Source organism: Paraburkholderia phytofirmans OLGA172, from assembly GCF_001634365.1.
In the GTDB taxonomy this organism is placed as follows: Bacteria; Pseudomonadota; Gammaproteobacteria; order Burkholderiales; family Burkholderiaceae; genus Paraburkholderia.
The window spans coordinates 976030-1033048 of record NZ_CP014579.1 but is presented as its reverse complement, the minus strand read 5'-3'; the positions used below and the strand labels follow the sequence as shown (position 1 = coordinate 1033048).

Sequence of the window (57019 nt, the reverse complement as noted above, 5' to 3'; positions counted from 1 at the left end):
CAGATCGTTCCCGTGAACTGCGATGAACCAACACAAGTAGCCGTCGCTGACTGGCACTACTGGCATGATCGAGGTTACGTGTTCTGACATCCGGAAAGCCGTCGCACTGTCGCAGTGGGATCTCGCTCACCTCATCCTGATCTCTCGCAGCGTTGTCGATCCCGTACAATGAGCCGATTCGAATCCCGCGACAGATCGCACTTTGCTCCAGCCCCCAGCGCCATGAATCACGATATTGAACACGCTCTCGCCGCCGCGCAGGAGAACCTCATGGCCGGTCGGCTCGATGATGCCGCAGGTTTGCTGCGCGGCATTCTGGCGAGCGTCCCCGACCACGGCGAAGCTCTTGCAGGCCTCGGTTATATCGCCGCCAACCAGGGCGATCATGCATGCGCAGCGGAGTACCTGGTGCAGGCATCGGTGCACATGTCAATGTCTATGGATCAACTGTACTTCGCCGCACAGGTGTGTCAGTTGGCGCAGCGTCGCGATGCTGCGATAGCGCTGTTCGAGCGCTGCCTGACCCAGTTTCCTAACCATGCCGCCTCATTGCATGGTGTCGCAATGTCGCTGATACAGCTTGGCGAATCGCAGCGGGCACTCGATGTGTTGGTGCATCTGTGCAAGACCCAGCCACAATCAGCCGAAGCGCATTACAACCGAGGAACGCTGCTCGGTACGATGGCGCGCTATGAGGACGAACTAGATGCCTACCGGCAGGCGATCGCGCTCAAGCCGCGTTTCGTACGCGCATACGTTAATCTCGGGGTCGCGTTGCGAGATATCGGGCAATTTGATGAGGCATTGCTTCAATTCAAGAAGGCGCTTTCGATCGATCCGAACGACGCCGGCGCACGCACCAATCGAGCTCAGACGAATTTGCTGCTCGGAGAATTCGAACACGGCTGGCGCGAATACGAATGGCGTTGGCGCGATGGCACCTGCAGCCACGGTTTTCCGCAGAACACCCTATGGACCGGCACCCAACCGATAGGTGGCAGGACAATGCTCGTTCATCATGAGCAGGGGTTCGGCGACACGCTGCAATTCGTGCGCTTCGTGGATCGGCTCAGTGCAGCTGGCGCTCACGTCGTGCTGCGTGTTCAGGATGCCCTGCTGCCGCTCCTCCAAAATTATCGGGGTGCGGCCGAAGTCATCGGTGAGACAGGGCAAGTGCCACATTTCGACTATCACATTCCAATCCTGAGTCTGCCGTTTGCGCTCAAGGTTCATGCACCCGATCTCGCACTATCCGGTCCATATGTGCAGGCAGACGACGCGCTTGCCCTTCAATGGGACGATGTTTTTACAGGATCCATCCGACGGCCGAGCATTGGGATCGTGTGGTCGGGAAGCCGTACGCATCTGAATGATCACAATCGGTCCATTTCGCTCGAGCAACTGAAGCCGGTGTTCGATGCCGACGCGGATTTCTTCGCGTTGCAACCGGATGTACGCGACAGTGATCGCGCGTGCCTCGCGCAACTTGAGCAGCGCGGGGTGCTGCGCGATGTTTCCGGGCGGCTCACCACGTTCGCTGAGACTGCTGCGCTGATCGCTCGCCTCGACCTCGTCGTCAGCGTCGACACAGCTGTGGCGCATTTGGGGGGGGCGCTTGGGAAGCCCGTATGGATTGCTTTGCCGTTCATGCCGGACTGGAGATGGCAACTCGATCGAAGCGATAGTCCGTGGTACGCAAAGACGCGGTTGTTTCGACAAACGACGCGAGGCGATTGGACTGGCGTAGTTGCTGCGCTTCGCGCAGCGATCGACGCATTGCGGGGCGGCTGAAGCCGCGACAGTGCATGCGAATCGTACGCCCGATATACCGGCGATTGGCCGCCCACGGGGCGGCGCCACACCGCATCGATTCGCAAGAGTCGCGACTTCCTCTCCGCGCACGCTGTCACTATCCCCTGAAAGGTAGCGTGCTGGAGAACGCGTCCAATTCCATCGCGCGCTCGGCCAGTCGGGCAAGCTTGGGGAAGGCAGCCGGATGAATGACATCGGGCATGAATGCCAATGACGCGGACTGCCAGGTGATCACGACCATCACGTCGGCTTGAGACAGCGCGTCGTCCACCAGCCAGCCGTTACCGGCCCTCGACTCGAGCATCTGAAATCCCGCCAGCGCCTGCTCGCGCAGCGATTCGACAATCGTGGCGATCTGATGCTCGGGCGGACGGATCGACTCGTCATACATATCGCTGAGCTTTCCGTAGATCGCGGACGCGATGCCGATGAACTGCAATGCGTCGCGTCGATTCGCGCCGGAGGGCGCGAGCAATGCGCGTTCTGCTCCGACTTCTTCGTGCAGATATTCGATGATGCTTGTGCTGTCGTAGAGAACCGTGCCGTCGTCGAGCGCGAGCGCCGGCACCTTCACCATCGGGCTGAACGGACGGATAAGATCCTTCTGCTCATAGGCGTGATAGGGCAGGTGCTCGAACGGCATGCCGAGCAGCTTTAGCGTGATGCCGACCCGACGGGTATAGCCGGAAAACCATGGACCGATAAGCTTCATTGTTGACTCTTCGAGATTGACTCTGTTGAGGTTCACTATCGTTTAGAACGCTTCCTTGAAAGGGCGCAGATCGAGCTCGTGCGTCCACGCCGAACGGTGCTGGCGGTGAAGTGACCAGAATGCGTCGGCAATGGCGTCGATATCGAGCAGTCCGTCGACGCCCTTCTGCTTGACATGCTCAGTGAAGCGCGTATGCACCCGTTCTCCGTCGATGCCACCGTCGATCACGACATGGGCGACGTGCAGGCCGAGCGGGCCGAATTCGCGCGCCATGCTTTGAGCGAGCATGCGCAAGCCGGCCTTGCTCGATGCGAAGTGGGCGAAGTTTGGCATGCCTCGAAGCGCGCCCGTCGCCCCGCTGAAAAGAATCGACCCGCGGCCGAGGGGCGCAAAGCGGCGTGCGGCCTCGCGACCCACGAGAAACCCGCCAAAACAGTTGAGCCGCCAGAACGATTCGAAGACGTCCGCTTCCATCGTCCGCAGATCCAGAGGCTGGTTGTTGCCTGCGTTATAGGCAATGAGGTCGGCACTGCCGCCATGTTCGTCTACCTGCATCGCGATGTCGAACAACCGGATCACATCCGCTTCGCTGGTCACGTCCATAACGACCGTGCTCGCCGAGCCGCCCGCCTCGACAATGCTCTCGCGTACCCGTTCGATCTTCGCTTCGGTGCGCCCCGCGATGACGACGTGACGCCCCTCTGCCGCGAATCGGCGAGACAGGCCCGCGCCCAGCCCTTGCTCCGGCCCCACTCCGATGACCACCGCCTTCAGGCGGTCCGAGACCGACGTTTCTTCATTGATAGACATGGATACTTTCTTTTCCGAAATGAACTTCGGCGGCGCTTCGAACTGTTCGCGAACAACGAATCGACTGCGAAGTGCAAGCGCGACCCCAAGACGTAGCGGATGCCACGCTCTGTAACGTTGCGGACATGGTTGACCAGCCGGAACGGCACCCTCGCGACACAAAGTGCAAAGCTAAGTGGAGCAAACTCAATATGACGCGCAGCGGATTGCCCTGTGCGTCGGCTGCGACATGCAGTTTCGTGCTCAATCCTCCCCGTGACCGCCCAAGTGCCTGCGGCCCCGCTTTTTTGGGCGCCGGCTGAATGTTGGTGCGCCAGTACGAGAGATCCATAGCACGCCTCGACAAACAGACGATTGTCTGCCGCCGTGCGTCCCGGATCGCTTGCCTTGCCTGACAACAGATGGTCGATCATGGTCCATTGCGCGTCGCTCATCAGCCAGCGAACCATCCTGATCTCCCATAAAAATCAGGATGTAAACACAATTCGTTGATTGTTAGCATCCCCTAGCAATAAGATGTTCGCCCGTGATCCATCGCGCGTCCTTCGATGCGAGGAAGACTGCGATTGACGCGATGTTCAACGTACGGGCCTATTCCGTGCTCCACGCAATGTCGTGAAAGTCGATGGAGACCAGCAGCGGTTCATCGATCTTTCGTCCGGCGTCGTCGTAGGCAAACACGCGTCGCGACATCGGCACCAGGATGCCGCCTACGTCGCGATAGTTCGACGCATAGTTCGCACCCCGCGCACCGCCCATCACATCCACCGTATAGTCGTGGCGGCGCAGCAAGCCATCCTCGCCGAAATAGGAGATCTGCTCCCGGCTATGGCTGGTGACCGCGTCCGGAAACGTGACTTTCAGCCGCCGCCACGTCTCGCCGTTTTCCTGCCACGTGGACAGCTCTTCCGTCTGGAAGCCCGGATAGGTGTAGAGAAACGGGATCGTCAGATAGCTCCACAGGGCGTAGCTGCAAAAGTACAACGCATGCAGGCGGTCCCACGGTGTCATTTGCGTATGGCCGTCGAACGCGGTTCGCGGTGCGTGGCGCTCTTCGACAGCATCTTCATGAAGGTTTGTGATCGCAATCCGGTCCGGAGCGAAATCGCCTTTCCAGCCACCGTCAGGTGACGACATCGCGACGTGCTGTGTTACCGGATCCAGATCCACAGCCAGTTCGATGTTCCTGAACATGTCCGGCTGGCCTTTGAATCCCCAAATCGCTCCAGCTATGTCGAGTTTGAGAGAGGCGGAACGAATCTTCTTCCAGTTTTCCAAACCACCATGTGCTTTGACTGCGTCTTCGAGCAGGGTACTCATTGCGTTTACTCCCGTTACCCAGTGTTGGCCTTGTCCTGGGTGCCGCGCGGCCAAATGGCGGCCTTCGGCGTATGTTGACCTGACATCAAAGCTCCGCGATTGGCCGAGCCAGCAATGCCGTTCCGTTTAGTGTGAATTCCGGTTCGCGTTTTCCGCTGAACAGAGGAAAAGGGGACATCCCGTCCTGCGCGGCACGAGCTTCTGCCCTTGCCAGTTACATCGGATCAGACCCGACGGTGTCGGCATCCGCTATAATCTGCAGGTCGATCACACTGCAGAAATCAGTATTACTGTCGTACTGCAGATTGTCAAGGTCTTTATTTGGGGCGGAAGCAATGGGACATTCACAGGCAGAGAAGGCGGCCAGCCGGGAGCGCATCCTGGACGCGGCGGCCCGGCAAATCAACGAAGGCGGGCTGGATAGCGTTGCCGTGGCCGAGTTGATGCAGAACGCCGGCCTGACCAAGGGCGCCTTCTATGGTCATTTCGAGTCGCGCGACGCGATGATCGCGGAGGCCGCGAGGCGAGCCATGGAGCGCGGCCGGAGCAAGCTCGTCCGGCTTTTCTCGGACAACGACAGCCCGTCGCTGGAGCAAGTCGTGGACGTCTGGCTTGATCCGTCTCATGTCCAGGACTTCATCACGGGTTGCGGCATCTGCGCCCTCGCCGGCGAGGCACGGTTCGCGAGCGCGGAAGTCAAGCAGGTCGTCGCCGAGCAATTCAACTGGTCCGTTCGGCAAATTGCACGCACGATAGGTGCCGACGAGTCCGCAACCGCCCGTGCCACGGCCATTCTCACGGCTATCATCGGCGCCGTCAGCATGTCACGCGCCGTTGGCGACGCGGCTCTTGCGCGAGATATTCTGGCGAACACGAAAGCGATGATTCTGCACACGCACGATGCCTCGGCGTGACGCGACCGGCCGAACGGTTGCTGACACGCAACCACAGCCCAGGTAGGTTTCGTATTGAAGGTGAGTTGACGAAGCCGGTGTCTGCATCGGGCAGACGTTCCTTCGGCGTGTTGTTTCGAGCCTCGCACCCGCCGCTGCATATGTGCGCTGGCCGAGCACCTGTGAAACAGCACAACGGTACGAACGGCGCTGTCAACTTGCCGAGAGCGAGACGGCACTACGGCCCGATAGGAGTCGCGGTGCAGGAAAGGTTTTCTCCCGCACGAGCGAGACGGTTCTTTCCCCACGCAGCGATCACTGCGGCAAAACTCGTCGCGGGCCATTCACCGAGCTTCACCTGTCGCATGCGCAATTCAGTGACTTACGGCCTCTATAGGAACACATCGGACCATGTCGCACACGTCCGGGTTTTGCGCTATTCGTTCTCGTCGAAGTAGTGCCCGAACTTCAACTGCTTGGTGCGGATATAGCGCTCGTTTTCCTCGCGCATTGGAATCGCCAGCGCGACCCGCTCGCATACCGGAATGCCGTGCTTCGACAGCGTGTCGAATTTCTCCGGATTGTTGCTCATCAGGCGCACCGAGGTGACCTTCAGCGTGCGCAGAATGCCCGCCGCCGAATCGTATTCGCGCGAGTCGTCGGGCAAGCCGAGATCGAGATTGGCCTCGACGGTGTCACGACCCTGCTCCTGCAGCGCATACGCGCGAATCTTGTTCGACAGGCCGATGCCGCGCCCTTCGTGACCACGCAGATAGAGCAGCACGCCGCAGCCTTCGGCCGCGATATAACGCAGCGCCAGATCGAGCTGCTCACCGCAATCGCAACGATACGAGCCGAGTACGTCACCTGTCAGGCACTCGGAGTGCAGGCGCGTCAATACGGACGACTGGTTTGCGACGTCGCCCATCACGAGCGCGAGATGTTCGGCGCCGCTTTCGGCCACGCGAAACACGTAGGAGGTGAACGTGCCGTAGCGCGTAGGGAGCGTGGCGGTGGCGTCGAGGACGACGCACTCGCCGCTAATTGCGCCGTCTGCTGCTTGCGACGGATCGTGAGACGTGAGCATGGCGTTGGACAATGGGGCTGACATGAACCCGATCAAACCGGGGATAAGGTAAGGCTAGGAGTTTACCGCTAATCGGCGCGACGCACCCGGATGTCCACGCGCCGTACAAGGAACCGCTGCGGCGCCGCGCTGCTCAAGGGACTAAACCAGGCCAGAGAGGCCACGCGCCACAGGTATTCCCGAAGTCCCTTGGGCGCGCGTCGCGCCTATACTTGAATGGCCTGTCCCTCACGACAGCGCGCCGCATCGGCGTGCTGCACTGCGAAACGGAGCCGCTCCATGACAAGCGTTGCCCAGCTTCTTAAAACGAAACCGAACAACACCATCGTCTACACCGTCGGGGCCGATGATTCCGTCTACGAGGCGATCAAGCTGATGGCTGAAAAAGGCATCGGCGCACTGGTCGTGACGGACGGCGACAGCATCGCCGGAATCATTACGGAGCGGGACTATGCGCGCAAAGTCGTGCTGATGGACCGTTCATCGAAGGCCACGCCGGTGCGCGACATCATGAGCAAAGCCGTACGCTTCGTCCGTCCCGACCAGACCACCGAAGACTGCATGGCCCTGATGACCGAACGGCGCATGCGCCACTTGCCGGTGATCGACAACGACCGGCTGGTGGGCATGGTATCGATCGGCGACCTCGTGAAGAACATCATCGCCGAGCAGCAATTCACGATTCAGCAACTGGAGTTCTATATCCACGGCGAACGGCCTTAGGTTCGCCGCTTCTTGCGCGCCTAGCGCACGTCTATCGCGTGTCGCGCATCGCACGCTGCCGAAACAGGGCGCAAAAAAAGCCCAATCCTTGGAAAAGGTTGGGCGAAGCTACCTTGCGGCAGCGGAGGTTCTTGAATTGTGGACTAGCTGCTAATCGCAAGCGTGCGGTCAATTCACTCGCGCACGCCCTTGCTCGATCTGGTCAGCTACCGGCCAGACCGGCCGGCAGCCGCCGAATTTAATTACCGAAATAAACTGACTTCGGACCGGACATCGGCTGCACCACGCCGCCCGATTGCGACGAACCGCTCACCGCGCCACCGTAACCGCTGGTATTCGCGACCGGTTCCTGCGTCTGCGCAACGGCCGGGTTTTGCGCCTGCACTTGCCTTTCGGCGGCCTGAATGTCAGCCGGATAGTTCGTGTCGTTGGTCGCGGCCGGGTTGTAGCCGGCTTTTTCCAGCTGGATCAATTGATTGCGGACTTCCGCGCGGGTGATGGGTTGGTCGCTCGATTGAGCGAACGAAGCGACCGGGGCGGCGAGAACGGCTGCAATGGCGAGTGCCTTGATGAGCGATTTCATGATGACTTACCTCCAGACCTGGTTTTTTGCTTCGCTTGCCACACCGTGCGGGAAGCGAGTTACTCCAGTCTAGTCACACAATCGCCAAGGGAAAACCCTTAATTTTAAGATATTTAATTGTTAAAAACGCAAGAATGCGGCGAAACTTACCGCCGAGAACCCTTGAAGCGCTGGCTTTGCCGTAATAATTGTCGGGATCGTAACCCTTCGTGTCTGACGTTTCGAAAACATGCCCACACTGAGCGTGTTTTGCTGTATTGGCCGGCGCTGATGGTCAAATTTGCGCGCCCGTCAAAGCGATGGCATGCGGCGGCAGCAACAGTTTTCGCGGCCCGCTGACGAACGCGCTGCCGGGTTCGAAAAACCGTAGCGGCCGATGCATTTCGCGCGACAAGCCGATGCGCGTCGTCACGCCAATCGGCCCATCCCCCTTCTCGATCATGCCGATCCACAGGCCGCGCCCGGTGCAAAGATCGCGACCGTCGAACGACTGACCGATGCCTATGGCCATGGTGAGCCGGCCGGGACCGCGCGCGAGGTCGCGCAGCGGCACGCCGGGCCGCCGCGCTTCCATCAGGGGCAAGCCTTCCAGCGGTTCGATGGCGCGAAGCAGAATGCCGGCGCCGACTTCTTCCGCTTCCGCGGACATATTCAGCATGTACGAAAGCCCGTACGTGAGCCGGACATAAGCGTGGCCGGGGGCGAGAAACAGCGAGCCGTTATACGCGCGGCGGCCTGGAAAAGCGTGGCCGGTCGAATCGCCGACCGGATATGCCTCGGTTTCGACAATTCGTCCGCTGATACGGCCTTCGGGGAGGTCATGCACCAGGTATTTGCCGACCATGAAGCGCGCCAGCGCGACTGCATCGAGCGGCAAATCGTCACGAAGTAATGGGAGAATGGGCAGCGGCTGATTTGGCATGCGGTCCGAACGGGGGGCGTTAAGCGCAAAGCGCAGGGTTCCATAGATGCGCGGCCTGCCAGCGCAGCAGACCCGCCAACGGGCGTGCCACCCGCGCGGCATCAAGCGGTAAAGCGCCATCGGCCTGCATTCATCGGCCCATTCGTTGTAGCAAAACCTCATTTCAGGGCAGCGGCGCATTGATCATGGCACTAATTGGAGTATCGTGTGTTTCCGGCCAGCAGTACGGCCTTTGCCGGCATGCGCGTGTTTACGCGCACTTGATCAGCTTACAGATTGCAAGAAGTTGCACGACCCGCAGCAACGTTCCATTCAGATTTGATCCCGATGTACCGCTGGTGCAGTACCCCGGTCCCATCCAGGGGCCGTTGTATTCATGACAATAGGAGAGAGTTGAATGAAAGCATTCCAGGCAATCAAGATGGTCGGCGGCGCGCTGATCGTTCTGGCGTCCGTCAATGCGTACGCGCAAAGCAGCGATGCGGCAGCGTCGGCGGCTCCCATGGCTGCTTCGTCGGCGCCCAGCGCCAAGTCTGTCAAGGCGGCCGACCGTGCGTTGGGACGCAAGGTGCGCACCGCGCTGTCGAAGACCAAGGGCCTGAGCGTGGCCAACATCACGGTGCGCGCGCGTAGCGGCGCAGTGACGCTGGCCGGCACGGTGCCTGAGCAACCGCAGGTCGATCTGGCAACCCAGACCGCGCAAGGCGTGGCGGGCGTGACTTCGGTCAAGAACGCACTGTCGATCCGTCCGGTCGGACAGTAAGCCGCGTCAGCCAGTCCTGGCGCTACACCCGGACGCAACGCTTCGTCACGAGGCAGCGCGTCCGGACCGAAACATCCGGGTTCTTTCCCTGAAGTTGCTAACCCGGCAGTGGTGAACCGATAGTGCTTCATCCATCGAACTCGCGTCGCATTTTCCGCGCGGTCCTGCGTGGCTCAATCCTTCAGATGCAGAACAACCGTCGGTTGCCTTGCCGCCTTCGCCACTGCGTCGGCACAATCCATAGCGCGGACTGACAAAGTCATCGCGCGCCGCATCGGTTCAATCACCAGTCAATCACCCGTCCGCTACGAGCAGCAAGAACACGCAACGAAAGGAAGCCCTGAATGACCACGCCCGCGACCGTTTTGCCCCGCTGGACCATTGCCGCGCCGTTCGTCGCCTGGATCGTGCTGGGCGTCGCGTATGCCTTGCCGGGCAACGGGCTGCTGCTCGCGCTCATCGGGGCAGCACTGTGCGCAGCCGTGTTCACAGCGGTTCACCACGCGGAAGTGGTCGCGCATCGCGTCGGCGAGCCGTTCGGCACCCTGGTGCTGGCGGTGGCCGTGACGGTGATCGAGGTTGCGCTGATCGTTTCGGTGATGTTGACGTCCGGGCCGGAAAAAGCCGGCCTCGCGCGCGACACGGTGTTCGCCGCGGTGATGATCGTCTGCAATGGGATCGTGGGCATTTGCCTGCTGGTGGGCGGCATCCGGCATCGCGAGCAGGACTTTCAGAGTCGTGGCGCCGCGGCCGCGCTGGCGGTGCTCGCGTCGTTGTCCGTGTTGACCCTGGTGATGCCGAACTACACGACGACCCGCGCCGGCCCGGTTTTGTCGTCGTCGCAACTGGCGTTCGCGGGGGTGTCGTCGCTGGTGCTGTATGGGGTGTTCGTGTTCGTCCAGACCGTGCGGCATCGTGACTACTTTCTTGCCGATGTCCCCGATGAGGACGTCCATGCCGCCCCGCCGAGTATGGGTGTCGCGCTGGCAGCCGGCGGCTTGCTGGTGGTGTGCCTGGTCGCCGTCGTGTTGCTCGCGAAAGTGCTCTCGCCAGTGGTCGAAACCGCGGTGAAGAACGCAGGCGCGCCGCCCGCGGTGGTCGGCATTATCATTGCCGCGCTGGTGCTGCTGCCGGAAGGGCTCGCCGCCGTACGCGCAGCGCGGGCCGATCGCTTGCAGAACAGCATGAATCTCGCGCTCGGTTCGGCGCTAGCCAGTATCGGGCTGACGATTCCAACGGTCGCCGTGGTGTTCTTGTGGACCGCTCAGCCGCTCATCCTCGGGATCGACGGCAAGGAAACTGTGCTGCTGGTGCTGACGTTGATCGTCGGCACCCTGACGCTGAGCTCCGGACGCACGACGATCCTGCAAGGCGCCGTGCATCTGTCGTTGTTCGCGGCGTATCTGTTTCTGTCGTTCGCGCCCTGACGATAGGCTTTGGGCCCGCATGCGCGCCAACCATCGGGCGCCTCCTACTCTTCCCAATGCTGCGCAATCCAGTCGCGAAACAGATTCAGCTTCTGCTGATGCGCGCCTGACTCCGGATACACGAAGTAATAGCGCCAGCCGGTCTTGAGCACCGTATCGAACGGCCGCACGAGGCGCTTGGCCGCGACGTCTTCGTCGATCAAGGCAAGGTCGCTGATGGCGACACCGAAGCCCTGTAAAGCTGCGTTGGTCGCCATGTCGAGCGTATCGAAGCTCGGTCCGTGCTCAGCGTCGATCGCCGGCGCATTTGCGGCATTCACCTCGGTCACCTTGGCGAGCCACATCTTCCAGTCGCGATGGTCGCGCGTCGGATGCAGCAGCGTGTGATGCGCCAGATCCGCCACCTTGTCGAGCGGCTTGTCTTTCAGCAGATCGGGCGCGCACACCGGCGTCAGACGCTCCTCGAACAGGGATACCGCCTGCACGTCCACGCCCGGCGACGAGCCATAGATGATCGCCGCATCGAACGGTTCGAGCTGGAAGTCGACGTCGTGCTGCCAGGTCGTGGTGATCTGCACGTGCAGCTCGGGATACTCGGCCTGGAAGCGCATGATCTTCGGCAACATCCAGCGCATCACGCAGGTCGGCACTTTCAGTGCGAGATCGGTGCGTTGACGCGTGAGGCGCAGCGATATCTCCTCGATACGCGCGAAGCTCTCCTTCACGGCCGGCAGCAGCAACTCGCCTTCGGCGGTCAGCGTCAGACCTTTTGCATGGCGTTTGAAGAGCGGGAACTTGTAGTAGTCCTCTAGCGCAATGATTTGCCGGCTCACCGCGCCTTGCGTCAGGCATAGATGGTCCGCCGCGCGCGTGAAGCTGCGATGCCGCGCGACGGTTTCGAAGATCTGCAGCGCATTGAGCGGCGGGAGACGTCGCATCGGGATGAGTCCAGTCGGGATCAGAAAAAATCATTGCACGGGTATGCGGTGTGGTGTGCCGTCACGCCCATTGAACCCACAGGATACGCGATCAGAAGTTCCCAGACGAGTTGCGTGCAGGCAAAAGCGCATGCAATTCACTCATGACCCAGCGGTCAATTCCAGCCTGAGCGCCAGCGCTTGCACCGACTCTGGGCGAATCCTGCCAGCCATCGCACCAGAACCGAGCTTTCCTCATACCTCCCTCCCGCCCGCCCGCCTGAGAAAATCATGGACGTTAACCCCGATATGCCACTGGATTGGCGCTCCCACGGATCGCAGCAAAGCCGCCGCTAGGGTCGCACGACAGCCGGCCCATGAGATTCCATCATGCGCTCCATGCGCATATTTCGTTTGTTGGGGGATTTTGGCAAACCTAGAGTGCATCCATACGCAACGCATCCGGTATCGCGAGAGGCCAGGTGCGACAGGCAGCGCAAATGGGCGATGCAGCGGCAGCGGCAGCGGCAGCGGCAGCGGCAGCGGTCAGAGCGAATATCACCAGGTAACAGGCGTTCAACACAGGAGACCGCCATGCAAGAGATCAAACGGGGTAGAAGGCAGGCCATCAAGGCGATCGGCGCGGCACTCGCGGCGTCCACCTTGCCGATGCCGTTCATCAACCTGCGAGCGCAGGAGCACAACTTCTCCGGCAAGACGCTGCGCCTCTTGACCTGGTCGGACGACACCGGCGCGGCTGCCTTGCGCAACATCGCCGCCACGTTCACGGCGAAGACCGGCGCGAAGGTCATCGCCGACCGCGCCGACGGCACCTCCGGCATGGTCGCCAAGGTCAAGGCCGCGGGCGATCGCCCCACGTACGACGTCATCACGCTGGCCGGCGTCGGCGCGTCGGGTCTCGGCGACGCGGGTCTCCTGATGAAGCCCGATCTCGACAAGCTGCCCAACCTGAAGGACGTCGCGCCGCAATACCGCACGGGCGCGAACGGCTTCGGCGTGGGTTATCTGCTGTGGTCGGATGGCTTGATCTACAACACGTCGACGGTCAAGACGGCGCCGTCTTCGTACGAAGCACTGTGGGACCCGAAGTACGCCGGACGCCTGTTCCTGCCGCCCCCCGAATGGGCCGAAGCGGTGGACCTCGCGATCATCGCCGCGAAAATGAACGGCGGCTCGCAACAGAACATCGAGCCGGGCTTCAGGAAACTGATGCAGCTGAAAGACCACGTGATGACGCTCGGCGAGAACCCGAACCAGGTGGCCGATCTGTTCCGCACCGGCTCGCTCGATATCGGCGGCATTTATTCGCCGGCCTTTTTCCCGGACCAGATCCGCAAGCCCGAGTACAAAATGGGCGTGACCTACGGCATGAAGGAAGGCTTCGCCACGCAACTGATGTTCACGGTGATCCCGAAGTCGCATCCCGCCGACAGCGATCTGATCCACGCCTTCATCAACCATTCGCTCGACGCCGGCGTGCAAGGCCGCATGGCCGCCGACGTGCTGAACGGCCCGGTCAATTCGAAAGCAGTGATTCCCGCCGAAAGCCGCGCGTTCGTGCCGAGCCCGCAGCAGATCGCCGAGAAAGCGATCCTGCATGACGACAAGGCGCTCGCCGTCGTGCAGCCGGCATGGATCAAGCGCTACACCGAAATTTTCTCGGCATGACCGCGATGCTCGCGCGCTTCTCGCGGCGTGTTTCGTCTACGTCGGGTGCGGCATCGGACTCGGCGTCAGGTGATGCGTCAGGCGCGGCTTCCGGTTCGCCCGGCGCTGCATCCGGCGCACCGGACGAGCAGGCGTCCACGGCGCTCGCGAAAGCGCGCCCCTGGCTTCTGCTCGCGCCGATCCTGCTATTTCTCGCCATACTCGGCGCGGCAGCGCTCGTCGTGCTGCGCATGAGCTTCGGCACCCAGGGCAACGAATGGCACGGCTTCACGCTGCAGAACTACGCCGATCTCCTCGATGGCTATTTCCTGAAGTCGTTGTGGCTCACGTTGAAGCTGGCGTTCCAAAGCATGATCTGCGCCGTGTTGCTGGCGATTCCCGTCGCGTTGGCGATGGCGCGCACCAAGTCGCGGCTCGCGCGGCGGCTGTTGCTGGCGGGCGTGCTGCTGCCCTTGCTCGTCAATCTGCTGCTGCAAGGTTATGGCTGGCTGATCATTCTCGGTCCGGCCGGCCTGCTCAATCATGCGCTGCTCGGCAGCGGCCTGGTCGAGCGCCCGGTGATGTGGCTGTATCGCGAACACGGCGTGTTGCTCGGGTTGATTCAGACGGCGTTTCCGCTGGCCGTGCTGCCGTTGTCGAGCGCGATGCGCGCGGTCTCGGGCTCGTATGAAGAAGCCGCGGCCACGCTCGGCGCGACGCGCGGGCAAACACTGCGTCACGTGTTGCTGCCGCTCGCCATGCCGGGTCTCGTGTCCGGCGCGTTGCTCGTGTTCGCCTACAACGCCAGCGCATTCGCGGTGCCCCTGCTGCTCGGCGGACGCCGTGTGCCGATGCTCGCCGTGCTGGTCCACGACCAGGTCGCGCCCCTGCTGAACTGGCCCGCCGCTTCCGCATCGGGCGTCGTATTGATGATCGCGACGCTCACCGTGATGGCGCTGTCGCAGCGTCTCGTGCGCCGTACGCAACGTCTTGCCGAGGAGCCTCACGCATGAGCACGCCGATCCAGACTCCGCGTCTGACGCCTTCACCGCGCCTTCCGCGTTTGCCGCGTTTGCCGACCACCATGCCCGGCCAGCTCGGCAAGGCCACCGCGCTGCTCGCCGCCGTCGTGCTGTTTCTTGCCGCGCTGCCGATCCTGACGATGATCACCATGTCGTTCAGCGCGGCCGACACGCTCGAATTCCCGCCGCACGCCTACGGCTTGCATTGGTACCGCGCGGCGTGGCACAGCTTCGTCTCGCCGGACGCTAGCGACTCGCTCTCCATGGGCGCCGCGCTCAGCACGAGCCTGATCGTTGCGCTCTCGACGATGGTCATCGCCACGCTCGTCTCGGTGCCCGCCGCCTACGCATTGAGCCGTTACCGCTTTCGTGGCAAACCCGCGGTCGAACAACTGGTGGCGTTGCCGCTCGTCTATCCACTGGTGATGCTCGGCCTGTCGCTGCTGCTGGTGTTCAACGTGCTGCCGGTCGAGCTCGGCGTGTTCCGCCTGATCATCGCGCATGTGATTCTGGCGCTGCCGTTCACCGTGAAAAATTGCGCGGCGTCGGTGGCCTCGATCGGCCCGGAGTTCGAGGAAGCGGCCTGCGTGATGGGCGCGAGCCCGAGCCGCGCACTGATCGACGTGATCCTGCCGCTCATGCGCCCCGGCATTCTCGCCGGCATGCTGTTCGCGTTCATCGTCTCGTTCAACGAATTCACGGTGACGTTCTTCCTGTACGGCATCGACACGATGACGCTGCCGGTGTGGCTCTACAGCCGCACGGTGTCGTCGCTCGATCCGACCGTGTTCTGTTTCGCCGTCTTCATCGTCGCGATCGACTTCGCGCTGATCTGGCTGCTCGAAAAGCTGATCGGCGACGAAGGGGTGGCGCTTTGACCACGCTTTCGATTCGCGCTGCGATGACGCCTTTTTGCTGGAGCATTCGATGACCCATCTGACCTTGCAGGCCGTGACCAAGCGCTTCAACGCGGCGTATGCCGTCGACAGCGTCGATCTGAGCGTGCCCGACGGCAAGCTGGTGTGCTTTCTCGGGCCGTCCGGCTGCGGCAAGACCACGCTCTTGCGGATGATCGCCGGGTTGGAAACGCCGAGTTCCGGCAGCATCAACTTTGCTGGCCGCGACATCACGCATCTGCCTGCCAATCAGCGCGACTTTGGCATGGTGTTTCAGTCGCTCGCGCTGTTTCCGCATATGACGGTCGCGCAAAACGTCGCGTATCCGCTCAAGCTGCGCAAGACCGCAAAAGACGCGCAAGCGCGCCGCGTCGCTGAATTGCTGGAGCTGATCCAGTTGCCGCATATGGCGAACCGGCCAGTCACGCAACTCTCCGGCGGCCAGCGGCAACGCGTGGCGATTGCCCGCGCAATCGCATCGCAACCGAAACTGCTGCTGCTCGACGAACCGCTCTCCGCGCTCGACGCCAAACTGCGCGAAGCGATGCAGGTCGAAATCCGCCTGTTGCAACAGCGTCTCGGCATCACGACGATCATGGTGACGCACGACCAGCGCGAAGCGATGACGATGGCCGACGAGATCGTGGTGATGGAGAAAGGCCGGATTGCGCAGGTCGGCAAACCGCTCGATATTTATCGCGACCCGGTCAGCGAATTCGTCGCTGACTTCATCGGGCTCGGCAACATCCTGCCGGTCACCTATGACGGCGCGGGCGGCGTCAGTCTGCCGGGCGGAAGGCGCATTGCAGTTGCGCAACCGGCGCGCGTGCCGGAATCCAGCAGCGACATCCGTCTGCTGATCCGGCCGGAAGACGTGTGCGTCAAATCCGCATCCGACAATGCGTTGCAAAACCGTGCGGGGCAGAACCGGCTCGCGGGCACGGTGACTTTTATCCGCGACGTGGGGGCGTCGCTCGAAGCGACGATCGATTGCGCAGGTTTCACCCTGACTGCCGCGACCACGCCGCGCGAAACACCGGGGCTGACGCTCGGCATGCCGGTATTCGCGGAATTGCCACCGCACGCATGTAAGCTGATCGCCGCACGCGCGGCGCATTGAAGCGCTCACCCTGAATCCCATTCCAACACCGAGTTTTCGACAGAGGACAGACCATGAACCAGCCCCAAGTTGCCCAATCGAACGCACGCCGCGTCTTCGCCACCCTCGCCGCGACGCTCGCCTTCACCGGCCTCGGCGCGCTGTGCGCCTTTTCGTCGGCCGCGCATGCCGACGCGCTCGACAACATCGCCAAGTCCGGCACGGTACGCATCGGCGTATTCGAGGACTACCCGCCGTTCGGCTCGATCGGCCCGGACATGAAGCCGATGGGCTACGACATCGACGTCGCCAACCTGATCGGCCATGCCCTCAACGCGAAAGTCGAACTCGTGCAGGTGACGGGCGACAACCGCATGGCCTACCTCGCCGACCACAAGGCTGACATGCTGCTTTCCGTGGGCCAGACGCCGGAGCGCGAAAAGGTGATCGACTTCTCGCAGCCCTACGCGCCCTACTACCTCGCCGTGTTCGGCCCGAAGACGCTGCCCGTGAAGAACGCCGCCGATCTCGCCGGCAAGTCGATTTCCGTCGCGCGCGGCACGCTGGAAGACCTGAGTGTCAGCAAGATCGCGCCGCCCAGCGCGACCATCAAGCGTTTCGACGATCCTAACGGCGCAATTTCGGCGTTTCTTTCTGGTCAGGTACAGTTGATGGTAGTCGGCAACGACGTCGGCGCAACCATTCTCGCGCGTCATCCGGCGAACGATCCGGAGCAGAAGTTCTCGCTGTTCAGCTCGCCGGACCACGTCGGTTTGAACAAGAACGAGCCGCGTCTGAAGCAGAAAGTCGACGAAACGATTGCCAAGGCCCGCAAGGACGGCACCATGAACGCGATTTCGCAGAAATGGCTGCGTGCGCCGCTGCCGGCCGACCTCTGAACCTTTTTTGCGCGGACTGGCCAAGCCGGTCCCCCAACAGGACTTCCTTCGGGGCGTCTCCCGCAAGGGGGATTCCTTCGAGGCGCCCCCTGAGGGGACTTCCTTCGAGGGCCCCCGAGGGGACTTCCTTCGAGGGCCCCCGAGGGGACTTCCTTCGAGGCCCCCCGAGGAGGATTCCTTCGGGGCGCGCGCTGGAGATTGACCTCACGATGAGTGCCACGCCATGACCTATGCGTTCGATTTCAGCGGCTTCGGCCTCTATGCGGGACTGCTCGCGCGCGGCGTCGCCGTCACGCTGGGGCTGACCGCCGTGTCCACCGTGCTCGGCGGCCTCGTCGGCATTGGCGGCGCGAGCATCGCGGTGGCCGGGCCGAAGTGGGCCCGCTGGGTAGTCGCAACTTACGTCGAGTTGATCCGCAATACGCCCTTCATCGTGCAGTTGTTCTTCATCTTCTTCGGCTTGCCGAGCCTCGGCATTCATATCGACGAAGTGCAGGCCGCGATTCTGGCGATGACCGTCAATCTCGGCGCCTACGCGATCGAAATCGTGCGCGCCGGGATCGATTCGATTTCGCGCGGCCAGGTGCAGGCGGCGCAAGCGCTCGGCCTGCATGGACGGCAAGTGTTTCGCTACGTCGTGCTGCCGCAGGCGATTGCCAACGTGTTTCCCGCGCTGTTAAGCCAGGTGCTGATCGTGATGCTCGGCTCGGCGGTGGTCTCGCAGATCTCGGTGCCCGATCTGACCTACGCGGCCAACTTCATCCAGTCGCGCAACTTCCGCTCGTTCGAGAGCTACCTGATCATCACCGCGACGTATCTGGTGTTGTCGATCGTGTTGCGGCAGCTCATGAACCGGCTCGGCCGCAACCTCTTCGCGGGCCGCGCGGCTCGCAGCGGCAGCAGCGGCAGCGCGCCGCGTAACTGGCGCACCCGCCTGATGTGGCGCGCCGCCCGCACTCTGCCGACGGAGCGTTGATCATGGTCGAATTCACGCTGTGGGACATCGCCCGCAATCTGTTGTTCGCCGCCCGCTGGACGGTGTTGTTGTCGCTGATCGCGTTTTTCGGCGGCGGCATTGTCGGGCTGATCCTGCTCGCAATGCGCGTGTCGCCGTTGCCGTGGTTGCGGCGGATCGTGGTGGTGTATGTGGAAGTGTTTCAGGGCACGCCGCTGCTGATGCAGCTGTTTCTGGCGTTCTTCGGTCTGCCGTTGCTAGGTGTCGACGTCTCGCCCTGGGTCGCGGCAGCCGTCACGCTGACGCTTTATACCAGCGCTTATCTGGTCGATATCTGGCGCGGCTGCGTGGAAGCCGTGCCGCGTGGTCAATGGGCCGCCGGGGCGAGTCTGGGCATGACGTTCAGCCAGCAACTGCGCTACATCATCTGGCCGCAGGCGCTGAAGATCGCCGTAGCGCCGACGGTCGGCTTCCTCGTGCAGGTGGTGAAGAGCACGGCGCTCGCGTCGATCATCGGCTTCACGGAATTGACCAAGACCGGCACGATGATCACGAACGCCGCATTCCGCCCGTTTCCGATCTACGGCATGGTCGCGATGATTTACTTCGCGATGTGTTTCCCATTGACGTGGTATGCGCGCGTGCTGGAGAAGCGGGCAAAGGTGGGACAGCACCGGTAACGCTTTCTGCGGGTCCACAAAAAGCTTCTGCGGGTCCACAAAAAAGCGGCAACCGTTTTGCATGGTTGCCGCTTTTTTTTGTTGCCAGCCCGATGGTTCTAGCGCGCCGCCTGGGTCGACTTCCGCAACTTCGCCACGTCAGCCGCCGTGACCGCCGAGCCACCGTTATTCCACCCGGCTCGCACAAAGGTCAGCACATCGGCGATCTGCTGGTCGTTGAGCACCGGCGCGTACTTCGGCATTGGATACGGCGCGGGAATGCCGCCGATCACCAGATCCTCCGTGCCGTTCAGCGTCACGTTGATCAGCGAGGACGGATCCTTCTCCAGCACGTTCGGATTGCCGGCTAACGGCGCCAGCATCGGCGCAAAGCCGCGCCCATCGACGCCATGGCAGTGCATGCAATACGCCGTATAAACGCGCGCACCGGCATCGTTGGCAGGACGGGTCAACGACACTTTCGTCGCCTGTGGGTCATACGTATAAGGCGGCGCGCCACTGCCGCCCGCCGGCGGGATCGACTTCAGGTATGTGGACATCGCGGCGATGTCGGTGTCGTTCAAGCCCTGCGTGCTGTTGTTGATCACACTGGTCATCGAACCGAACGCCGATGCATGGCGATTGGCGCCGGTCTTCAGGAACGCCTGCAGATCCTGATTGTTCCAGCGCCCCAGGCCGGCGTTGTGCTCGCCCGTCAGGTTCGCCGCGAACCAGCCGTCCAGCAGGCCGCCAGTCAGGAACGCGCTGCCGCTTTCATCCAGCGCCTTCTCCTGGAACGCAATGCCGCGCGGCGTATGACACGACCCGCAATGCCCCAGACCCTGGATCAGATACGCGCCACGATTCCACGCGACATCTTTGCCCGGCTTGTCCTGATAGACGCCCTTCTCCACGAACACCATGTTCCAGAACTTCAACGGCCAGCGCATGTTCAACGGCCATTTGATGTCCGGCTCGCGGTTCGCCTGCTGTACCGGCACGACGCCGCTCATGAAGTACGCGTACAGCGCTTTCATGTCGTCGTCGTTGACCTTCGCATACGACGGATACGGCATCGCCGGATACAGGTTATGACCGTCTTTCGCGACGCCTTCGCGCATCGCTTTCGCAAAGTCCTCTTCCGTGTAATTGCCGATGCCGGTTTGCTGATCCGGCGTGATGTTGGTGGTGTAGATCTGGCCCATCGGCGTGGTCATCGGCAGGCCGCCCGCGAACGGTTTGCCCTTCGGCGCCGTATGGCAAGCGACGCAGTCGCCAAGCTTCGCCAGATAGGCGCCGCGCTGCACCAGCGCCTGATCCGCTGCTTGCGCCGGGGTTTGCATCAGGAACGGCAATGCCACGCACAGCGCCACGCCGAAACCCTTGAGTGTGTCTTTCATGTTGGTCTCCTGTCGATGCAAAGCACTTACTCCGATCCCATGCAAAGCCGTCAAGCGGTTTGTAGTTGGCTACCGACTGGCAATTGCCGCAGCCGCTTGCCGGTGGCCGCGTAAATCGCGTTCGTCAGAGCGGGGGCGAGCGCCGCCGTGCCCGGCTCGCCGATGCCGCCAGGCGCCTCGCCGCTCTTCACGATATGCACCTCGATAGGCGGTGTTTGATCGATCCGCAGCATCCGGTAGTCGGTGAAGTTGTTCTGCTCCACGCGGCCGTTCTTGATCGTGATCTCACTGTAGAGCGCGGCCGTAATGCCAAAGATGATGCCGCCTTGCACCTGCGCTTCGATCGTGTTCGGATTCACCACCATCCCGCAATCGACCGCGCACACCACCCGCTTGACGGCCACCTCGCCCTGATCGACCGCCACGTCGACAACGATCGAGAAGAAGCTGCCGAACGCATGCATCACCGACACGCCACGCCCCTGGCCCTTCGGCACCGCACTGCCCCAGTTCGCCGCCTGCGCGGCGGTGTTGAGCACGTTCAGCGCGCGTGGCGTTTTGCCGAGCAGATCCTGGCGGTATTTGACCGGATCGACTTTCGCCTGCGCGGCGAGTTCGTCGATGAAGCTCTCGACCACGAAGGTGCCGCGCGTCGGCCCCACGCCGCGCCAGAATGCGGTGGGAACCGCATGCGGTTCCTGCCGCACATAATCGACCAACTGATTCGGCAGATCGTACGGCAGGTCGGAGGCGACTTCCACCGCATCGGGATCAAGGCCATTCTTGAACGCCGGCGGCGCGAAACGCGCCAGGATCGACGAGCCGACAATCCGATGCTGCCACGCGATCGGCTTGCCGTTCGCGTCGAGCCCGGCGGAGATCTTGTCGTAGTAGTACGGCCGGTACATGTCGTGCTGGATGTCTTCTTCGCGCGTCCACAATACCTTCACCGGCGTCGACACCTGTTTGCCGATCTTGACCGCCTGCGTGACCATGTCGAACTCGAGCCGCCGGCCGAAGCCGCCGCCGAGCAGATGGTTGTGCACGACGATCTTGTCCGCCGGCAAACCCGTGACGGCAACCGCCGCGTCGACCACCCGCGTCGGCACTTGCGAGCCGATCCAGATCTCGCAGCCGTCAGGCCGCACGTGCACCGTGCAGTTGATCGGTTCCATCGTGGCGTGCGCAAGGAACGGCTGCTGATACACGGCGTCGACGCGTGTCTTCGCGTTTGAAAACGCGTTGTTCACGTCACCGTCTTTACGCGCCACCGCACCATTGCGCTGCGAGGCATTGGCGAGATCGTCGACGATCTGCTTCATCCCGATCTGCGCGCCCGCGCCTTCGTTCCATTTGATATCCAGCGCCTGCAAACCGCGTTTGGCGGCCCACGTGTGATCGCCGATCACGGCGACCGCGTTATCAACTTTGACGACCTGGCGCACACCGGGGATTTTCTTCGCATTGGTATCGTCGACGCTGGCGAGCGTGCCGCCGAACACCGGGCAGTTCGCGATGGCCGCGTAGACCATGTCGGGCACGCGCACGTCCAGTCCGAACATGGCGGTGCCGTCCACTTTCTCCGGCGAATCGAGGCGTTTGACCGCGGTGCCGATCAGCTTGAAATCTTTCGGATCTTTCAACGGCACGTTCTGTGGCGCGGGCAGCTTCGCCGCGGCGTTCACCAACTGTCCGTAACCGATGCTGCGATTGCTCGCCGCATGAATCACCTGCCCGGCTTGCGCATGGCAGCTGGCCGGATCGACTTGCCATTGCTGCGCGGCGGCGCTGATCAGTACGGTGCGTGCGGCCGCGCCGGCACGGCGCATCGGCTCCCAGGCATAGCGGATCGACGTCGAACCGCCCGTGAGCTGGCCGCCGAGCAGCGGGTCCATGAAGAGCTTTTCGTTCGGTGGCGCGTGGTCGAGCGTGACCGTGTCGAGCGGCACTTCGAGCTCTTCGGCGATCAGCATCGGGATCGACGTGTAGACGCCTTGCCCCATTTCGACCTTCGGAATCACCAGCGTGACCTTGCCCGCCGTGTCGATCTGGATGAAGGCGTTCGGCGCGAACACACCATTCTGCGCTGCTTCATCCCCATCGCCGCCGATGACCGATTTGCCCGCCTTCTGATCCTGACTGGCGGCCGGCATGCTGAAGCCGAGCAGCAAGCCGCCGCCGCTTGCCGCGCCCACCGTGACGCCGAACTTCAGGAACGTGCGGCGTGTGATGCCGCCCTTGCCACGCTTCGGCGGCTGCGCGCCGCTTTGTGCATCGAGCAATCCCCGGGACATGTCAGGCTCCCTTCGCGGCTTGCTTGATCGCCGCGCGAATTCGGTTGTACGTCCCACAGCGGCAAATGTTGCCGGCCATGGCGGCGTCGATATCCGCGTCGGTCGGATTGGGGTTGCTCGCGATCAGCGATGCCGCCGACATCACCTGCCCCGACTGACAGTAGCCGCATTGCACGACGTCCAGCTGACGCCATGCCTGCTGCACCTTCTCCCCGGCCGGCGTGCTGCCGACCGCTTCGATGGTGGTGATTTTCTTGTCGCCGACAGCCGCCGCCGGCAGCACGCACGAGCGCACCGCGACGCCATCGAGATGCACGGTGCATGCGCCGCATTGAGCGATGCCGCAACCGAACTTGGTGCCGGTCAAGCCGACGAGGTCGCGTAAGACCCACAGCAGGGGCATGTCGGGCGGCGCGTCGACAGTATGAGTCTGGCCGTTGATATTGAACGTTGTCATGGGCGGCTCCGGGTGGGGATTATTGTTTGTCAGGCGTCTGTCTAGGCAGAAACGTCGAACCAAAACGCACAGACTTGCCGTGTTTATTCGACAGGTCGTGCTAGTGCGCGACGCGGTTGCAGTTCAATGCGTGCAGTAAATGATGCGCAGCGCGATTGCGCTGGAAAAGACCGGAGAATTGTAGCCGTGGACAAAGAAGTTCGCAGATAGCGCGGGCATGTCCGCAATGTGTCCACGCGGCGAAAAGGGCGCGGCTGCCGCCCCTGCCGGAAGTGAAACGGGATTCAAATCAATGCGTTACCATTGCCGCATTGGCTTGATCTGACGCGCTTCACATACGTGCCTCATTCTTATTGATGCGTCCTGATGCGATTTTGTTAGCATGGATCTGGCTTGACCCGATCGCCCGGCTTGATCCGGCATGACTATCCGAAGGAGCGGCAAGATGAACGACCAGCAATGCATTCAATTCCTCTCGGAAATTCGCAAACCGCTATTGGCGCTGCATAAGTCGATTCTCGATCACGAGCGCGCGTCGTACGAAAAGGAATACGGTCCCGTGACGCCGGCGGCCTTCCTGCAGGTGCTCATCAACGGTTCGGGGTTCCGCTGGCTCACGCCGCTCTCCACGGTGATCGCAAACGTCGACGAGATTCTCGACGACAAGGAAGCAGAGGCTGCCGATCGGCTCGCCGCTGCCGAAGCCGTCACCGGCCTCTTTTCTCCCGACCAGCCCGATAACGCGTTCCTGCCGCGCTACTTGCCGCTCCTGCAAGCCGACCCGGCGATCCTCCATCACCACGGCCAGGTTTCGCAATTGCTGCGCGGCACTGAAGCGAAGTAGCCGGCGGCGCGTGACTTCGCCTGGGCTTCGTTGACGTTGGCTGGACGCCGTCGCTGTGGTTGAACACGGCAGTACGGCGTCCAGTGATGGTTGAGACTTCGGCTCCCGGATTCTCTCACCTTTGCCACGCGCGCATTTCGATCGATCACGCGTCGCCACGTCGAATACAGAATCGACGCGTCCCCGACGATTACCAGGCTTTCCGAATCCAGCCAACACAACGACACCTTATTTCAAGGTGATTCATACTCGTTTCGTAACAGTGCGCTGTGTCTGCGCCGCTCGCCGGTCAATCCGGCGACGCCGTGAGCCACACTCTTTTGAATTTGCCTGGTTTTGCTGACTAAAACAAAGGTGAGATTTTGCGGGAGGCGTTCTGAGGATGCCACGAAAGGCCGGTCAGCGCGTTTTGATGCGCCCTGCTAAGGTAAGCAAACTTTCTCGCGACGCTTACCGCTATGCAAAACTGGCCGCTTCCCGAAAGCTATACATTCCGCGATCAAAGCGTGCGCTTTCGCGTGACCGGCAACGGCCCGCCGCTGGTGCTGGTTCACGGCACACCGTTTTCTTCGTACGTGTGGCATCGCATCGCCCCGCATCTCGCGCAAGTTCGCACCGTGTATTACTACGATCTGCTTGGCTACGGCCAATCCGAGCAACGCGACGCTCAGGACGTCTCGCTCGGCGTGCAGAACGTGCTGCTGGCGGAATTGCTCGCGCATTGGCAACTGACGAATCCGGACGTCATCGCGCACGATTTCGGCGGCGCGACTTCCTTGCGCGCGCATCTCATTGACGGGTGCGACTATCGCAGCCTCACGCTGATCGATCCGGTCGCCGTCGCACCATAGGGATCGCCGTTCGTGCAGCACGTGCGCGAACACGGCGCGGCCTTCGCCGGCCTGCCGCCGTATATCCACGAAGCGGTGGTGAAGGCATACGTGCGTGGCGCCATCGCCCGCGACATTCCGGACGAGGAACTCGCGCCTTATGTGACGCCGTGGCTCGGGGCAACAGGACAAGCCGCGTTCTACCGCCAGATCGCCCAAATGGATCAGCGCTACACCGACGCGGTCGAAACACGCTACTCGCAGATGCGTTGCCCGACGCAAATCCTGTGGGGCGAAGACGACCAATGGATTCCGCTCGAACGCGGCCGGCAACTGGCGGCAGTCATACCCGAGGCACACTTTCAGGCGGTGCCTAAGGCCGGTCATCTGCTGCAGGAAGATGCGCCCGAAGCGATCGTCGCGGCGGCGCTGCGGTGGTTCGATTGAAGGCGCGCGGCCGTTAGCGGATCTGCCCAGCACTGGAGCCGGAGACCTGAATGTGACAAAGCGGCGATCCCGGAAAATTCGCGACAATCGATTTACCGGGATCGCTGCTTGTTCAGAGTTGACGAATAATCGCCCGCTATCGCCTAGCCGCGGCCTTGCGGCAAATACGGCAGCGGATCGATCGGCTTGCCGTCGCGGCGCAACTCGAAGCCTACGGAGACGCGCGAGTTGCTTTCATCGCCCATCTCGGCAATCTGCTGCCCCTGCCGCACGATGTCGCCGATTCTCACCAGCAGCTTGCGGTTATGCGAGTACGCGGTCAGAAAGTCCTTGTTGTGCTGGACGATGATCAGACTGCCGTAGCCATTCAGACCCGTGCCGGCGTACATCACCTTGCCGCCGGCCGCGGCCCGCACCGGATCGCCCGCCTTGCCGCCGATTTCGATGCCGCGCGTTTCGCCAGGCTGAAAAGCCTCTACGACGCGGCCACCCGCAGGCCATGCCAGCGACACGCCGTTCGCATGCCGGGAAATCTGCTGCGCAACTTCGCGCGCCTCAGCAGCGCTGGGCGCGGGCGATTGCGTGGCGGACTGCGCCGTTGCCTGCGCGGTGGTGGCCGCAGACGCTTGCTGCGCGGCGAGCGGAACAGCCGGCGCGGACGCCGCGGCACCTTTCGCAGCAGCAGCCGCGTTGGCCGCCGCGTTGGCCGTCGCAGTGGCCGCCGCTGTGGCCGCCGCTGTGGCCGCATTAACCGCTCGCACCGTTTCCGGCGAGGCGACGTGCAGCACCTGCCCGCGCTTTAACCGCGAGGAAGGCTTGAGGCCATTCCACGCCTGCAACTGCCTGACACTGCAATGATGATGCTGCGCGATGCGCGCCAACGTGTCGCCACGCTTGACGCGATACACCAGAGGCGGCGCCTTTTTAAGCGGTGTGCCGTCGTCGGCGGCCAGCTCGACCGACGTGCCTGCAACCGCATTGGAAGCCGGCGCTGCAGCCGCTGCCGGCACACCGGACGCAGCCGATGCACCCGATGCCGCGCCGGTTTGCGCGCCCTGCTGTCCCACATTCGCACAACCGCTGACCGCCAGCGCGACCCACACGCCAGCCAGACTGGCCATCATTGTTCGGTCGAAACGCTTTCCCAACATATTCGACTCCTGCTTTTTTATTGGCGAGCCGAGTGCTGCCCTGTCGCGTGCGAAGCGCGCGTTCTTACGAAGCTCTGCTCCCTTTCGCGACACAGCGAGGCCGCCTCGTGCGGCGCCCACCCGTGCGTTGCCGTCCAACCCAACCTTTTTTGCCTTGCCGGAAGCCGGGAAGCCTCGAAGCCTCGAAGCCTCGAAGCCTCGAAGCCCGGACGCCAGACGCCAGACGCCCGGATGCTCGATAGCAGGCGATCTTCTGCGAAAAAGGCCAGATTGCCGATTAAAATTCACGCGGAATTGTAAAGTGCGTTTTTAAAAAAACGTCCCGCCTCGCACACTCTGATACAAACCTTACTTATGGTGTTGCAGACACGGTTGCGTGCGCAACCAGTCCAGCGCCGCATGCCCTCAAGCAGCCGCTGCTCCGTGCAGGTCCGGTCGCGGCCGCCCTGGCGGCATAACCCGGTGCACAAGATCTGCCAGCGCCTCATGCGCGGGTCGGCCTCGCGCCGCTACCCGCGCGATCGCAAAGACCCGTAAGCGGCTGCGCCGCCGGATGACCGCACGGCAACGTTTGCTTTAACGGCAAAGCGCCGCCAAACCTTGAATTGCCAGCCGCGGCGACGGTGCGCATCGAGGGAAAAATGGGTTGACGAGCGGACGGGTGGAATGCCTATCGGCTGTTCTGTCAGCGGCCTGCCGGCGCGCCCGGCATTTCCGACTAATCCCACGCGACGTTGGGAAAGAGACGATATGTTGAAGAACGTCAAGAAAATATCCTTACGGGTCCTTTTGAAGCCTGCCTCGCTGTCAAAGCGTTGCGAGTCTTTAAACGGGCAAGCCATTTCCGTCAGTATATTTTTTACTTCGTCAGCTCGATAAGCCGGCGGATGATTTGAGGTTTAAGTGGATTCTCTAAATTCAGCGAACAGATTCATGGGTGGTTTCTTTTTCGGCGCCCTGATCGCCGCAGTCGTGATGGTGTTGCTGTGCAATGCCGGTGAATTTTCGCCGTTTATCGCGAAGCTGCATGCTTTGGAACAGGTCATTCTGACCGCGCTCGTTTCGATCGTAATCGTCGATGCAAAACCATTGGCCTATAAAACCGTCTGGCGTGAACGCCGCTGCAGCTTCGTACTCGACGAAGATCTGAGCGCGACCATTCGCGGTAGAACCTTCGGTATTCCAGCCGGAGTAATAATCGGGATTCTGATTCAGAACTACGTGATGAACTAATTTCCGGTCACACGGAAAAGCGACATCCTTCACGCTTTGTCTTGAAGTCATCATTCCGCATATGGCCGGCACGCCCTGCCGCGCCTAGAACTTATGCCGTATCGCTGCACGCAGCACGACCTGCTTCGACGTCGATGACGGCGACTGGGTGCCCGGCGTAAACGCATCGTCAAGAATCGAGTAGGTGGGGTCGCCGGTCACCTGCTGATATTCGCCCTGAATGTACACGTCGGTGCGCTTGGACAGGTTGTAGTCCGCCATCAAGCCGAACGAATGAATCTTCGGCTTCACGCCGCCGCTCGAAGCGTCGTAGGTTTCCATCGAGTACACGTACTGCGCGCCGACGAACAGCATCGGCGAAATCTGATACTTGCCGTTCACCTCGAAGTTCTGATACTTCAGCGAATTCAATAACACGCCTGGCGGCACGAGCGGCACAAGCGGCGTCACGCCGAGATAGCCGTTGCCGGTGGGATCCAGATAGTTCGAGTTGGTGTACACGAAGCCGGCAGTCGCCGGGCCGAAGGTATACGTGATGCCACCGCCGAACACGCGCATGCGGGCGGCGATAAAGCTGGCATCGTTCGCGGTGATCGCGCCGTTTGAGCCGTTGCCGGGGTTGTCGGCCTGCAGATATGCCGCGGCCACCAGCAGTCCGCCGTAGGTGTACTGGCCGCCGAAACTGTACGCGCGGTTGTTGGCGAAGCCCGTGTCGTTGCTGAAGCTGTAGACGCCGCCGAACTGAAAGCCCGAGAGCGACGGGCTGGTGTACTTGACGCTGTTGTCGAGGCGGAATGAGTTGTCGGTGTTGTCGTTATCGTACGGATGCGAGAACAGTAACCCGGCCCAGTTGCCGTTGGCCGTCGTCGGCGCCAGATAGTCGACCACCGAGTCGTACTGGCGGCCGAACGTCAATGTGCCGTATGGCTCCGAGCTCAAGCCGACAAACGCCTGGCGGCCGAACATCCGGCCGCCCTGATCAAGCCGCCCGGAGCTGACGTCGAAGCCGTTTTCCAGCTGGAAGATCGCCTTCAGTCCGCCGCCCAGTTCCTCGGCGCCTTTCAAGCCCCAGCGGCTGCCTTGCGCATAGCCGCTCGCAAGTTCATAGACGTGGCCGCGGCCGACATTGTTGGTGTAGTTGATGCCCTCGTCGAGTACGCCGTACAGCGTCACGCTCGTCTGGGCAGAAACAGGCGGGGAGAAAATAGCTAACGAGGTTGCGGACAAAGCGGTGGAGACAGCCAGCGCGAACACTTGCTTGTTCATGATGATCTCCCTGAGCTCGAGTGATGGGACCTCGATCCAACCGCTTTCTTTTTGACGCTTCTTGAGGCGTTTATCCACCCCGCCGCGTTTTCAGAAATCCTCACACGCCGTTGCGTCGCCGTCCATCGGGTGTCACTCCCATATCTCAAAACGTTGCGAAATCTCCACTGCGTGGAGCAGACCCTTTTTCCGCGACGCTTATTCAGGTAAACGGCGCCGCGCCGCCCGGACTTAAGCCGGCTGTCGCATTGGGCCGCGCGGCGCCCTGCGCGTCCCGCAGCGGGTTTATCACGAAAAGAAATATAATCGAAAGCTTTTGCGGCACCGCAGCGGAACTCCTCGCTGTCAAACGAGTCATTTTTACTGGCCTCCGCAACCGAGCCTCGCATGGCCGCTTCAAGCGGCGACGCGGGGCGGCCATCCGCGGGCCGGCCGGCCGCCGCAACACCCCATCCAATTTCAAAAAGCTTTGTGAGACGCCTGCCGCGCTGGACTAGCGCGCCGTCGCACGGGGCTGCTTTTGGCGCCACACTATGCAAAAGTCGCAATCCCGCTTGCTTGAGCTCGATTTTTTTCGCGGGCTGGTTCTCCTGATCATCGTCGTCGATCATATCGGCGGCAGTATTCTGTCGCGCGTCACGCTGCATGCGTACGCACTATGCGACGCGGCTGAGGTTTTCGTGTTCCTCGGCGGCTTCGCTACCGCGACGGCCTACGCGGCGCTCGCCGAACGGCGTAACGAGGCGACCGCGCGCAGCCGCTTCCTGCGGCGCTCGCTTGAAATCTATCGCGCCTTCCTCATCACTGCCGGCTTGATGCTGCTGGTCAGCGCGGTGCTGAGTGCGTTCAGTATCGACGGCCCGAATCTCGCCACCACCGATCTCGACGATCTGATGGACACCCCCGTGGCCGCCCTGCGCGACATCCTGCTATTGCGCCGTCAGCCGTATCTTGCTTCCGTGTTGCCGATGTACGTATTCTTCGCGCTGCTGGTGCCCATGATCCTGCCGCTCGCGCGCAGCAAGCCATGGCTGTTGCTAGCCGGCAGTGTCGCGCTGTGGGCGGGCGCACCGGCTATCGACGCCTACCTGCCCGCCGCGCCGGACATGCACTGGGATTTCAACCCGTTTGCCTGGCAGTTGCTGTTCGTGCTCGGCGTGCTGGCACGTTGCCAGCCGGTCCATCAGCGGATCAGCGCGCACCGGCTCGGCTGGCTGGTCAGCGTACTGGCGTTCGCCGTGGTTGCTGCCGCGGCCTGCTACAAGCTTTTTATCGAACGCGAGCCGCTCGATGCCAGCTTCAAGCAAAACCTCTCCTACCTGCGCGCCGTCAATTTTCTCGCGATTGCCTGGCTCGTCGCGAACCTGATCCAGCTCGGCTGGGCACGAAAGCTCGCTCAATGGATGCCGTGGGTCGGCATGATCGGCCGTAAAGGGCTGCTGTGCTTTATTGCAGGCGCCGTGATTTCGCTGATCGTCGATTCGGTGCTGTATGCCGCGACCGACGGCTATCTGAACTATCCCCTCGGGCTGGTGGCGGACGCATGTGCGGTCGGCGCACTGTTCGCCGTCGCCAAGGCGTCGGAGCCGCTCAAGCGCTTCGCCACGCGTCTCTGGAACTTGCGTCTCAGAACCTCGCCCTGAGCGAGCAGCGTGCGCATGCACGCGCGAGCTTTTGCCGTGTTGCCGTGTTGCCGTGTTGCCGTGTTGCCGTGTTGTCCCGTTGCCGCTTGCATGCCTAACGAGCTTGAATGCCTAACGAATTACCTCGTTATCGCTACCCCGCTTGCAGTTGCCGATTTCCACTACCGAAACTGATAGCATGACGGCCGCGCGCGACCTGCGCGGCGGCCTTTTTCTCTGAAATGCGTCTATTCCTACATTCCGCACTCCTCGCGCTGTGCGCCGCCGTCGGCGCGCCGGCGAGCGCCGGCACTGTCATCAGCCGAAGCTTCCATTCCGAAGCGCTCGGCCGCGACTGGGCCTACACGATCTATCTGCCCACCGGCTATCGTCACGACGCCGCGCGCATTCCCGTGCTCTACCTCCTGCACGGCAACAACGGCGACGCCAACGACTGGCTCACGCAAGGTCACCTGCAAACCACCGCCGACGCACTGATCGAGCGCAAGGAGATACCGCCGGTCGCGATCGTGATGCCGCAAGGCGGCACCGACTGGTATGTCGATCGCAAGGAGAAGATGGAAACAGCGTTCTTCGACGATCTTCTGCCCGAGATCGAAACGCGCTACGCGGTCGCGACGCAGCGTGGCGGGCGAATGATCGGCGGCGTTTCGATGGGCGGTTTCGGCGCATTGCGCTACGCCATGACGCAACCCAATCTCTTTTGCGGCGCGCTCCTGCTAAGTCCCGCGATCTATGCCAACGAGCCGCCGCTCGCCTCGGCGGCGCGCCGCGTCGGCGTGTTCGGGGACCGGCAGTTCGATCCGCACGTCTGGCGTGCGCTCAACTATCCGGCGCAGTGGGAGCGGTACATGAGCCAGCCCTATCGCCTGCCGATGTTCATCGCCGCCGGCGACGACGACCTCGCAATCCAGGCCGATGCGTCATCGCTATATACGCATCTTCGGCTGGCGGGGAATCCGGCGGCGCTGCGCATTATCGACGGCGGCCACACCTGGGATGTCTGGAGCGCGCTGCTGCCCGCCGCGCTGAGATATACGTTGGGCTGTGTCAAACAGCCGGCCCGCGATCAGGAAAAGTAATCCGGCGTACCTCTGCGAATCGGCAGCCCTGATTGCGCCCGCAAATTGCGTGCAACTATTGCACGAGATCGGTCCACAACACCATCAACACGGTCATGAGCGCGGGCCCGATGAAGAGGCCAAGCAAACCGAACGTTTCCGCCCCGCCGAGAATGCCAAACAGCACCAGCAGAAAGGGCAGGCGCGTCGAGTTGCCGATCAGCACCGGCCGCACGAAATGTTCCGCGATGAACACCACCACTGAACCGAACCCCGCAAGCCCGATGGCTCCGGCAACCGAGCCTTGCGAGAACAGCCACAAGGCCGCGAGGCCGAACGTGATCGGTGCGCAGAACGGCAGCATCGCGGCGATCGCCGTGATCGACGCAAGCAGCGCGACGTGCGGCAAGCCGGTGACGCAATAGGCCACGCCCATCAACACACCCTCGCCGAGCCCGACCACCACCAGCCCCGACACCGTGCCGCGCACGGCCGCGGCCATGCGCTCGAGCAAGTGCGCGCCGTCGTCGCCGAAGCCGCGCCGCACGCCCTGTAGCAGCGAGCCGGACAGACGCGGCCCCGCCTGAAAAATCACGAACAGCGTGACCAGCATGAAGGCGAACACCACCACGGCGTGCGCCGCGCGTGCGCCGAAGTGGCGGCCGAACGTCATCACCGTGGTGCTGTGCAGCCCCTTCATAGCCGCCGAGTCGCGCAACGGCTGGGCGAGATTGGCCTGCCACCAGGCCGAAATCTGTTGCACGCCGAACGGCAAGCGCTCGATGCTGTCCGGCAGCGGAATACCGTTTTCCTGCACGGCCTTGAACCACTCGCTCATGTCATGGGCTTCGCGCAACGCTTGCGCGATGCCGATTCCGACCGGCAGCACCACCAGCAACGCGATCGCGGACGTCAGCACCGCGGCGATCAGTGTCGTACGGCCAGTGAACCAGCGGCTGCTTTCCACCTTGTGCAAAAGCGGCCACAGCGCGATCGCAATGACGCCGGCCCAGGCCATCACCGCAATGAAATCGCGCACGACCCACAGGGCCAGCAACACAAGTCCGACGTATAGAACAAGTGATGCCGCTTTCTGTTTTTTCAGGCAATCGGGCGGGGTCGGCGATTCGGGCGGCACTACGGGGGGGCGTGAAATCATGAAGGCTCTTAGGGTCTTGTTGATATGCGCGCGAGCCGTCCAGAAAAATGCAAAACCGCTACAATTGCACGGCACGGTCGCTCATCGATAATTACATCTTAAAGGAAGCACCGGCGCCTTTTGCAGGCGGCATGCCCGTCGCGCGGCGTACAACACTGCGTTGCAAAAATCCACCCTATCGCAAATTCACATCGCATATCGCCCGCAAAGCCTCTCCGCGTCGGGCGAACGTAGATGTCAAGTTTCATTGTTGCTATTTTGAGAACAGTGTTTCAACCGCGACACAATGGCTATCCGGCGCGCACGGGACTACAGTCCGCACACCACAATACGGAGCCGACTATGATGACCTTAGAGTCCGTCCCCCTTGACGGTACCAATGGCGTACGCATCGAAATTCTCGAGCGCTCCGACACCACGCTGGTGATCCGCTGGGTCGAACCCGGGCGCTGTCACTATGGCGAGCAGCGGTGGCGGCGGCGCTCGGCGCATACGTCGGGAACGTGCGCGGTGACGCGGCGCAAGATTCGCCGCGGCGATGCCGTGTTTAAGCCGGCTGAACGGCCGGCGCCTTCGAATGCTTCTGCGATGATTTGCGCCGAGGTGCTGGGCGAGCTGGCTGAAGCCTGAAGTTTGAAGCGAGGCACCAGCCGCTCCCCGATTGCGGCCCCTCGCCACGTGCTAAGGTGGTCCCCATTGCGTCGAGACACCCCGTTCGCCCCACACGCGGCGGTATAGTGATCCGCAATTCCACCCACCGCGCCGCGCCTCTTGCGACGCCGCTAGAGGCCACGCCATGGCAGAAGACACCCCGGAAACCCGCGCCGCAGTGGTTCCTCCCGGTCAATTAGTTGCACCGCAACAATTCTCTCTGGACGTCCTGCTCGAGAAATACGCGAAAGGCGAAGAGCAATCGGCCGACGACGTGTTCAAACGCGTCGCCCGCGGCGTCGCTCAGGCGGAACCGGAGGCACTGCGCGAGTCGGTGGAAGCGCTGTTTGCCGACAATCTGCGGCACGGCGCGCTGGGCGCTGGGCGCATCATGAGCGCGGCAGGCACCGGCATCGCCGCCACGCTCATCAATTGCTTCGTGCAGCCGGTCGGCGACGCGATTCAAGGTGTCGACGAACAAGGCCTTCCCGGCATCTATGTGGCGCTGCTGCAAGCCGCCGAAACGATGCGCCGCGGCGGCGGCGTCGGCTATAACTTCTCCGCGATCCGGCCCAAGGGTGCCCGCGTTCATACCACCAGTTCGTCGGCGTCCGGACCGTGCAGTTATATGGACGTGTTCGACGCGTCATGCCGGACCGTGGAAAGCGCCGGCTCGCGGCGCGGCGCGCAAATGGCCGTGCTCGACTGCAATCACCCCGATCTGATCGAGTTCATCGAGGCGAAACATTCGAAGGGCCGCTGGAACAACTTCAACGTGTCGGTGGGCGTCACCGACGAATTCATGCGCGCCGTCGAAGCAGATCAGCCCTGGCCGCTCGTGCACCGCGCCGAGCCGTCGCCGGCGCTGCGCGCGGCCGGCGATGTGCGGCAACGCGAAGACGGCCTGTGGGTTTACAGCGAAAGGCCCGCACGCGAGATCTGGGACCGCATCATGCGCTCCACCTACGACGTCGCCGAGCCCGGCATCGTGTTCATCTCGCGCATGAACGAGGACAACAATCTACGCGCCGTCGAAACCATCCGCGCCACCAATCCGTGCGGCGAACAACCGCTGCCGGCCTACGGCTGCTGCAATCTCGGACCGTTGAACCTCACGCGTTTCGTGCTCGATCCGTTCGCGCAAATGAAAGGCCGCAAGCCTTCATTCGACTGGGACGGTCTCGCCAAACGCACCCGCATCCAGGTGCGTTTTCTCGACGACGTGCTCGACGTCACGCTATGGCCGCTGCAGCAGCAATATGACGAGTCGCGCGCCAAGCGGCGCATCGGCGTGGGCTTCACCGGCCTCGGCGATACGCTGGTGATGCTCGGCTTGCGCTACAACTCGCAGGAAGGCCGCGACTTCGCGGTGCGCATTGCCCGGCTGATGCGCGACGAAGCCTATCGGGCGTCGGTGGAACTGGCGCGCGAGCGCGGCGCGTTTGAGTTGTTCGACGCCGGGCGCTATCTGGAAGCGGGCACGTTCGCCTCGCGCCTGCCCGACGACATCAAAGATGCGATACGCCTGGACGGCATCCGCAACAGCCATCTGCTGTCGATCGCGCCGACGGGCACGGTCAGCCTCGCATTCGCCGACAACGCGTCGAACGGCATCGAGCCGGCCTTCTCGTGGACCTACACGCGCATGAAGGTGATGGCCGACGGCGGCCGCGAATCGTTCGACGTCGAAGACTACGCGTATCGCCTTTATCGCGAGCTCGGCGGCGATGTGAACAAACTGCCAGACTACTTCGTCAGCGCCCTGGAAATGTCGGCACGCGACCACCTCGACATGATGGCCGCCGTGCAGCCGTACGTGGACACGTCGATCTCGAAGACGGTGAACGTGCCGGCAGACTATCCGTTCGAAGCATTCGAAAGCCTTTACTTCGACGCCTGGAAAAACGGTCTGAAGGGCCTCGCCACCTACCGCCCGAACGAAACGCTAGGCGCGGTGCTGAGCGTGAGCCCGCCCCAGGCAGACGACACGCTGGCCGAGACCGATCAGGATCCGCTGCGGATCGCAATCGATCATCGGCCCAAGGGCGAGTTGCCGGCGATCATCGAAAAAGTCGAGTACCTGACGCAAGCCGGCAAGAAGTCGCTTTACGTGGCGGTGTCGTTTATCGAAGTGACGGGACGGCTCGGCGGCGAAGATGTGACGATCGAGCGCCCCATTGAGTTCTTCATTCCGACCGGTCAGCGCGACGAGTCGCAGCAATGGATCACGGCGACGATGCGTTCGCTGTCGCTCGCGGCACGCGGCGGTTTTGTCGCGCGCAACTTGCAGGACATGCGCAAGGTGTCGTGGGATCGCGGCCAGGTGCGGCTCGGCGAGGTGCAGCGGCTCGATGGTCATCGCACGCCGCGCTGGCACGATTCCGAAGTGGCGGCGCTCGCCTTTGCGATCCAGCAGATTCTGCACCGGCGCGGCTTTCTCGACGCTGAAGGCAACCAGGTGCCGTCGCGCATGCTGGCGCGTTTGCCGCGCGGGCAGATGAGAGCCGAGGTGGCGTTGCCGGCGGATTTCGGTATCCGTCCGCATCCTGGCGACGCGGACGAATCAGCATTGCTGACGCAACCCGGTGGCGGTGCGCAAGGACTGCACACCATGCTTGGACGCAAATGCGGCTCTTGCGGTGCGAACGCGGTGATTCGCAAGGATGGATGCGACTTCTGTACGGCGTGCGGTGAAGTCGGCGCGTGTGGGTGAGTGGCAACGGGGCATGGTCTTAAGTCTCTTCATCATGAAACGTCAGTCTCCTTCATGCGATGCTCAATCGTTCCAGCTCGGTGTCGACCAGCAGCTTCTTCAGTTCCGGCACACAGGACCCGCAATTGCCACCGGCCTTCAGGCATGCGGTAATCTCCGCCGCCGTCTTTAGCCCTTGCTCGCGGATCGCCGCGCAGATCGTGTTGCGGCCGACACCAAAACACGAGCAGACCGTAGGTCCCGTATCGACGCCCTTGCCAATCGGCTGTCCGACCAGCAGGCCGGCGCGGTCCTCCTCGTCGAGCCGGTCCTTCCCGAACAGGCCCGCGAGCCACGTGCGCGACGGCAAGGGCAGTTCAGGCCGCGCCGAGACGAAGATGCAACTCTCGATACGCTCGTCGACCAGGTGTACGGCGCGATAGATGCCCGCCGTCCTGTCTTCGTACTCCAGCCAGTCGGCGTGCGGATCGTCGATGCCGAACAGCGCTTGCGCCCAGCCGCCGTGATCGGCGAGCGGCTTGCGCCCCGCGAGTTCGTAGCGCACGAACTGCGTGCCGTGGACGCGCGTCCAGTAGGTCATGCCGTCCAGCACCGGAGCGTGACGGCTCAACGAGAAACCGTGCCAGGCGACGTCGAACCGGTCGACGCGAACCGGCGTATGTTTGAACTCGGGCTCCCCGGAGACCGGATCGACCTCGGGATTCACCACTGCGCCGACACGCGCGTCGGACGCCACCTGATCGTTCCAGTGGATCGGCACGAACACGCTGCCACGCGACATGCCACCACCATGCAGCACACGGGCGACCATCGAGCCCCAACGGCTCGACACGCGCGCGAGTTCACCTTCCCGCACGCCGCACGACAGCGCGTCCTGCGGATGCAGATCGACGAAGGCTTCCGTCACGTGGCCGGCGAGCTTCTCCGACTTGCCCGTGCGGGTCATCGTGTGCCATTGGTCGCGCACCCGGCCGGTATTCAGCGTGAGCGGATACTCGTCGTCCGGCGCGTGGATCGGTGCGCGCGGCGGGGTCGCCACGAAACGCGCCTTGCCGTCTGCGTGCGCATAGCGGCGATCACCGAAGAGACGCGCGGTACCGCGCTGCGCTGCGTCTCTCACCGCCAGTACGGGCCACTGGATGGGCTGCAGCGCATCGTAACGCTCGCGGCCGAGCGCGACGAGGCCGCTCAGATTGAAGACACGCGGCACCTTCCCTTCGATTTGCCCGCCGCCTGTTTTCCCGTGGCTGTCAGGGGTCTCGTCACCGTTGCCAGCCTCGTTGCGCTCGTTGCGATAAGCACTCAGCCGCGCATGCTCATCGAAGATCTCATGCGGCGCCGAAAAATCGAAGCCGGCATACCCCATCCGCTGCGCGACGTCGCAGATGATCCGCCAGTCGGCGCGCGCTTCGCCCGGTGCCGGCAGGAACGCCCGCTGGCGCGAGATCCTGCGCTCGGAGTTGGTGACCGTGCCGTCCTTCTCGCCCCAGCCGAGTGCCGGCAGCAGCACGTGGGCAAACGCGTTGGTGTCCGTGTTTTCAACAATGTCGGAACTGACGACGAGCTCGCATCGCGCGAGCGCCCGCTTCGCCTGATCGCCGTCGGGCAAGCTCACAACCGGGTTCGTGCCCATGATCCAGACGGCCTTGATCCGGCCTGTCTCGATCGCCCCGAACAACTCGACCGCCTTGAGTCCCGGCCGTTCTGCAATGACGGGCGAGCCCCAGAAAGTCTGCACGAGTTCGCGATGACGCAGATTGTCGAGCTCCAGGTGTGCCGCCAGCATGTTCGCGAGGCCGCCCACTTCACGCCCGCCCATCGCGTTCGGCTGGCCGGTAAACGAGAACGGTCCCATCCCCGGCTTGCCGATGCGACCTGTCAGCAGATGGCAATTGATGATGCTGTTGACCTTGTCAGTGCCGGAAGACGACTGGTTCACGCCTTGGGAATAGACCGTCACCACCCGCTCGGTCCGCGCGAAAAGCCGATAGAACTCGAGCAGATCGTGTGGGTCGATTTTGCAGGCCTTCGCGCACTGCGCGAGGTCAAAACCGCTCGCCGCGTCGGTTGATGCGGCATCGAGCGCCTGTGCGAAACCGGTCGTGTGCGCATCGACGAAGCCTGTATCGGTCGTATCGTGTTCCGCGAGAAAGCTGAGCAACCCGTTGAACAGCCGGACGTCGGTGCCCGCCTTCAGCGGCAGGTGCAGGTCGGCCATCTCGCAGGTCGCGGTATAACGCGGGTCGATCACGACGACCTTCATATCGGGTCGCGTTTCCTTGATCTTGACAATCCGCTGGAACAGGATCGGATGGCACCACGCGGTGTTCGATCCGACCAGCACCACCATGTCTGCCAGTTCGAGGTCTTCGTAGCACACCGGCACCAGGTCTTCGCCGAACGCACGCTTGTGCCCGGCGACCGATGACGACATGCACAGGCGCGAATTGGTGTCGATGTTCGCGCCGCCGACATAGCCTTTCATCAGCTTGTTGGCGACGTAGTAGTCCTCCGTCAGCAGTTGTCCCGAGACGTAGAGCGCGACCGCATCCGGGCCATGCTGATCGATGATCCGGCGAAAGCCGCTAGCGACCGCGTCGAGCGCATCGCTCCACGACGCGTCGCGCAATTCGCCGCTGCCCGGCTCGCGCAGCTTCGGATGCAGCAGGCGTCCGTCGAGCCCGACCGTTTCGCCGAGCGCCGAGCCCTTCACGCACAGGCGTCCGGCGTTGGCCGGATGGCGCTCGTCGCCGGCAATGTCGGGCGGGCCGTCCGGGCGTGGGGTCGCGCGTACGCCGCAACCGACGCCGCAATACGGGCAGGTGGTTCGGACCGCGTCACGGTTACCGTCAAACGGGTTGGAAATGGCGATGGGAAAACTCACGTTCGATTCCGGTTCAGGCGGGCTGCGCCTCGCACAGGGCTTTACCGAACAGCAGTTGGCTGCGCAGCGGAGAAATGTCGGTCCGGTTCTGGATCAACTCGAAGTACCACGCTCCATCCTTGACGTCGCCGTAGAGGACTGCGCCGATCACCCGGCTATCCTGGATCACGAGGCGCTTGTAGACGCCGCGTCGCGGATCGCGCAGCACGAGGTCTTCACTCTCCGGGCCGCCGGTGAAATCGCCGGCAGAATAAAGGTCGACGCCAGTGACTTTCAGCTTGGTCGCCGTGGCGCGCTGCACGTAACGACGGTGGCCCGCACCGGCCAGGTGCGCGCCGCAGACACGCGCCTGGTCCCAGATCGGCGCGACGAGACCGAAGGTCGCCGTGCGGTGCTGCACGCATTCGCCGACCGCGTAGACACGCGGATCGTAGGTCTGCAACGTGTCGTCGACGACAATCGCCCGCTCGCAATGCAAGCCCGCCTGCTTCGCAAGGTCGATATTCGGGCGCACACCGGCCGCCATGACAAGCAGGTCGGCGGGGATTTCCGTGCCGTCGTCAAAACGCACGGCGGTGACACGCTCCGGCCCGACGATTTCGGTGGTGCGGGCTTTCAGCAGGAAGCGCAAGCCCTTCTTCTCCAGCGTCCGCAGCAGCAGGGCCGATGCGCTCCTGTCGAGCTGGCGGTCCATCAGGCTGTCGGTGTCGTGCACGACCGTGACCGACATGCCCTGGCGCATGAGCCCGTTCGCCGCTTCGAGCCCGAGCAGGCCGCCGCCGATGATCACGGCGTGACGGTGACTGCGCGCGGCGGCGAGCATCGCTTCGACATCCTGAATGTCGCGAAACGCGATCACGCCCGGCAGCTGGTGACCCGGCACCGGAATCAGGAATGGCCTGGAGCCGGTCGCGATCAGCAGCCGGTCGTAGCTCGCCTCGACGCCGCTTTGCGAACGCACGATACGGCGCCGGCGGTCAATCGCGACCACCGGGTCGCCCGCATGCAGCCGGATCCCGTTGTCCGCATACCAGTCACGCGTGTTGAGGATGATGTCGTCGACACGCTTTTCGCCCGCGAGTACCGGCGACAGCAGAATGCGGTTGTAGTTGCCGTACGGCTCGGCACCGAATACGGTGATGTCGTAGAGGTCCGGTGCGAGCTTGAGCAGTTCCTCGACAGTGCGCATGCCGGCCATGCCGTTGCCGACGACCACCAGTCGCGGACGGCAAGGCGCGGTGAACGAAGCGCCTCCTGAAGTCTGCCCGGCGTATTCGTGTCTCATGCGGCGACCCACACCTGACCGCTCTCGACGCGCACCGGGTAGGCGTTGACGGAATTCTCCGGCGCCTCGAGGCACTCGCCGGTACGCAGATCGAAATGATGCTTGTAGATCGGCGAGGCCACCACGATCCGCTCACCGAGGTTGCCGATCAGCCCGCGCGAGAGCACCGCCGCCTGCGAACCCGGATCGAAGTTGTCGATCGCGAACACGCTGCCGTCACCGTTCGCGACGTGAAATACCGCGACCTGCTCGCCATTGACCAGCGCACAGACGCCGGTATTCGGAACAATGTCGTCGAGCGCGCAGACGGGCATCCAGGATTGCGGAAGTCGATCGTTGTTCATGGTGAGTTCCTCAAGCAAATAAAAAGGCGTCCCGCGGATACAGTCGTCAGGTGACTGAATTCGGGGGACGCCGTTGTCCAAAAGCCAGAAATCTAAAGGGTGACTTTTGCTGCATGCTGGCCGGATCGTCGTTGATCCGCCGCTCTGACTTACGCAAGGGCTATGCCACACGAGACTATTGACCGCCCGTCCGCCTCTGCGCGGTGAAAGGCGCTCTCGCAAGGCGGATCCGCTCGGACCGGGCTGATGCATTTTGATGCTGTACAGCACAATGGTGGTGCGCTGCAGCACATTCTGCGTGCAGCGCTCGATAGATGACGACAGCCCTTATGCAGAAGCGATTCCGTCAATTTGCAATGCCGTTGGTACCGGCGCCAATCACGCCCGCGACGCCGCCGAGCGCCTTGCGGTCGATGAACGGCACCAGCGCGTAGGTCGCGCCGCAAACTGGTGCGAACACCTACGCGCAGGCATCAGCCGACTCTCGCGTAATAAAGATTTTGCGGATGCTTCGCTTCGGCGAAAAAGAACCAGCGTTCCGCCACGAGGCCCGCGTATTGGACGAGACACGCTGCGGCCAGCAAGCCGAGCGAGACGTCGATCGAATGCAAACCCGCGCCCAGCGCCATCAGCAAGACTGGCACGGCAAACGCGGCCACGAGAAAACCCCATTTGACTCCCCGCAGCGTCCCCGCCGATTTGCCGTGAAAAAATTCGCGCAGATTGAACGCGCCGGCGGTAAAGCCGCGCGAAACCTGTACGAGCTTCGGGTTCTCGATGCCGGTCGCGCTCTGCACGGTGGACTTCGGCCGCAACCGCGCATTGCGCATGAGGGACGCCGAGCGGCTGGCGCAGCCCGCGAGTGTCAGCACGCAGGCACAGACCGCCAGAGCCGCCGTCAGCCCCGGCGCGAACCACGCGGTCAGCGCCGTCGCCAGCGTGAACCCGGACGCGCAGCCCAGCAGCACGAAGTTGATCAGCGTGAGCGGTGTGGCCCACTCCTGTAGAAAACGCAGGCATGCATAGATCATCGCCGAGCAGACGAATAGCGCGGCGCTCGCCAGTACGCCGAGCACGCCTATCGCGAGCGACCACGGCGAGCCGAACCCGTGCGCGACGCCATAGAAAAAAGCACAGGCGAGAAACGCCGGCAGGCAGAGACATTCGCGCGACAACCACGAGGTTCGCCACATCGCAACCGCACGCCATGCGCGCTCCGGATGCCCGAGATGGAAGAACGACGCGATCAGTCCGAGGCCGCCCAACACGACCGACAGCACCGCGCCGGCGACATAGAACGCATCGGTGGGCGCCGCGATCAGCCCCAGATGCACGGCCGCTTCCACGCCAACCAGCGCGATCAGCAGGCCCTGCGCCGCGCCACTCAACGTTGTGAGAAAAACCACCGAGAAAGCCGGATTCATCGCGAAGTCCTTTAGATGCGCGTCGCCATCGACGCAAGATGCAGTTCGCCGCGCTCGAGCCGCGCATCGAGCGATTCGGGCACCTCCGTGGCCGTACCCGTGTCTTTGCACGAACAGCCTTGGCTCCCGCAACCCGAGGCCGACGTCGTGACGCGCGGCAAATAGTGGTTCGCCGGCCGTGTGTTCCACTCGGGCATCAGCTGATAGCCGCCACGCTCCTCGATCGCCTTCGACACCACCGACTCCGGATCGTGGATATCGCCGAACAGCCGCGCGGAGGTCGGGCACGCGAGCACGCAGGCCGGTTGGCGATCGCGCTCGGAGAGGTTTTCATCATGAATGCGATCGACGCACAACGTGCATTTCGTCATCTCCTTGCGCGCTTCGTCGAGTTCGCGCGCACCGTAGGGGCAAGCCCACGCGCAATACTTGCAGCCAATGCATTTGTCGAAATCGACCAGCACGAGGCCGTCTTCCTTGCGCTTGTAGCTCGCGCCGGTCGGACACACCGGCACGCACGGAGGGTCTTCGCAGTGCAGGCATGACTTCGGGAAGTGGATCGTCTCGGCGTTCGGATAGCTGCCGGCCTCGAAGCTCTGCACGCGGTTGAAGAATGTGCCGGACGGGTCCGCGTCGTAGGGATTCAGGTCGGCGAGACTGCCCGATTCACCCGACGTGTTCCACTCCTTGCAACTCGTCACGCAAGCCTGGCACCCCACGCACACGTTCAGGTCGATTACCAATGCCATCTGAGTCATCAAAGGCTCCTTACTGCTTCATTGCATTGTTCGCACGTTTCGTTGCGCCTTGGGTGCGCCTTGGGTGCGCCTTCGTTGTGCCTTCGTTGTGCCTTAGCCGCGCTTTTGCTCGAGTGTGAACCGCGCATCACTTGCGCCCTGTCGCGCCGCGCAGCCGCGCCGCGAACTCGCCGCGCCCCGCGAAGTAGGTCTGCACGATCCGCGAGATCACCCCGTTCGACCCCGGCAATGCGGGCATCGCATCGAACTGCGGCAGCGTATGACGCGCGTCCGCTTCCGCCGGATAGACGCGCACCCGTACGTCGTACCACGCGGCCTGGCCTGTCACCGGGTCCGAGTTCGAGAGGCGCGCGGCGGCTTCGTCGCGGCCGGGCAGCTCGTCGGTGATGAGGTGATTGAGCAGGAAGCCGCGCTGGGATTCGTTCGCGTCCGCGCCGAGATTCCACGCGCCCGCGGCCTTGCCGATCGCGTTCCAGGTCCATACCGTCCCCGGCTCAACGGTCTCGCTAAAGCGCGCCATGCAGCGCACGCGGCCCCATTGCGATTCGGCATAGATCCAGCTGCCGTCGGCGATGCCGTTCCCGGCCGCCATCAGCGGATTCATGTAGAGATAGTTCTCGCCGTGAATCTGCCGCAGCCACGCGTTCTGCGAGTCCCACGAGTGATACATGGCCATCGGCCGTTGCGTCACGGCGGCAAGCGGGAAACGCGCGAGATCGGTGGAATCGCTTTCGAGCGGCGCATACCAGAACGGCAACGGATCGAAATACTTTTCGACACGCGCGCGCAAGTGCTCCGGCGGTTGCCTGCCGCTCGTGCGGCCCTGCGCGGCGAGCCTGAACTTCTGCATGACGTCGGAGTAAAGCTGGATCAGGATCGGCTCGTTGAATTTACGGAAACCGTTTTTCACTGCCCAGTCGAGATACGGCCCGTTGCAGTTGCGCATGTATTGGAGCGTCTCGGGCAAGCGGTAATGGAACACGCAATTGTTCTTTGCATACTGTTCCCACTGCTGCGGATTCGGCTCGCCCACCAGCGCCTTGTCGCCGTCCTTGCCGCGCCAGCCGATCAGAAAGCCCACGCCGGAACCGGGCGAGGTCGTGTGATTGACGATGAAGTCGGGATAGTCGCGAAAACGGCGCGTGCCTTCGGCGGTCGTGAACGCGGGAAACTTCAGCCGCGACGCCAGTTCGATCAGCACTTCCTGGAAGGGCTTGCATTCGCCGGTCGGCGGCACGACCGGCACACGCACGGAATCCACCGGACCGTCGAATTCGGAGATCGGCCGATCGAGCATCGACATCGCGTCGTGCCGCTCGAGATAGGTGGTGTCCGGCAGGATCAGATCGGCGAACGCCGTCATCTCCGACTGGAACGCATCGCACACCACGAGAAATGGAATCTTGTACTCGCCGTTCGCATGCTTGTCGGCGAGCATCTCGCGCACCTTCATCGTGTTCATCGACGAATTCCACGCCATGTTGGCCATGAAAATCAGCAGCGTGTCGATAGGATACGGATCGCCGCGCCACGCATTGGTGATGACGCTATGCATCACGCCATGCACGGCAAGCGGATATTCCCAGGAGAAGGCCTTGTCGATGCGCACCGGGCCGCCGTTGTCGTCGATGAACAGATCTTCGGGCGCGGCAGGCCAGCCGAGCGGCCCGGTGGCGAGCGGCGTGTTCGGCTTGACGGCGTCGGGGCTGTTCGGCGGTTTGGCCGAGGGCGGCACCGCACGGGGAAACGGCGACTTATGGCGAAATCCGCCTGGACAGTCGATCGTGCCCATCAGCGACATCAGCACCGCCAGCGCGCGGATCGACTGGAAGCCGTTGGAATGCGCGGCCAGTCCGCGCATCGCATGAAAGGCGACCGGGTTGCCCGTGACGGTCTCGTGCGTCTCGCCCCACGCGTCGGTCCAGCGGATCGGCAGCGTGATCCGGCGATCACGGCTCGTCTGGATCATTTCGCCCGCGAGACGGCGAATCGTGTCCGCTGCAATCCCCGTGATCTCAGCGGCCCACTCGGGCGTGCAGTCGGCCACGCGTTCGCGCAGCAAGGCGAACGACGGCGTGACCGGCGTGCCGTCGTCGAGCGTATAGCGTCCGTCGAGCGCGGGTGTCACGCCGGGGGCATGGTGCGGCACTGCGCGCGCGGCGGCGGCGTCCCACCAGAGATGATTCTGCGGAAACAGCGGATTGCCGACCGGCCGGTTCGGGTCGCGCACGAACAGGCCGAAGTTTTCGCTGGCTTCGTCGAGATCCACGAGCTCCGCCGCGTTCGTATAGCGCTGCACGAACTCGTGATCCCAGGCGTCGGCGGCGATCAGTTCGTGCAGAAACGCCATGAACAGCGCGCCATCGGTGCCGGGCTTGATCGGCACCCATTCGTCGGCAATCGCCGCGTATCCGGTGCGGATCGGATTGATCGCGATGAAGCGTCCACCCGCGCGCTTGAACTTCGAAATAGCGATCTTGAGCGGATTCGAATGATGATCTTCCGCCGTGCCGATCATAAAGAAGAGTTTGGCGCTGTCGAGATCGGGGCCGCCGAACTCCCAGAACGAGCCACCGATCGTATAGATCATGCCGGCCGCCATGTTCGCCGAACAGAAGCCGCCATGGGCCGCGTAATTAGGCGTGCCAAACTGTTTGGCGAAGAGGCCGGTGAGCGCCTGCATCTGGTCGCGACCGGTGAACAGTGCGAATTTCTTTGGATCCGTGGCGCGAATCGTGGCAAGGCGTTTTTCGAGCACGTCGAACGCGACCTCCCACGACACCGGCTCGAACTGCGCGCTGCCCCGCTCCGCGCCCGCCTTGCGCATCAATGGCTGGGTCAGGCGCGCGGGCGAGTACTGCTTCATGATGCCCGAGGCGCCCTTGGCGCAAATCACCCCCTGGTTCAGCGGATGCTCGGGGTTGCCGTCGATATAGCGCACCTCGCCTTCACGCAGATGCACGCGAATGCCGCAGCGGCAGGCGCACATGTAGCAGGTGGTCGTCTTGATCTCGAGCCGTTCGTTCTGAGTGCGGGCGTGGTGTTCCATGCGGGATCTCCGTCGCGGCTCCGGCTGTGTCGAAGCGGTGTGGGTTCGATACCGACCATCCTATTCGCCACAGGCCCACAAGGGAAATCGCGATTTTCGAGAGAAACTATCCGCTGTGCTGATAGTTTCATTTTGAGCCGAAGCCAAGCCGCTTTAGAATAGCCGGAACTCCGACCACGGGACTCTCATGCTGGACACCCTCCCACGCGACTCAGCGCCCGCCAACAACGGCCAGCAGGAAGTCCCCCGCCCCGAAGGAAGTCCCCTTGGGGGATCGGGGGACGATTCCGAAATGTTCGAACTCGCGCCTGTCTCGCTCTGGCTCGAAGACTTCAGCGGCGTGCGCGCGCTATTCGACAAATGGAGGGCACAAGGTGTGACCGATCTGCGCGCCCAGTTCGCCGACTATCCGGCCCTTGTCGCCGAATGCGCGCACAGCATCCGCGTCATCAAGGTCAACCAGAAAACGCTGACGCAATTCGAGGCCGCCGATTTCGACACGCTCACCAGCAATCTCGGCTCGGTGTTCCGCGACGACATGCTCAAGACCCACCTCGAAGAGCTATGCCAGCTATGGGCGGGCCAGGTCCAGTTCACGAGCCAGACCGTCAACTACACGCTCGGCGGGCGGCGCCTCGACGTGCTGCTCAAGGGCGCCGTGCTGCCCGGCCATGAAGACCGCTGGGACCGCGTGCTCGTATCGGTCGAAGACATTACCGAACTCGAAGGCGCGCGGCATCGCGTGACGCTTGCCGAACAGTATGTGCGCGGCCTGTTCGAACATTCACCGGTATCGTTGTGGGTGGAAGATTTCAGCGCGGTCAAGCGTCTGCTCGACGGGGCGCGCTCGGCAGGCATCAGCGATTTTCGGGTGTTCACCGACGTGCATCCCGAGTTTGTCGACCGTTGCATGCAGGAAATTCACGTGCTCGACGTGAACCAGCACACGCTCGGCATGTTCGTGGCGCCAGACAAGAAAACGCTGCTGGCGCGCCTGCCGGACGTTTTCCGCGACGACATGCGGCCGCATTTCCGCGAGCAGTTGATCGATCTATGGGACGGCAAGCTGTTCCAGCAGCGCGAAGTGCTCAACTATTCGCTCGACGGCAACGAGGTGCACGTACACCTGCAGTTCTCCGTCCTGCCGGGTCATGAACGCGATTGGGACCTGGTGCTGGTGGCCCTCACCGACATCACGGCGCGCAAGAAGGCCGAAGCGTACCTGGAATTCCTCGGCAAGCATGACGTGCTGACCAAGCTGCGCAACCGCTCGTTCTATGTCGATGAACTGAACCGGCTGGAGCGCAAGGGTCCGTGGCCGGTGACCATTATCATGGCCGATCTGAACGGCCTCAAACGCGTGAATGACCAGCTCGGCCACGCGGCCGGCGACGCATTGTTACGGCGCGCCGGCGAAGTCCTGGCCAAGGCGGCAGACGCGCCGTTTTACGCGGCGCGCATCGGCGGAGACGAGTTCGCGATCCTGTTGCCCGACACCGACGAGCGAGGCGGCGCGGCGATGGTCGATGCGATCCGCCAGCTGGTCGATCTGAACAACCAGTTTTATCCGGGTTCGCTGCTGAGCCTTTCGATGGGTGCTGCGACGTGCCGGCGCGGCGACCGGCTCGAAGCCGGCGTGCAACGCGCCGATCTGCTGATGTATGAGGAAAAACGTGCGCACTACGCGAACCGTCCGGATGCGGACGCGCCGGGCGGCTGACGCCTGGGCGTGCTGCACGTTGGCAGGCACTGCGCCGCCGCAACCCGTTGCGCAATCATCCCGGTATCGCCATTGCCGGTTTGCTCGAAGCCCTGTCGCCCACGAACCGATTCAACCGGTGGATGCCGGTCATTGCGCCGGCGGATCCTGGCGGCGAGCGCCCGCGCAAACTCGAATCGTCGTGACACCGTACGCCACCATGCACAGCAGTGCGCCAACGCCCAGCGCCAGGCGCAAGCCCCAAAGCGGCGCGCACGCGCCGAGCCACAATGCACTGAGCGCCGGCCCGCCACGATAGACCATGCCGTATAGCGCGAGCACGCGTCCGCGCAACGCCTGCGGAACCGACAGGTGAATCAGCGTTTGTGCGCCTATTCCGGTCACGACGATCGAGAAACCCATCGTGAAGAACAGCGCGGCCGCCAGGCGGAAGTCGTGCGTCAACGCCAGGGCAAGCGTGCCGAGCGAAGCGGCCATTACGTGCCGCTCGATCAATCTTGCTAACGGTTTGGTTGCGTCACGCCCGCTGCACCATACGCCGCCCGCGATCGCGCCTGCCCCCGCTGCGGCAACGAGAGACGCAAACCCTTGTGAGCCGCGCCGCAACATTTCGCCGGCAATGGCAGGCGCGAGGTCCGGGATCCCGCGAATGCAAACCGCGGACGCGGTCAGGATCAGGAAGGTTGCCCGTAACGGCGCGTCCGACACGAGGTAGCGCAATCCTTCCGTCGCCTCACGCAACCATGGCGAGGGCGGAATCTTTTCGGTCGAGCGCGGGGCAGCAGGCGGAATTCGAAGAATGACGACGATGAATGTGGCATAGCTCAGCGCATTGAGCAGAAACAACGCGGAGGGATCGAGCTTCAGAAGCATCGCGCCCGCCAAAGCCGGTCCTACGAAGCGCGCCAGATTGAAGCATAGAGAATTGATCGCGACCGCGGACGCGAGCTTTCCCGGCGGCACTAGAGTCGATATCCAGGAAAGGCGAGCGGGCTGGCACAGCGCGCTGGCAATGCCCGACATCAACGTCACCGCAAAGAGCGCCTCCATGGAATTGGCATGGCTCAAAATCAGACCGGCCTGCAAAACGGCCGTTGCCATCGCGACGAACTGACAATAGAGAATGACGCGGCGTTTGTCGCAACGGTCGGCCATCACGCCGGCAATCGGCGCAAGGAGCACGGTTGGGAAAAGATCGGCAAACGCGAGCAAGCCGAGCCACACACTCGAATGACTCGACTCCCACGCAAGCCAGCCTGTGCCGATCCGCTGCACCCAGGTTCCGACCAACGACAGGCAGTTACCGAAAGTAAACAGCCTGAAATCCCCACAGGCGAGCGCACCGAATCGCATCCCCTTGAATCAGTGAATTACCGGTACTGGCAGCGAACTCAACACCGCCATCTTTCGACCGTCCTGGGCGATATTGACTTTTCGCGCCCGGCTCACTCGCGATCCGTATCCAACAATCGCGCCACTCGCCAACATCACCACCAGATCCCTGAAGCAGGTGTCTCCGTCGACCTCAAAGTCCGAGTCGACATATTGCTGAACCACATGACCGAGCGACGAAGTTTTGCCGACCAGTTCCGTCCACGCGATCTGATCGTAGTCCCGGCCGACGAAAACCGACACACCGCGCGTTCCGTACGGATGCTTGACGACAAAATCGTCTTTGTACTGGATCACTTCCCGTTGACTGATACCGTCGCCGAGTTTGCGGCTCGTCGGGATGATGGTGCCGATCGCCGCGCGCTCTGCGTCGTTGAACAGATAGGAAAAGCGCGGATCGGACATGACTGCGACACACAACTTGTTGTCGCCGATCCAACGCCCCGCCAGCGATGACTGGATTACGAGCCGGCCTTCGACCACACTCCGGCAGAACTGCTCCCATTGTCCGATGTCCTGAATCGCGCGCTGCACGCCGTACTTCAAATAAGCAAGCTGGAATGTGTGATCGCCGGTCTGGCTGAGCTGCTCTGGCGTCAGCATGGCCGAGCGAAGGCCGCACGCTTCGATCCGCTTCTTCAGATGCGGCAATTCGAGAATGTTTCCGCCTGCCGGATGCAATAGGCCAATACCTTCGATATCGCGCAAGCCGCGCCGATCCGCGAGCGATGACAACCACGTGGCAACCCAGTCACTCTGTTCGAAAGTAGACGCGCCGCCGCCCCACGATTCGATCAGCGAGGAGGAAAAAGGCGCCTCGCGCCAATATCGGTTGATCATGCCCGCGTACACAATCCCCCCGGGCGCATTGCAGTTGAATTCAATGATCTTGAGCTCCGACAGCGTGCGTCCCATCAGATCGAAGCGGCACAAATCGACCCTGTTGTTGGCCGGCTCCGTGTCCTCCTTGACCCATTGGTTCAACTGATTCGGAATCCCCAGAAACTCCTGGAGATTGGCATCCGCGCGATATGCCGAAACGATCTTCTGCAAAGCATTAAATATAGACCCGATTCGCGGCGCCAGAATTTCCTCCGTTCCCGCGTGAAGCGCACACACCCCCGACATAACCGGATAGGGACGTGAGTTGTTCCCCTCAAAGCTCATGACCAGGTTGTCTTCCGCAGCGCGACTCTTCACATACGAACAGGCTCGATTAAATTCATCACTCGCATGATTCTGTTCCAGTGTGATCCAGTCCTTATCGGGATCGAAGACCGGAAAATCACAAATATTCGAATACGATTGCGCCACGGCAAGCTCCTTCATAAGTAAAGGCAAAACTGTCGATTGGTTATCGATCCATTCACACCAATCCGATAGTTCAAACAATTACATGAAGCTAATCACGGAACAGCTCCCGCGATTGGTAGTTGCCTGATTAGTGACACTGGGCACGGCACTCGAACGCCCATGCGCCGATACGTCACAGCCCAAAACTGGTAGGAAATTGCAGCTTTCGGCTAAATATGACGAATTTATGATTTACGATATAAACCGAAAATGACCAACGAGATGTCAATCATCATTTCTGCAACCACTAGACACGCTATGGAACAAAAACCACTCCTATAAAACGAAGTCTGTAATCAAACTTGCATAGCGGAGCCTTTTGATGCCCCGGGACCTATCTGAATGGTGGAGCGATCTGTTCCTCGAACTACAGACCTGCGAAGAGATTGACCGTGTATTTTCCATACTGTCGCGCGTCTCTCTGGATCTCGGATTCTCGTATTGTGCGTTTGGCTACGTCAATCGCGTTCCTTTTTGTTCCAGAAACATCGTTATCAAGAGCTCCTATCCCGAGCGATGGGTGTCGAGATACAGGGAAAGGGAGTACCTGAGAATAGATCCGATAGCCAAACTCGAGTTGGGCGACCTGACTCCCGCGATATGGAATGATGGCCTCTTTGCGAACACAAAACACTTATGGGACGAAGCCAAATCGGCAGGACTCGCAATCGGCATTTCACAACCCTGCTGGGACGCTCGCGGCCAGTTCGGCGTTTACTCATTGGCGAGAGAACGCACGTCGCTAGGCGCCAGTGAGATCAAAGTCCTCCGACCTTTTCTCCTGGCGCTCGGCCAGTTGTCGATGTTCTGCATCAGCCGGATTTCCGGCCGGCAGAGCAGCACCGCCACCGAAGCCAAACTTACCCAGCGTGAAATTGAAATCCTTCGTTGGACCGCCGATGGAAAGTCAGCCAAGGGTATCTCGAACGCCCTCGCCATTTCCGTCGATACGGTGAATTTTCATCTAAAGAATTGCAGGAGAAAACTTAACGCCCCATCCAAGGCCAGTGCAGCGGCCTATGCCATTGCCTACGGACTACTTTAGCTATCGAGCAGACTCATGGAAGAGATCGTATTTACCACAATGGAACAGCTGACTCCTCCCGAAAAGCAGCAACTTGGCAGGTATCGGCACACGGTATTCGTCAAGGAGATGCAATGGGACTTGCCGTCAGCCAGCTCCGGCACTATCGAGGAATGGGACGAATTTGACCGGAACACCACCACCTGCGTCATCGCCTATAAGCAGGATCGCAGTATCTGTGGCTATGCACGATTGTTGCCCACGACTCAGCCTTATCTGCTCGCCGAAATTTTTCCGGACTTGTGCTCCATTCCGCTGATCAGCGATTCGTGCACGTGGGAGCTATCCCGGTTCACGACTTTCGACAGCGGCGTCGCCTGCAACATGCAAAGAATGCGCGAACTCCTTCGTTTGATCTTTATTCGTTCCCAAAGCCAGGGAATCCGCCAATTAGTAGGTGTCGCGCCATCCAGCATGGATCGACTCTATCGTCGCCTGGGGCTCGTGTTACGGCCTATCGGTCCGGCACAGACCGGTAAATGCGGTCTGGCCGCGTTTTCACTGGATATCAACACAACTGGGTTGAGGGCATTAAGCGATGCACATCATTGCCCATTGAATGCGCCAGGCACGCAGGATTTTTAGAATCGTCGATCCTGCCCGGCCAGGCAGCCACGCCATCAGTGCTGACGCGAAGATCGGTTTCAGGCGCCCGGAAAGCGCAATTCGAAGCGCACCACACCCGGCACCGGACATACCACGCGCGCCGTGCCGCCGTGCAGATGCATGATCGCCTTGACGATCGCGAGCCCTAACCCGCTCGATTCGGTGAACGCGCTGCGCGCCGCATCCGCGCGGTAGAAGCGATCGAACAGGCGGTCCAGTTGCTCGTCGGGAATCGGCGCACCGTCGTTTTCCACCACCACCACTGTCGCGCCCTGTTCGTCCTGCGTGCCGCTCAACCGCACCACCGTATCGTTCGCGCCGTATCGCACCGCATTGACGACGAGATTGTTGATCGCCCGCCGGCACAGCATCGGATTGACCGACGCCACGCCCTGTGCCTCGACGGTGAAGCGCATGCCGCGTTCGTCGGCGGGGCCTTCGAAATAGTCTGCGATCCTGACGAGTTCCTCACGCAGATCGACCGGCTCGCGGTCGATGGACAGCGCAGCATGGTCCGAGTGCGCGAGAAACAGAATGTTTTCCGCGATGTGGCTCAAACGGCTCAGCTCTTCAAGATTAGATTCGAGCAATTGCTGATATTCATCGACGTCGCGCGGTTTGGCGAGCGTCACCTGGGTCTGGCCGATCAAGGCGCCCACAGGCGTGCGGATTTCATGCGCCAGATCGGCGGAAAACTGCGAGAGGCGTTGATAGCCATCGGCGAGACGGTCGAGCATGGCATTGAAGGCGTGCGTGAGCTGACGTAATTCGACCGGCGCGGCCTCGCTGTCGAGCCGCACCGACAAACTCGCCGGACTGATCTGCGCCGCCCGCGCAGCGATCTCGCGCACCGGCCGCAAGCCGCGGCGCAGCACGTAGTAGGCGAGCAGCGTCGCGGCCAGCATGCCGGTGAGCGTAGCCAGCACGATGCGATTGCGATACGCGGCCAGCATCTGCGCTTCCTGAGTCATCGGATGCGCGGCGATCACTTCGACCTCGCTGCCGTCCTCGCGTGCTTTGACGGCGGCGATCGCCCAGTGAACCGGCACGCCATTCGGCAACATCGTCTGGCGGATGTCCGGGAGCGTCGGCAAGCGGTTCTCCGCACCGGCCTGCAGGGCAGGCACCGCAATGTTGCCGGGGTTCACGTCGATAAACGGCGCTTCGCCCGGACGGCGAAACAGCAGCACGTCTTGCTCCGCGCCGAGCATGGTCTCGAACAGCAAAGGCCGGTTCTTCAATTCGCTGACCGAATAGAGATCGCGCACGATGCGGCTGAAATGCTCGACACGGCCGGTGAGCACCACGTCCGCGCGGCGCTGCAACGACAATTGGGCAGAGCGATAGAAATACGCGCCCAGCGTGCCGATCACCACGCATGCGATCGCGGCGAACAACACTGTGGTGCGAGCCGTCAACGAACGTTCGTTCCACAGTTTCATGAGCTGTCGCCGAAGGTATACCCGATGCTGCGCACCGTATGAATCAGCTTCTTTTCAAACGGATGGTCAATCTTGGCACGCAGCCGTTTGACGGCGACGTCGACCACATTGGTGTCGCTGTCGAAGTTCATATCCCACACTTCCGAGGCGATCTGCGTGCGCGACAGCGCTTCGCCCTGCCGTCGCACCAGCAGATGCAGCAGCATGAATTCCTTATTGGTCAGTGGAATTTCGACGCCTTCGCGCGTGACCTTGCGGCGCAGAACGTCCAGCTTGAGGTCGGCAATCTCGAACACATCGCTCTCGCGGATCACGCCGCGGCGCAGCAGCGTGCGGATGCGCAACACCAGCTCGGTGAACGAGAACGGCTTGACGAGGTAATCGTCGGCGCCGAGTTCGAGGCCGCGGATGCGGTCGCTGACGTGATCACGCGCGGTCAGGAAAATGACAGGCAGATCGCGCCGCGCGCGCAGCGCACGCATGATTTCCCAACCGTCGATGCCCGGCAGCATCACGTCCAGCACCACGAGGTCGTACGCGTGTTCGAGCGCCATGTGCAGCCCGTCCGTGCCGGTGCGCGCCAGGTCGACCGCGTAGCCGCTTTCGCGCAGCCCCTTCTTCAGGTAGTCGCCGGTTTTCGGGTCGTCTTCAATGACGAGGATGCTCATGGTGGCTGGCTTCCAACCCCGAGCGCCGCCGTGGGCGTGGGTCATGGATGTGGACGTGGATATGCCGGCCATTCTACGTGGCCGCGCCGCGCCGTTCATGACGTTTTTGTCATCCGTCTGTCACTCGCCCGAGCCACCCGCGCGCCTAACCTGCCCCTATCCCTCACCCACTCAGAGCAAACTCATGAAGATTGTTTCCGCTAATGCGATGCGCGCCATTGTCGCCCCCGCGCTCGTCGCCGCCTCGCTGTTTGCCGCAGGATCCGTCGCGCAGGCCCAAACCGCCGCGCCCACGGGCGTACGCGGCACGGTAACCGCGCTCTCGGGCGACCTGCTCAAGGTCCACACGCGCGACGGCAAAGACGTCGACGTGAAGCTCGCCAAGGACACGCCGATTCGTGGCGTCGCGCTCGCCAACGTGAACGACATCAAGCCGGACAGCTATGTCGGCACCGCCGCGATTCCGCAGCCCGACGGCACCCTGAAAGCGCTCGAAGTGCACGTCTTCCCGGCCAGCATGCGCGGCGCCGCCGAAGGCCATCGCCCGTGGGACCTCGGCTCCAACAGCACGATGACCAACGGCACGGTCGGCTCCCTCGTGGTCAGCAACGGCCGCACGATCACCGTCAAGTACAAGGACGGTGAAAAGAAAATCGTGATTCCGCAAGACGTGCCTATCGTCGCCCTCGAACCGGGTGACCGCTCGCTGCTGGTGCCGGGCGCGAAGGTCGTGCTGTTCGCCCACAAGGAAGCCGATGGCACGATGGCGGCGAATTTCATCTCGGCAGGCGAGCATGGTGTAACGCCGCCTATGTAATACGGCGCTTTTCAACCGTCCGCTCTTTCAGCCGTTCAGACTGCCGCGTGCCGCAATGACGCGGCTTTCAGGTTCTTCCATGTTTCATCACCGCTCACCATGCCCGAACCGCAAGCGCGCTTTATCGTCCACCCACTCGTCGTACGAATCACGCACTGGATCAATGCATTTGCGATGGTCTGCATGGTAATGAGCGGCTGGGCGATCTATAACGCGTCACCCTTTTTTCCGTTCAGATTTCCGGTGTGGTCGACCGTCGGCGGCTGGCTGGGCGGCTCGATCGCATGGCATTTCACGGCGATGTGGCTGCTGTGCGCGAACGGCGTGCTGTATCTGGCGTATGGCATCGGGCGGGGGCATTTCCGGCGCAAGCTGCTGCCCGTCCACCCGCGCGATGTCGTACACGATGCCGCCTTGGCGATGCAGTTCAAGCTGCCGCACGATACCGGCAAATACAACGCGGTGCAGCGCGCGCTCTACCTCTTCGTATTGTTCCTTGGCGTGCTGCTGGTCGCGTCGGGGCTTTCGATCTGGAAGCCGGTGCAATTCTCGTGGCTTACCGCGCTATTCGGCGGCTTCGATTTCGCGCGTCGCGTTCATTTTGTCGCGATGGCGGGTGTGGTCGGTTTTGTCGTCGTGCATCTGGCACTGGTGCTGCTGGTGCCGCGCACGTTGCTGCCGATGTTGACGGGCCGCGCGCGGCTCGCCACGCACGATAGGAGCGAAGCATGAGTGAATCAGAACGCAAGGACTCGCGCGGCACGCGTATTGTCCTCGCCGACCACAAACCGCAAATCGAACGATTGCAACGACGGTTGTTCCTGCGCTCGTCGCTTTCGATCGGCGCGCTGGCGATGCTCTCGGGCTGCAACATGCAGGACGGCGATTCGGTCGACAAAGTGTTGTGGGCCATGTCGCGCTGGAACGATCGCGTGCAAGGATGGCTGTTCGATCGCAACAAGCTCGCGCCGACCTATTCGGCGAGCGAGATCACCGACCCATTCCCGTTCAACGCGTTCTATCCGGAGTTCGATGCGCCGGATATCGATGGTTCGACGTATCAGCTGGAAGTGTCGGGTTTGGTGTCGGACAAGCGCACGTGGACGCTCGAGCAGCTGCGCGCGTTGCCGCAGGCTTCGCAGATTACACGACACATCTGCATTGAAGGATGGAGCGCGATCGGGCAATGGCGAGGCGTGCCGTTTCGCACGTTCCTCGAGCGCATCGGCGCCGATCTGAGCGCTCGCTATGTCGGCTTCAAATGCGCCGATCGGTATTACTCGAGCCTCGACATGGCGACGGCCTTGCATCCGCAAACCCAACTGACACTCGATTTCCGCGACGCGCCGCTGCCGGCCAAATACGGCTACCCGCTGAAGCTGCGCGTACCGACCAAACTGGGCTTCAAGAATCCGAAGCACATCGCTGCGATCTTCGTGACCAACACGAACCCCGGCGGCTATTGGGAGGACCAGGGGTACAACTGGTTCAGCGGGCTATAACGAATCCGGCAACCGCGCGTCTAAACCGCGGTCACATAACGCGCGACCGGCTTGACTACGCGCGGCGGTGGCGCATCGTGCACGGTGCGCATGCGCTTGACTTCATCGACCGGGCTCAGGCCGAACAGACGCTTGAACTCGCGGCTGAACTGCGACGCGCTCTCGTAACCGACGCGCGCCGCGGCGGCGCCGGCATTCAAGCCATCCTGCACCATCAGCAAACGCGCGTGATGCAAACGCGTGGTCTTCACGTATTGCATCGGCGAGGTCGCCGTCACGGCCTTGAATTGCGCATGAAAAACGGCGAGGCTCATGCCCGCTTCAGAAGCAAGCGTATCGACATCGAGTTGCCCGTGGTAGTCGGCATGGATTCGC

At 62.3% G+C, this 57019-nt stretch carries 49 protein-coding genes and 3 pseudogenes (2 of these 52 running past the window's edge); 26 read left to right on the top strand and 26 right to left on the bottom strand.

The window, feature by feature from the left end; translation table 11 throughout:
• Together AYM40_RS43805 and AYM40_RS24900 are read left to right on the top strand one after the other, a co-directional pair.
• A protein-coding gene (locus AYM40_RS43805) for a calcium-binding protein (protein ID WP_063500679.1) crosses the window boundary here: on the top strand, positions 1-87 show its final stretch. Its footprint begins 237 nt before the window's first position; only the last 87 of its 324 coding nucleotides appear in the window; its start codon lies beyond the left edge, outside the window; the stop codon is at positions 85-87.
• Positions 88-222: 135 nt separating this feature from the next.
• Positions 223-1791: a tetratricopeptide repeat protein gene (locus AYM40_RS24900; protein ID WP_063498868.1), complete on the top strand. Its 1569-nt coding sequence runs from the start codon at positions 223-225 to the stop codon at positions 1789-1791.
• Positions 1792-1909: 118 nt separating this feature from the next.
• Here the strand turns inward: AYM40_RS24900 and AYM40_RS24895 are convergent, their stop codons facing one another.
• From AYM40_RS24895 to AYM40_RS24885, 5 genes and pseudogenes are all read right to left on the bottom strand, one after another.
• Positions 1910-2524: a glutathione S-transferase family protein gene (locus AYM40_RS24895; protein ID WP_063498867.1), complete on the bottom strand. Its 615-nt coding sequence runs from the start codon at positions 2522-2524 to the stop codon at positions 1910-1912.
• A 42-nt stretch (positions 2525-2566) separates the two neighbouring features.
• Positions 2567-3334: an SDR family NAD(P)-dependent oxidoreductase gene (locus AYM40_RS24890; protein ID WP_063498866.1), complete on the bottom strand. Its 768-nt coding sequence runs from the start codon at positions 3332-3334 to the stop codon at positions 2567-2569.
• Between the two features lie 187 nt (positions 3335-3521).
• A pseudogene (locus AYM40_RS43800) lies at positions 3522-3629 on the bottom strand (IS5/IS1182 family transposase); the annotation flags it as partial.
• Positions 3630-3829: 200 nt separating this feature from the next.
• A pseudogene (locus tag AYM40_RS43510) lies at positions 3830-3913 on the bottom strand (oxidoreductase); the annotation flags it as partial.
• Positions 3914-3925: 12 nt separating this feature from the next.
• Positions 3926-4654: a hypothetical protein gene (locus AYM40_RS24885; protein WP_063498865.1), complete on the bottom strand. Its 729-nt coding sequence runs from the start codon at positions 4652-4654 to the stop codon at positions 3926-3928.
• A gap of 335 nt (positions 4655-4989) precedes the next feature.
• Here AYM40_RS24885 and AYM40_RS24880 point away from each other — a divergent pair, with 335 nt between their 5' ends.
• The gene (locus tag AYM40_RS24880) at positions 4990-5568 is read left to right on the top strand and encodes a TetR/AcrR family transcriptional regulator (RefSeq protein WP_063498864.1); all 579 of its coding nucleotides are present in this window, start codon (positions 4990-4992) and stop codon (positions 5566-5568) included.
• A gap of 415 nt (positions 5569-5983) precedes the next feature.
• On the opposite strand, the gene ribA is transcribed toward AYM40_RS24880, so the two are convergent.
• The gene (gene ribA, locus AYM40_RS24875) at positions 5984-6634 is read right to left on the bottom strand and encodes a GTP cyclohydrolase II (RefSeq protein ID WP_063498863.1); all 651 of its coding nucleotides are present in this window, start codon (positions 6632-6634) and stop codon (positions 5984-5986) included.
• A gap of 279 nt (positions 6635-6913) precedes the next feature.
• On the opposite strand from ribA, the gene AYM40_RS24870 reads away from it, so the two are divergent.
• A complete protein-coding gene (locus AYM40_RS24870; protein ID WP_063498862.1) occupies positions 6914-7357 on the top strand; it encodes a CBS domain-containing protein in 444 nt (147 codons plus the stop codon).
• Positions 7358-7595: 238 nt separating this feature from the next.
• On the opposite strand, the gene AYM40_RS24865 is transcribed toward AYM40_RS24870, so the two are convergent.
• Together AYM40_RS24865 and AYM40_RS24860 are read right to left on the bottom strand one after the other, a co-directional pair.
• A complete protein-coding gene (locus tag AYM40_RS24865) occupies positions 7596-7940 on the bottom strand; it encodes a DUF4148 domain-containing protein (RefSeq protein ID WP_063498861.1) in 345 nt (114 codons plus the stop codon).
• A 274-nt stretch (positions 7941-8214) separates the two neighbouring features.
• Complete coding sequence (locus AYM40_RS24860; RefSeq protein WP_063500678.1) at positions 8215-8862, bottom strand: DNA-3-methyladenine glycosylase; 648 nt, start codon at positions 8860-8862, stop codon at positions 8215-8217.
• 397 nt (positions 8863-9259) lie between these two features.
• Here AYM40_RS24860 and AYM40_RS24855 point away from each other — a divergent pair, with 397 nt between their 5' ends.
• Both AYM40_RS24855 and AYM40_RS24850 read left to right on the top strand, forming a co-directional pair.
• Positions 9260-9625: a BON domain-containing protein gene (locus AYM40_RS24855; RefSeq protein ID WP_063498860.1), complete on the top strand. Its 366-nt coding sequence runs from the start codon at positions 9260-9262 to the stop codon at positions 9623-9625.
• Positions 9626-9969: 344 nt separating this feature from the next.
• On the top strand, positions 9970-11052 hold the full coding sequence (locus AYM40_RS24850) for a calcium:proton antiporter (protein WP_063498859.1): 1083 nt from the start codon (positions 9970-9972) through the stop codon (positions 11050-11052).
• Between the two features lie 44 nt (positions 11053-11096).
• Here the strand turns inward: AYM40_RS24850 and AYM40_RS24845 are convergent, their stop codons facing one another.
• Positions 11097-11990, bottom strand: a complete 894-nt coding sequence (locus tag AYM40_RS24845; RefSeq protein WP_063498858.1) for a LysR substrate-binding domain-containing protein — start codon at positions 11988-11990, stop codon at positions 11097-11099.
• Between the two features lie 573 nt (positions 11991-12563).
• Here AYM40_RS24845 and AYM40_RS24840 point away from each other — a divergent pair.
• The 7 genes from AYM40_RS24840 (at position 12564) to AYM40_RS24810 (ending at position 19188) form a co-directional block, all read left to right on the top strand.
• Positions 12564-13658 (top strand): ABC transporter substrate-binding protein, encoded by a 1095-nt coding sequence (locus AYM40_RS24840; RefSeq protein ID WP_063498857.1) that lies wholly within the window; start codon positions 12564-12566, stop codon positions 13656-13658.
• A 5-nt stretch (positions 13659-13663) separates the two neighbouring features.
• Positions 13664-14650 (top strand): ABC transporter permease, encoded by a 987-nt coding sequence (locus AYM40_RS24835; protein WP_063500677.1) that lies wholly within the window; start codon positions 13664-13666, stop codon positions 14648-14650.
• Complete coding sequence (locus tag AYM40_RS24830; RefSeq protein WP_063498856.1) at positions 14647-15537, top strand: ABC transporter permease; 891 nt, start codon at positions 14647-14649, stop codon at positions 15535-15537. The genes AYM40_RS24835 and AYM40_RS24830 overlap by 4 nt, the downstream gene beginning before the upstream one ends.
• A 49-nt stretch (positions 15538-15586) precedes the next feature.
• Positions 15587-16675: an ABC transporter ATP-binding protein gene (locus AYM40_RS24825; protein WP_063498855.1), complete on the top strand. Its 1089-nt coding sequence runs from the start codon at positions 15587-15589 to the stop codon at positions 16673-16675.
• Between the two features lie 53 nt (positions 16676-16728).
• On the top strand, positions 16729-17553 hold the full coding sequence (locus AYM40_RS24820) for a transporter substrate-binding domain-containing protein (RefSeq protein ID WP_063498854.1): 825 nt from the start codon (positions 16729-16731) through the stop codon (positions 17551-17553).
• Positions 17554-17776: 223 nt separating this feature from the next.
• Entirely contained in the window at positions 17777-18529 is a 753-nt protein-coding gene (locus AYM40_RS24815; RefSeq protein ID WP_063498853.1) for an amino acid ABC transporter permease, read from the top strand.
• Between the two features lie 2 nt (positions 18530-18531).
• The gene (locus tag AYM40_RS24810; protein ID WP_063498852.1) at positions 18532-19188 is read left to right on the top strand and encodes an amino acid ABC transporter permease; all 657 of its coding nucleotides are present in this window, start codon (positions 18532-18534) and stop codon (positions 19186-19188) included.
• A 98-nt stretch (positions 19189-19286) separates the two neighbouring features.
• Here AYM40_RS24810 and AYM40_RS24805 read toward each other — a convergent pair whose 3' ends face one another.
• The 3 genes from AYM40_RS24805 to AYM40_RS24795 are packed head-to-tail and all read right to left on the bottom strand — an operon-like array spanning position 19287 to position 23318.
• Entirely contained in the window at positions 19287-20567 is a 1281-nt protein-coding gene (locus tag AYM40_RS24805; RefSeq protein WP_063498851.1) for a c-type cytochrome, read from the bottom strand.
• 50 nt (positions 20568-20617) lie between these two features.
• Entirely contained in the window at positions 20618-22861 is a 2244-nt protein-coding gene (locus AYM40_RS24800; protein ID WP_063498850.1) for a xanthine dehydrogenase family protein molybdopterin-binding subunit, read from the bottom strand.
• A 1-nt stretch (position 22862) separates the two neighbouring features.
• Positions 22863-23318: a (2Fe-2S)-binding protein gene (locus AYM40_RS24795; RefSeq protein WP_063498849.1), complete on the bottom strand. Its 456-nt coding sequence runs from the start codon at positions 23316-23318 to the stop codon at positions 22863-22865.
• A gap of 445 nt (positions 23319-23763) precedes the next feature.
• Here AYM40_RS24795 and AYM40_RS24790 point away from each other — a divergent pair, with 445 nt between their 5' ends.
• Positions 23764-24162, top strand: a complete 399-nt coding sequence (locus tag AYM40_RS24790; RefSeq protein WP_063498848.1) for a hypothetical protein — start codon at positions 23764-23766, stop codon at positions 24160-24162.
• 458 nt (positions 24163-24620) lie between these two features.
• A pseudogene (locus AYM40_RS24785) lies at positions 24621-25439 on the top strand (alpha/beta fold hydrolase).
• A 143-nt stretch (positions 25440-25582) separates the two neighbouring features.
• On the opposite strand, the gene AYM40_RS24780 reads toward AYM40_RS24785, so the two are convergent.
• Entirely contained in the window at positions 25583-26590 is a 1008-nt protein-coding gene (locus tag AYM40_RS24780; protein ID WP_181448461.1) for a peptidoglycan DD-metalloendopeptidase family protein, read from the bottom strand.
• A gap of 933 nt (positions 26591-27523) precedes the next feature.
• On the opposite strand from AYM40_RS24780, the gene AYM40_RS24775 reads away from it, so the two are divergent.
• Positions 27524-27823, top strand: a complete 300-nt coding sequence (locus AYM40_RS24775) for a hypothetical protein (protein WP_236721072.1) — start codon at positions 27524-27526, stop codon at positions 27821-27823.
• A gap of 84 nt (positions 27824-27907) precedes the next feature.
• Here AYM40_RS24775 and AYM40_RS24770 read toward each other — a convergent pair whose 3' ends face one another.
• Positions 27908-29089, bottom strand: coding sequence for a porin (locus AYM40_RS24770; protein ID WP_063500675.1), 1182 nt, complete (start codon positions 29087-29089; stop codon positions 27908-27910).
• Positions 29090-29622: 533 nt separating this feature from the next.
• Between AYM40_RS24770 and AYM40_RS24765 the strand changes: the two genes are divergently transcribed.
• Together AYM40_RS24765 and AYM40_RS24760 are read left to right on the top strand one after the other, a co-directional pair.
• A complete protein-coding gene (locus tag AYM40_RS24765) occupies positions 29623-30732 on the top strand; it encodes an OpgC domain-containing protein (RefSeq protein ID WP_063498846.1) in 1110 nt (369 codons plus the stop codon).
• 221 nt (positions 30733-30953) lie between these two features.
• The gene (locus AYM40_RS24760) at positions 30954-31814 is read left to right on the top strand and encodes an alpha/beta hydrolase (protein WP_063498845.1); all 861 of its coding nucleotides are present in this window, start codon (positions 30954-30956) and stop codon (positions 31812-31814) included.
• 55 nt (positions 31815-31869) lie between these two features.
• Here the strand turns inward: AYM40_RS24760 and AYM40_RS24755 are convergent, their stop codons facing one another.
• On the bottom strand, positions 31870-32952 hold the full coding sequence (locus AYM40_RS24755; RefSeq protein ID WP_063498844.1) for an AI-2E family transporter: 1083 nt from the start codon (positions 32950-32952) through the stop codon (positions 31870-31872).
• A gap of 345 nt (positions 32953-33297) precedes the next feature.
• On the opposite strand from AYM40_RS24755, the gene AYM40_RS24750 reads away from it, so the two are divergent.
• Positions 33298-33582 (top strand): DUF3331 domain-containing protein, encoded by a 285-nt coding sequence (locus AYM40_RS24750; RefSeq protein WP_063500674.1) that lies wholly within the window; start codon positions 33298-33300, stop codon positions 33580-33582.
• A 166-nt stretch (positions 33583-33748) separates the two neighbouring features.
• Positions 33749-36316: an adenosylcobalamin-dependent ribonucleoside-diphosphate reductase gene (locus tag AYM40_RS24745; RefSeq protein WP_063498843.1), complete on the top strand. Its 2568-nt coding sequence runs from the start codon at positions 33749-33751 to the stop codon at positions 36314-36316.
• A gap of 52 nt (positions 36317-36368) precedes the next feature.
• Here AYM40_RS24745 and AYM40_RS24740 read toward each other — a convergent pair whose 3' ends face one another.
• From AYM40_RS24740 to AYM40_RS24715, 6 genes are all read right to left on the bottom strand, one after another.
• Positions 36369-39200, bottom strand: coding sequence for a nitrate reductase (locus AYM40_RS24740; protein WP_063498842.1), 2832 nt, complete (start codon positions 39198-39200; stop codon positions 36369-36371).
• Positions 39201-39213: 13 nt separating this feature from the next.
• A complete protein-coding gene (locus AYM40_RS24735) occupies positions 39214-40485 on the bottom strand; it encodes an NAD(P)/FAD-dependent oxidoreductase (RefSeq protein ID WP_063498841.1) in 1272 nt (423 codons plus the stop codon).
• Positions 40482-40829: a nitrite reductase small subunit NirD gene (gene nirD / locus AYM40_RS24730; RefSeq protein WP_063498840.1), complete on the bottom strand. Its 348-nt coding sequence runs from the start codon at positions 40827-40829 to the stop codon at positions 40482-40484. Before nirD ends, AYM40_RS24735 begins: the two co-directional genes overlap by 4 nt.
• Before the next feature lie 473 nt (positions 40830-41302).
• On the bottom strand, positions 41303-42253 hold the full coding sequence (locus tag AYM40_RS24725) for a dimethyl sulfoxide reductase anchor subunit family protein (protein ID WP_063498839.1): 951 nt from the start codon (positions 42251-42253) through the stop codon (positions 41303-41305).
• Between the two features lie 11 nt (positions 42254-42264).
• Positions 42265-43011, bottom strand: coding sequence for a 4Fe-4S dicluster domain-containing protein (locus AYM40_RS24720; protein ID WP_063498838.1), 747 nt, complete (start codon positions 43009-43011; stop codon positions 42265-42267).
• 127 nt (positions 43012-43138) lie between these two features.
• The gene (locus AYM40_RS24715; RefSeq protein ID WP_063498837.1) at positions 43139-46060 is read right to left on the bottom strand and encodes a molybdopterin-dependent oxidoreductase; all 2922 of its coding nucleotides are present in this window, start codon (positions 46058-46060) and stop codon (positions 43139-43141) included.
• A 187-nt stretch (positions 46061-46247) separates the two neighbouring features.
• Between AYM40_RS24715 and AYM40_RS24710 the strand changes: the two genes are divergently transcribed.
• Positions 46248-47780, top strand: coding sequence for a sensor domain-containing diguanylate cyclase (locus tag AYM40_RS24710; RefSeq protein WP_082855277.1), 1533 nt, complete (start codon positions 46248-46250; stop codon positions 47778-47780).
• Between the two features lie 129 nt (positions 47781-47909).
• On the opposite strand, the gene AYM40_RS24705 is transcribed toward AYM40_RS24710, so the two are convergent.
• Both AYM40_RS24705 and AYM40_RS24700 read right to left on the bottom strand, forming a co-directional pair.
• The gene (locus tag AYM40_RS24705; RefSeq protein WP_063498835.1) at positions 47910-49133 is read right to left on the bottom strand and encodes an MFS transporter; all 1224 of its coding nucleotides are present in this window, start codon (positions 49131-49133) and stop codon (positions 47910-47912) included.
• Positions 49134-49142: 9 nt separating this feature from the next.
• Entirely contained in the window at positions 49143-50486 is a 1344-nt protein-coding gene (locus AYM40_RS24700) for a hypothetical protein (RefSeq protein ID WP_148662293.1), read from the bottom strand.
• Positions 50487-50847: 361 nt separating this feature from the next.
• Here AYM40_RS24700 and AYM40_RS24695 point away from each other — a divergent pair, with 361 nt between their 5' ends.
• Together AYM40_RS24695 and AYM40_RS24690 are read left to right on the top strand one after the other, a co-directional pair.
• Positions 50848-51570: an autoinducer binding domain-containing protein gene (locus AYM40_RS24695; protein ID WP_082855276.1), complete on the top strand. Its 723-nt coding sequence runs from the start codon at positions 50848-50850 to the stop codon at positions 51568-51570.
• Between the two features lie 15 nt (positions 51571-51585).
• Entirely contained in the window at positions 51586-52194 is a 609-nt protein-coding gene (locus AYM40_RS24690) for an acyl-homoserine-lactone synthase (RefSeq protein WP_082855275.1), read from the top strand.
• Positions 52195-52253: 59 nt separating this feature from the next.
• On the opposite strand, the gene AYM40_RS24685 is transcribed toward AYM40_RS24690, so the two are convergent.
• Both AYM40_RS24685 and AYM40_RS24680 read right to left on the bottom strand, forming a co-directional pair.
• Positions 52254-53657 carry a heavy metal sensor histidine kinase gene (locus AYM40_RS24685; RefSeq protein ID WP_063498833.1) on the bottom strand — a complete coding sequence of 468 codons (1404 nt, stop codon included), beginning with the start codon at positions 53655-53657 and terminating at the stop codon, positions 52254-52256.
• Positions 53654-54325 carry a heavy metal response regulator transcription factor gene (locus AYM40_RS24680; protein WP_063498832.1) on the bottom strand — a complete coding sequence of 224 codons (672 nt, stop codon included), beginning with the start codon at positions 54323-54325 and terminating at the stop codon, positions 53654-53656. Before AYM40_RS24680 ends, AYM40_RS24685 begins: the two co-directional genes overlap by 4 nt.
• A gap of 184 nt (positions 54326-54509) precedes the next feature.
• On the opposite strand from AYM40_RS24680, the gene AYM40_RS24675 reads away from it, so the two are divergent.
• The 3 genes from AYM40_RS24675 to AYM40_RS24665 all read left to right on the top strand — a co-directional run bounded on the left by AYM40_RS24675 (position 54510) and on the right by AYM40_RS24665 (position 56644).
• Positions 54510-55142: a hypothetical protein gene (locus AYM40_RS24675; protein WP_063498831.1), complete on the top strand. Its 633-nt coding sequence runs from the start codon at positions 54510-54512 to the stop codon at positions 55140-55142.
• 99 nt (positions 55143-55241) lie between these two features.
• Entirely contained in the window at positions 55242-55874 is a 633-nt protein-coding gene (locus AYM40_RS24670; RefSeq protein WP_063498830.1) for a cytochrome b/b6 domain-containing protein, read from the top strand.
• Entirely contained in the window at positions 55871-56644 is a 774-nt protein-coding gene (locus tag AYM40_RS24665) for a molybdopterin-dependent oxidoreductase (RefSeq protein WP_063498829.1), read from the top strand. The genes AYM40_RS24670 and AYM40_RS24665 overlap by 4 nt, the downstream gene beginning before the upstream one ends.
• 20 nt (positions 56645-56664) lie before the next feature.
• Here the strand turns inward: AYM40_RS24665 and AYM40_RS24660 are convergent, their stop codons facing one another.
• Positions 56665-57019 carry the 3' portion of an AraC family transcriptional regulator gene (locus AYM40_RS24660; RefSeq protein WP_236721071.1) on the bottom strand. 689 nt of this gene lie beyond the right edge of the window, so 355 of the gene's 1044 nt are visible here — the last part of the coding sequence; its start codon lies beyond the right edge, outside the window; the stop codon is at positions 56665-56667.

What these genes read in the sequence shown, in the direction of transcription:
- AYM40_RS24880 (WP_063498864.1), top strand. Translation starts at nt 4,990, where the DNA reads ATGGGACATTCACAGGCAGAGAAGGCGGCCAGCCGGGAGCGCATCCTG.
- nirD (WP_063498840.1), bottom strand. Translation starts at nt 40,829, where the DNA reads ATGAACAACGATCGACTTCCGCAATCCTGGATGCCCGTCTGCGCGCTC.
- AYM40_RS24820 (WP_063498854.1), top strand. Translation starts at nt 16,729, where the DNA reads ATGAACCAGCCCCAAGTTGCCCAATCGAACGCACGCCGCGTCTTCGCC.
- AYM40_RS24755 (WP_063498844.1), bottom strand. Translation starts at nt 32,952, where the DNA reads ATGATTTCACGCCCCCCCGTAGTGCCGCCCGAATCGCCGACCCCGCCC.
- AYM40_RS24850 (WP_063498859.1), top strand. Translation starts at nt 9,970, where the DNA reads ATGACCACGCCCGCGACCGTTTTGCCCCGCTGGACCATTGCCGCGCCG.
- AYM40_RS24790 (WP_063498848.1), top strand. Translation starts at nt 23,764, where the DNA reads ATGAACGACCAGCAATGCATTCAATTCCTCTCGGAAATTCGCAAACCG.
- AYM40_RS24830 (WP_063498856.1), top strand. Translation starts at nt 14,647, where the DNA reads ATGAGCACGCCGATCCAGACTCCGCGTCTGACGCCTTCACCGCGCCTT.
- AYM40_RS24855 (WP_063498860.1), top strand. Translation starts at nt 9,260, where the DNA reads ATGAAAGCATTCCAGGCAATCAAGATGGTCGGCGGCGCGCTGATCGTT.
- AYM40_RS24685 (WP_063498833.1), bottom strand. Translation starts at nt 53,657, where the DNA reads ATGAAACTGTGGAACGAACGTTCGTTGACGGCTCGCACCACAGTGTTG.
- AYM40_RS24710 (WP_082855277.1), top strand. Translation starts at nt 46,248, where the DNA reads ATGCTGGACACCCTCCCACGCGACTCAGCGCCCGCCAACAACGGCCAG.
- AYM40_RS24870 (WP_063498862.1), top strand. Translation starts at nt 6,914, where the DNA reads ATGACAAGCGTTGCCCAGCTTCTTAAAACGAAACCGAACAACACCATC.
- AYM40_RS24815 (WP_063498853.1), top strand. Translation starts at nt 17,777, where the DNA reads ATGACCTATGCGTTCGATTTCAGCGGCTTCGGCCTCTATGCGGGACTG.
- AYM40_RS24775 (WP_236721072.1), top strand. Translation starts at nt 27,524, where the DNA reads ATGGGTGGTTTCTTTTTCGGCGCCCTGATCGCCGCAGTCGTGATGGTG.
- AYM40_RS24705 (WP_063498835.1), bottom strand. Translation starts at nt 49,133, where the DNA reads ATGCGATTCGGTGCGCTCGCCTGTGGGGATTTCAGGCTGTTTACTTTC.
- AYM40_RS24735 (WP_063498841.1), bottom strand. Translation starts at nt 40,485, where the DNA reads ATGAGACACGAATACGCCGGGCAGACTTCAGGAGGCGCTTCGTTCACC.
- AYM40_RS24840 (WP_063498857.1), top strand. Translation starts at nt 12,564, where the DNA reads ATGCAAGAGATCAAACGGGGTAGAAGGCAGGCCATCAAGGCGATCGGC.
- AYM40_RS24680 (WP_063498832.1), bottom strand. Translation starts at nt 54,325, where the DNA reads ATGAGCATCCTCGTCATTGAAGACGACCCGAAAACCGGCGACTACCTG.
- AYM40_RS24720 (WP_063498838.1), bottom strand. Translation starts at nt 43,011, where the DNA reads ATGACTCAGATGGCATTGGTAATCGACCTGAACGTGTGCGTGGGGTGC.
- AYM40_RS24865 (WP_063498861.1), bottom strand. Translation starts at nt 7,940, where the DNA reads ATGAAATCGCTCATCAAGGCACTCGCCATTGCAGCCGTTCTCGCCGCC.
- AYM40_RS24860 (WP_063500678.1), bottom strand. Translation starts at nt 8,862, where the DNA reads ATGCCAAATCAGCCGCTGCCCATTCTCCCATTACTTCGTGACGATTTG.
- AYM40_RS24670 (WP_063498830.1), top strand. Translation starts at nt 55,242, where the DNA reads ATGCCCGAACCGCAAGCGCGCTTTATCGTCCACCCACTCGTCGTACGA.
- AYM40_RS24800 (WP_063498850.1), bottom strand. Translation starts at nt 22,861, where the DNA reads ATGTCCCGGGGATTGCTCGATGCACAAAGCGGCGCGCAGCCGCCGAAG.
- AYM40_RS24825 (WP_063498855.1), top strand. Translation starts at nt 15,587, where the DNA reads ATGACCCATCTGACCTTGCAGGCCGTGACCAAGCGCTTCAACGCGGCG.
- AYM40_RS24885 (WP_063498865.1), bottom strand. Translation starts at nt 4,654, where the DNA reads ATGAGTACCCTGCTCGAAGACGCAGTCAAAGCACATGGTGGTTTGGAA.
- AYM40_RS24760 (WP_063498845.1), top strand. Translation starts at nt 30,954, where the DNA reads ATGCGTCTATTCCTACATTCCGCACTCCTCGCGCTGTGCGCCGCCGTC.
- AYM40_RS24745 (WP_063498843.1), top strand. Translation starts at nt 33,749, where the DNA reads ATGGCAGAAGACACCCCGGAAACCCGCGCCGCAGTGGTTCCTCCCGGT.
- AYM40_RS24900 (WP_063498868.1), top strand. Translation starts at nt 223, where the DNA reads ATGAATCACGATATTGAACACGCTCTCGCCGCCGCGCAGGAGAACCTC.
- AYM40_RS24675 (WP_063498831.1), top strand. Translation starts at nt 54,510, where the DNA reads ATGAAGATTGTTTCCGCTAATGCGATGCGCGCCATTGTCGCCCCCGCG.
- AYM40_RS24780 (WP_181448461.1), bottom strand. Translation starts at nt 26,590, where the DNA reads ATGTTGGGAAAGCGTTTCGACCGAACAATGATGGCCAGTCTGGCTGGC.
- AYM40_RS24725 (WP_063498839.1), bottom strand. Translation starts at nt 42,253, where the DNA reads ATGAATCCGGCTTTCTCGGTGGTTTTTCTCACAACGTTGAGTGGCGCG.
- AYM40_RS24895 (WP_063498867.1), bottom strand. Translation starts at nt 2,524, where the DNA reads ATGAAGCTTATCGGTCCATGGTTTTCCGGCTATACCCGTCGGGTCGGC.
- AYM40_RS24765 (WP_063498846.1), top strand. Translation starts at nt 29,623, where the DNA reads ATGCAAAAGTCGCAATCCCGCTTGCTTGAGCTCGATTTTTTTCGCGGG.
- ribA (WP_063498863.1), bottom strand. Translation starts at nt 6,634, where the DNA reads ATGCTCACGTCTCACGATCCGTCGCAAGCAGCAGACGGCGCAATTAGC.
- AYM40_RS24845 (WP_063498858.1), bottom strand. Translation starts at nt 11,990, where the DNA reads ATGCGACGTCTCCCGCCGCTCAATGCGCTGCAGATCTTCGAAACCGTC.
- AYM40_RS24695 (WP_082855276.1), top strand. Translation starts at nt 50,848, where the DNA reads ATGCCCCGGGACCTATCTGAATGGTGGAGCGATCTGTTCCTCGAACTA.
- AYM40_RS24750 (WP_063500674.1), top strand. Translation starts at nt 33,298, where the DNA reads ATGACCTTAGAGTCCGTCCCCCTTGACGGTACCAATGGCGTACGCATC.
- AYM40_RS24810 (WP_063498852.1), top strand. Translation starts at nt 18,532, where the DNA reads ATGGTCGAATTCACGCTGTGGGACATCGCCCGCAATCTGTTGTTCGCC.
- AYM40_RS24890 (WP_063498866.1), bottom strand. Translation starts at nt 3,334, where the DNA reads ATGTCTATCAATGAAGAAACGTCGGTCTCGGACCGCCTGAAGGCGGTG.
- AYM40_RS24665 (WP_063498829.1), top strand. Translation starts at nt 55,871, where the DNA reads ATGAGTGAATCAGAACGCAAGGACTCGCGCGGCACGCGTATTGTCCTC.
- AYM40_RS24795 (WP_063498849.1), bottom strand. Translation starts at nt 23,318, where the DNA reads ATGACAACGTTCAATATCAACGGCCAGACTCATACTGTCGACGCGCCG.
- AYM40_RS24805 (WP_063498851.1), bottom strand. Translation starts at nt 20,567, where the DNA reads ATGAAAGACACACTCAAGGGTTTCGGCGTGGCGCTGTGCGTGGCATTG.
- AYM40_RS24835 (WP_063500677.1), top strand. Translation starts at nt 13,664, where the DNA reads ATGCTCGCGCGCTTCTCGCGGCGTGTTTCGTCTACGTCGGGTGCGGCA.
- AYM40_RS24770 (WP_063500675.1), bottom strand. Translation starts at nt 29,089, where the DNA reads ATGAACAAGCAAGTGTTCGCGCTGGCTGTCTCCACCGCTTTGTCCGCA.
- AYM40_RS24715 (WP_063498837.1), bottom strand. Translation starts at nt 46,060, where the DNA reads ATGGAACACCACGCCCGCACTCAGAACGAACGGCTCGAGATCAAGACG.
- AYM40_RS24690 (WP_082855275.1), top strand. Translation starts at nt 51,586, where the DNA reads ATGGAAGAGATCGTATTTACCACAATGGAACAGCTGACTCCTCCCGAA.